This is a genomic window from Sphingobium sp. LMC3-1-1.1 (genome assembly GCF_040676285.1).
Classification (GTDB): Bacteria; Pseudomonadota; Alphaproteobacteria; order Sphingomonadales; family Sphingomonadaceae; genus Sphingobium.
Genome location: NZ_JBEGHQ010000056.1, coordinates 111,896 through 167,337 on the forward strand (window position 1 = coordinate 111,896; position 55,442 = coordinate 167,337).

Consider the following 55,442-nt stretch of genomic DNA (forward strand, 5'->3'; position numbering starts at 1 on the left):
ACGGTATATTGCACCGGCTTCATAGCGCTGCCTCCCGGCGAGTGCGCAGCGCACTCGCGAAAAGCCGTGCAATTGCGACGGTTCGCCAATCCGCCGATGCCACGCACTCGCTGCGCACTCTCGAAAAACGGCGGAAAAGCTGGATGCACCCGTGCGTGAGGTGTGTATCTGAATTACTGGCTCGATGCGCAGCATCGCAGCCCTGCAACCTTGCCATAAAGACGGCCGGATCAAGCATGGTCCGATCCGTTCCGGCAGGCATTGCACAAGGCCCAGCGGATTCGCTTGAACAACAATCGCCGGATTCGCCGCTGGCCTCCGGCACGGCCTCTGTCGCCAGTCTGGGCGAATGCTCGGCCGCCCATCGGGCAATCATCGCGCGGGCTTCATGGTCGGCCTCGCGCCGATCGATCTCCCGAGGCTGGCGCGGCTGATCGTAAAGGCCATACTCGACGATCCAGTCATGCAGGGTCCGGTCGATTGCATGCTGCACCCGGCCATCGAGCCGATTGGCTTCGACAGGATTGAGATGCGCGATAATGTGCGGAGCCTCGATCAGCGCGCCGAGCGGAAGATAGGTTTTGCCCGCCCTTTGCAACGGGCCGTCGAGACGCAGCGTTGAAATGACGCCCCGGTGGATGTGGAGCGGCGGGCGCTCGTTGATGGTCCATTGGGAGATCGAACAACGATAGGTCTCGCCGTCCTCGTCGTCGGCGAGCAGCCGCTTGATGAGCGGCAGAGTGAAGCGGGCAATGCGATAATCGGCGGTGAAGTGGAGGCTGACCTTGCGGCCAGCCCAGCGGAGATCGGCAAGCCGATCCAAGGCGCGGTGGGAAATGGACATGCGGCATCCTTTCGGGAAATCACGATAGCGGGCGTGCGGTGCTGTGAGGGACGTAGGCGCGGAGCGGCCGGCCAACTCAAAAGGCTGGGGCCGTGGAGCGCCTGCAGATCAGGCGTAAGTTTGAATGGGTAGAGCCTGAAGCCAATTGTCGATTTCGCCGGATCGCCAACGCACCCTACCGCCACCTATCACAACTGGCGGAGGGCAACGGTTCTGGCGAACGAGGCGATAGATGCTCGACCGGCTCTTGTAGCCGGTCAGCCGCATCACATCGTCAATGGTGAGCAACAGCATCGGGGGATCATTTGGTGGCATCGGGAACCTCATGTGCAATGGCGATGCAACCGGGCTAACCCGCACTGAAAAGGCACAAAACCGCGCTATCCGAAACTATCCTGATCTGTCCGCAGCGCTGACGGAACACGGTCATCAGATCAGGTGAAATATCTTCTTATGTCCTCGCCACGATGCTGGCCGTGCAGCAATTTCATAATGGACGCTCGCGACGTGCCGCGAATCAGCAAACTCCTTTTTTTAAGTTCGGACTGGATGCTTCGGATCGCGACTTCCTGCGCACCCGATTGTCCGCCCTTGCGCAACTCGCGCCGCGCCACGGTGAGGATCGCGCGATAGGCGTCCACCTGATGGGGCGGCAGTGTATCAAGGAACTTGTCCAGCCCGGCGGCGAAGTGCTGGGGCGCTCCACCCACCAGCCACGCCATTTCGGGATCGGAATTGCGGAGCGGTGTTTCGGCGGTGCCATGCGCCGCGATAGCATCGGCAGACTGGGCAAGGTCCGGCTGCGTAGGACGGGCAAAGATTTCCTCTTTCTGCTTCGTGCCGTGCGAGCATCGCACCAACTGCCGATGCCGTGGGTCATGCGAGAACAGCAAGATCGCCCAGCGGCTTGCGAACAGGCTTGGCAGGACGGTGTTGCCGGACGCGGTGCGCGCATCGCGGAGCCCGCTGGCGAAGCTGTCGATTAACTGTTGGAGCGGTTCGGGGATGGCAACGCCCGATAGTCCGCCAACCCGTTGGCCAATCCTTCCATTCTGGATCGCGGACCATGCCCACCAGAGAAGCGCGAACATGGCGATCGACGAGACGACCGCAGCGGCCGCCACATGGCGTTCCACTGGCGCGGGAGGTTCCCGATAGGCGTAGGACAGCCAAGCTATGCCCCCTACGAGAAACACCGCAACTAACAGGGCATACGCGGAGGCGAACAGGGTTTCGCGCTTGGAGACGGACAGCGCCGCACTTTTTATGAGGGCATCAAGCGCCCTGTTGCCTTCCGCCACATCATGCGGGGACAGCGCAAGCGCCCCTTCACGGTGGATGGATGGCCAAGTGTTCATCAGAACAGCAACTTAGCCGGTGGACGAAAGTTTTGAAGCATAGAGAATATCGCTCGCGCCTTGCCCATCAGCGGACAACGCGGTCGCTCGATGTAGAACACTACCTCTGATCGGCTGTGGAAGCATATTGCTTACGCGGCTTCCTTGGCCTCCGGCCGCGTCGCACAGTGGGTTGCCCAAGCGTCCATGAGCGACCGCCGCTTTTCCAGCAGCTTCCCGCGCCGATAGGCGGCTTCGACCTTGTTCTCGATCGTATGCGCCAGCGCCATTTCGGCCACCGCGCCGTCGAAATCTGTTTCCTCTGCAACCCAATCGCGAAAGCTGGACCGGAAGCCATGCGGAACGGCTGGGATTTCCAAGTCGCGGCAAATCTTGGTCAGCGTCATGTCGGACAGGGGCTTGCCGTGGCGAACGCCCGGAAAGACAAGATCGCTCCGTGCTTCCCGGTAAGCCTCAGCCCGCTTGAAGGCCTTCACGGCGGCATCCGATAGCGGAACGATATGCTCGCGTCCTGCCTTCATCCGTTCCGCCGGAATCGTCCAAAGCTTCTTTTCCAGATCGAGTTCGCTCCATAGCGCCCCACGTATTTCGCCCGATCGCGCGGCGGTCAGCACCAGTGCCTCGAAAGCGAGGCGGCCAACCGATTCCCGTTCGCGCAGTATGGCGACGAAAGCGGGAATATCGGCATAGGGCAAGGCGCTATGGTGGACAGGCTTGGCCTTCACCTTGGGCAGCGACTTGTTCATGGCCGCAATCGGCAAAGGCGCGTCCCGGTAGCCCTTGGCGATGGCCCAATCGATCACCGCAACGATTCGCTGGCGCACGCGCCGCGCCGTTTCCGGTTTATCGAGCCAGATGGCCACCAGCGCATCACGGACATGTGGACCATCGACTTTGCTCACCGCCATGTCGCCGAAATGGGGAAAGGCATATGTGGTGAGGGTGGTCAGCCATTGGTCACGGTGTTTCGCGTTGCCCCAGTTCTTCTTGTTCTCGGCAAAGACGATGGCGGCGGCCTCGCGGAAGGTCGGGATTCCCGCCTCCTTGCGCCGCTCGATAATGGGATCGAGGCCGACCTCCATCTGACCGCGAACTTTGGCCGCCCGTTCGCGCGCCAAGGCAAGCGAAACCTTCTTGACGCTGCCAAGGCCAATGTCGCGCCGCTTGCCGTCTTTTTGCACCCGGCAGACCCATGAACGCGCCCCAGTGCGCCCGATCAGCAGATAAAGCCCGTCGCCATCGCCATAGCGTCCCGGCTGCTTCGCTGCCTTGACTGCCGTTGCGGATAACCGACCCATGAACTTCTCCCACACTTTTTACCACGCGATATGTGGAATATCATGCAATTTGAGCATACGCAATCGAACATCGAAGCACCGAAAGCCGGCTGAAATCAGCCAGTTTTGATACAACCTGAAATGTGGTGAAATAGGGTGCTGGCGGAGCGGGAGGGATTCGAACCCTCGATACGCTTTTGACGTATACTCACTTTCCAGGCGAGCGCCTTCGACCACTCGGCCACCGCTCCGCATTGCACTGGAGGCGGCTCCCTATCGTGCGTCGGCGCGCTAGGCAAGGGGATGCTTTACTTTCCTGTCTCATGGGTGCCTGATTGCGCCATGCACATCCGATTTTCGCCCTTGCTGGCCACGCTTTGCCTGTCTTCGCCGGCACTTGCCGCCGATCCGCCAGCCACCCCCTCCGCCGTCGTGGCGCAGGCGCCCGCCAGCGCGTGGCGGAGCATCGCGCCCGATACGCTGCTGGTCATGACGGTCGAGGGCGGCAAGCGCGTCGTCATACAGCTCGCGCCCGACTTCGCGCCGGCCCATGTCGCCAATATCCGCGCACTTGCCCGCGCGGGCTGGTGGGATGGGGAAAGCGTCTACCGCGTGCAGGACAATTATGTCGCCCAATGGGGCGACGCGACAGAGAAGAAGGCCCTGCCGGCCGGCATCGCCGCGGATATCAAGGCCGATTATGTCCGCCCGCTCGCGACGCTCAAGTCCGCGCCGCTCCCCTTGCCCTATCCGGACGCTTATGCCCCCCGCACCGGCTTCATCGATGGCTGGCCGGTGGCGATGGATCAGACGTCGGCCTGGCTCCCCCATTGCTACGCCATGGTCGGCGTGGCGCGGAACCTGTCGCCGGACGCGGGGACCGGAGCCGAACTCTATGCCGTGATCGGCCAGGCCCCGCGCCAGCTCGACCGCAACATCGCGCTGGTCGGACGGGTGATCGAGGGGATCGCCCTGCTCGCCAGCCTGCCGCGCGGTTCGGGAGAGCTGGGCTTCTACGCCGCGGGCGAAAGGCGCCTGCCGATCCTGTCGATCCGCCTGGCCAGCGACCTGCCGGAGGCGCAGCGGCCGCATTATCAGGTGATGGACGTCACGTCGCAGAGCTTTGCCGATTATCTCCGCCTGCGCGCGAACCGGAAGGATGATTTCTACGATCGGCCCGCGGGCGGCGTCGATCTCTGCAACGCGCCCGTGCCGGTGCGGCCGGCGCCCTGAACGCGTCGTCGCGCCGAAACGGGTAAAATGCCGGAACGATGCCTATCTGGACTATAATATAGCCCCCCGTCGGCAATGATGGAGAAGATGGTCATGATCGTAGGCACCGTCAGAGAGATCAAGAATCACGAATATCGCGTCGGCCTCACGCCGGAGAGCGTGCATGAACTGACCGCGCATGGCCATCGCGTGCTGGTGGAAAGCGGCGCAGGGGAGGGGATCGGCGCCCATGACGCCCTCTACGCCCGCGCCGGGGCGGAGGTCGTCGATAATCCCGCCGCCATCTTCGCGGCGGCGGAGATGATCGTGAAGGTCAAGGAGCCGCAGCCGGAGGAGCGGGCCATGCTGCGCCCCGGCCAGATCCTCTACACCTATCTGCACCTCGCGCCCGATCCCGATCAGGCGCGTGCGCTGATGGCGTCGGGCGCGATCGGCATCGCCTATGAAACCGTGACGGATGCCCATGGCGGCCTGCCGCTGCTGAAGCCCATGAGCCAGGTGGCCGGGCGCATGGCGATCCAGGCCGGCGCGACCGCCCTGGAAAAGGCGCATGGCGGGCGGGGGGTGCTGCTGGGCGGCGTGCCCGGCGTCCTTCCCGCGAAGGTCGCGGTGATCGGCGGCGGCGTGGTCGGCTTCAACGCGGCGCAGATGGCGGCGGGGCTGGGCGCGGACGTCACCATCCTGGACCGCAGCCCGGAAGTGTTGGAGCGGCTGGGAATCCATTTCGAGGCGCGGGCAAAGACACGCTTCTCCAACCGGGCCAATCTGGCGGAATGCGTTGCGGAGGCCGACCTGGTGATCGGCGCGGTGCTGATCCCCGGCGCCGCCGCGCCAAAGCTGGTGTCGGCCGACATGCTGAAGAGCATGAAGAAGGGCGCCGTGCTGGTGGACGTGGCGATCGACCAGGGCGGCTGCTTCGAAACCAGCCACCCCACCACCCATGACGACCCCACCTATGTGGTCGAGGGTATCGTCCATTATTGCGTCGCCAACATGCCCGGCGCGGTGGCGCGGACCAGCACCTATGCGCTCAACAATGTCACCCTGCCCCATGCGCTGCGGATCGCGGACCTGGGGTGGAAGGACGCATTGCGCGCGGACCCGCATCTGCTTGACGGGCTGAACGTGTGGAACGGGCAGATCACCTATCGCGCGGTGGCCGATGCGCTGGACCTCCCCTACACTCCGGCGGAACAGGCTGTGGGATAGGGCGCTGGCGGCCTTTTGATCATTTAGCCATTGAACGCACCCATGCTCCCGCCGTCGCAGGAGCACCATGTGCCTCAGCGCGACCATCGGCGTCCGCTCTTCACCCTCATATTCATCACAATATTGCTCCCCCCTTTGCGGGTTCCCCACCTTCGTTCGTCTTGGAAGGGTGCGGGGCGGTTGATTGCCCCTGCCACCGACATTCCGCCGAAGAGAGGCATGGGTTCCATCATGGTCGATTGCACAGCTTCCACCGCCCCGATGCAGAAGGGCTTCTTCCCCGATAACGCCGCCAGCACGGCACCGGCTGGGGAGCGGCGCTGATGCAGGGTGACATGATGAGCTGGCTGGTGCCGTTGGTCGCGATGCTGGGCGCGGGCCTGTTCGCCGGTTTCGCGGCGGGAATCTTCGGCATTGGCGGCGGCTTCGTGGTGGTGCCGGCGCTGTTCGTGGTGTTGCCGCTGCTGGGTGGAACGCATAACGCCGTCGCCCATGTCGCCATCGGCACGTCGGCGGCGACGATCATCGTCACGTCGATCCGCTCGCTGCTCGCCCATGCCAAGCGCGGCGCCGTGGAGTTCGAGGTGCTCAAGAGCTGGGCGCCGTGGATCATCCTGGGCGACGGCGTCGGCGTGCTGCTGGCCGGCCATGTCGACGGACGCATATTGACCATGATCTTCGCGGTCGGCGTCTTCCTGATGTCGCTCAATTTCCTGCTGCCCAAGGTCGGCGGCAAGGTGATCAGCGACACCATGCCCTCCGGCATCGCCCGCGTCGGCATCGCCGGGGGCCTGGGCACCTTTTCCGCGCTGCTCGGCATTGGCGGCGGCACCATCGCCATCATGGTGATGACGCTTTGCGGCCGATCGATCCACCGCGCCATCGCCACCGCGTCGGGCATCGGCACGCTGATCGCCATCCCCAGCGCCATCGGCTTCGCGCTGATCGGCCTCAGGGAAGGCGGCCTCCCCTGGGGTTCGCTGGGCTATGTCAATGTTCCCGCGACGCTGGCCATCGCCTCCATGTCGGTGCTGACGGCGCCGCTGGGCGTGGCCGTCGCGCACGCCATGCCCGCCGCCCCGCTCAAGAAGATCTTCGGCGTCTATCTGGTGATCATCGCCTTCGTCATGTTCCGCAACGCGATCCGCATGTGATCGGCTGCGCCGTCCTGCCCGTGGTCCCCCCATCGATCACGGGCAGGATTGTCATCCCATGCCCCGGTCGTCCTCCGGCATGACATCGACCATCACCTGCACATTCTGCCCGGCACCGCCGACGAACAGCCCGTCCATCGGCGCGACATCCGCATAGTCCCGCCCCATGGCTACGAACAGATGCCCCTCGCCCGCGATCACGCCATTGGTGGGGTCAAGGCCGATCCACCCCCGCTGCGGCCCGCACCACAGCATCGCCCAGGCATGCATGGCGTCCGCGCCGACCAGTCGCGCCATGCCCGGCGGCGGATCGGTGCGCAGATAGCCGCTGACATAGGCGGCGGGCAGCCCGAACCAGCGCAGCGCGGCGACCATCACATGGGCAAAATCCTGGCACACGCCGTGCCGCGCCGCAAAGGCGGCCTCGACCGGCGTGCCCGCGTCGGTCGCCCCGCTGACATAGGCGAATTCGCCCCTGATCCGCTGCGCCAGCTCCAGCCCGGCCGCCACCGCCGGCCGGTCGGAAACGAGCAGATCGCCCGCCCATTCCCCGATCTTTCGCACCAGCGGAACGCGCGGCGAGGCATGGAGATAATGGGCCGGTCCCGCCGGCCCCATGTCCCGCGATGCCAGCGCCGCTTCCGCCACCGCGCCGACGCTCGGGTCGCCCTGCTGCGGTCCGGCCGGCGGCCCGCCCTGCACCCCGGCGCGGAAGCTGCTGTCGATGCTGATCCGATGGAGCGGGCTGTCGATCTCCAGCCGCGCGACATTCACCGGCCATGCCCCCGGCCGCGATTCGATGGAGGAGGGCGCGGGATCGACCGCCAGATGATAGTCGGACGTCCACTGACCCGGCCACGGCGCGGGTCGCAGCCGCAGGTTCAGGCGCGCAAGCTGCACTGGCGCATCATAATGCACGATGGTCTGGTGCCGGATGCGATAGATCATGACAGCAGGCTGACGCCCTCGCTCCTTTCCTTGCGCCGCTGCAGGAAATAGCGCTGGCCGATCGCGTCCGACAGGTCCAGCAACCGGCTCTCTGCATCCGCCAGGTCGGCCATGCCCAATATGTCGCCCGTCAATGGCGCCAGCCGCGCCGCCAGCATCGCGGCCAGCCGCTGCGGCGCCTCCGGCATGCCGTCGCCATGCAATGTGGGCAGCGCCGTGACATGCTCGGCCAGCCTTTGCGCCTGATAGACGATGGAACGCGGATTATGCGGCTCCAGCGCCACCAGATCGCGCACCGGCGCCAGCGCAGGCCCGGCGAGATAACGGTTGCGATAGCTGATCTGGCTGTCGTTGAGGTCCAGCAGCACGGTCAGGTCATCCGCCGACGCGCCGTCGCCCGCCAGCAGCATGGCCAGGCGGCAGCCGTTGATCGCCCGCTCCATCCGCCGCCCCATGTCATGGAACCGCCAGCCCTCGCTCCGTCCCATATTCTCCGCCGCCAATCCCGACAGCGCGGAGATCCGCTCGATCATCCGGGACGATGCCTTCAGCAGGGTTTCCGTCACCCCCCCGTCGAAATCGGGCAGGGGCAGCCGCACCAGCCGCCAATAATCCACCGCCAGTCGATCGCGCAGCCCTTCGCCGATGCCCGCCACCGCCGTCAGCAATGCCCGCACGCTGCCCGGCTGCGCGCCGTCGCCCAGGGCCTGCGCGCAGAGCGGCCCCACCGCCCCGCCGGCCCATGGGATCGCGCCCCACAGCGCAAGCTGCCCCAGCAGCCGGTCCATGGTGGGTGATCCGACCGCGGGGCCCAGATCGGCCTCGATCGATCCGCCGACGATCGCCCGGATGACCCGCGCCGTCATCTCCATGCGCTCGATATAGCGGCCCAGCCAATAGAGATTGTCCGCCGCCTTGGCGGGCAGCATGCCGCCCACCCGCCGGATCGCCGGAGCCGCCGCGGCCGTCGCCAGCCGATCCTCCGGCACCGGCCGCGCATCGACCACGGCCATGTCCGCGGACAGATCGCCTTCGCCCATCAGCGCGGCGCGGATGTCGCCATGCGCCGCCAGTCGCGCAAAGGCGCCCGGCATGATCCGCCATTGCCCCAGCTCGTCCCGCGCCACGAACACGCGCAGGGTGAAGGGCAGGGGAGTCAGCTTGCCCTCGACGATGGCGGGGGTGGTCGACAGCCGCACCACTTCCTGCCCGACATAGTCCATCGGCCGCCGCGCCATCGCCGCCAGCAGCGCCGCCCGCTGTCCCGCGCCCATCCCCGATCCGGGCAGGAACCGGGTTCCGTCCAGTTCCGCCACCTCCCGGCCAAAGGCGGACCCCACCACCAGCTCGTCCAGCGCCTGCGCGACATGCGCCCGCTCGGCCGCCTGTCCGCACCACCATGTCGCGATATTGGGCAGGATGAGGTCCGCGCCCAGCACTTCCCGCGCCAGTCCCGGCAGGAATGCCGCCATCGCCCGCGATTCGATCACGCCCACGCCCGGCCAGTTCGCCAACATCAGCCCGCCCTTGACGCAGGCGTCGAACAGGTCGGGCACGCCGATGCGCGATTCCGCGTCGAAGGCGAGCGGGTCGAGGAAGCGGCTGTCCATCCACCGCCACAGCCCGTCGACCCGCTTCAGCCCCTGGATGGTCCGCACGAACAATTGCCCGTCCGACACGATCAGGTCGTCGCCCTCGACCAGCAACAGCCCCAGATAGCGCGCCAGATGCGCCTGTTCGGCATAGCTCTGGTTGAACCGCCCCGGCGACAGCAGCCCGATGCGCGGATCGCTCCGTTCGCAATCCGCCGCCAGCCCCCGCCGCAGGTCGCTGAGGAACGGCGCCAGCCGCCGCACATTGAGCGCGCCCAGCAGGTCTCCGGTCGCCCGCGACAGCGCCAGCCGGTTCTCCAGCGCATAGCCGACGCCCACCGGCGTCCGCACCCGGTCGGCCAGCACGCGCCATTCGCCGTCCGGCCCGCGCGCCAGATCGGCGGCGTAGAAATGGATGAAATGCCCATGGGGCGGTGGCGCACCGGTCATCACCCGCCAATGATGCGGGCTGCCGGTGATCACGCTCGCGGGCAGCTTGCCGTCGCGCACCAGCGACTGCGTGCTGTAGATGTCGCTGATCACCCGCTCCAGCAACTGGGCCCGCTGGACCAGCCCCTGCTCGATCTGCGTCCATTCCCGCGCCCCGATCAGCAACGGAATGGGACTGAGCGGCCAGGGCCGTTCCTGCTGGTCCCCGGTCAGGCGGAAGGCCAGGCCCAGGTCGACCGCCTGCCGCTCGACATTGCCGGCCAGCACCGCCGGATCGCTCTGCGCCTGCGCCGACAGCCGCTCCAGCATCGCCCGCCAGTGCCCCGCCATCTCCGCGCCCGCTCCGGCGAACAGGTCGCCCTCCGGCGCCCGCGCCAGATAGGCATCGGCCCAACCGGCTGCTTCCATGACAGGGGCGTCCGTTACGCTCATGGATGCCGGAAACGCAGGTCCAGCGTCATCGGAAATTCGCTTGGGGCTTCGCCGGGCGGCATGTCGACCGGCCCCGGCGTATGGCCATGGTCCTGGAACCGCGCCTTGCGCCGCGCTTCCGCTTCATAGGCGTTGACCGGCAGCGTGTCGTAATTGCGCCCGCCCGGATGCGCGACATGATAGACGCACCCGCCCAGCGACCGCCCACTCCAGCTATCCAGCACGTCGAAGGTCAACGGCGCGTTGACCGGCAGGGCGGGATGCAGGCAGGCGGCGGGCGCCCACGCCTTGTACCGCACGCCGCCCACCGCCTCGCCCGGCACGGCCGTCGGCGTCATCGGCACGCGCCGCCCGTTGCAGGCGACGACATGCCGTCCGGCGACCAGGCCGGTCGCGCGCACCTGCAACCGCTCGGTCGAACTGTCGACATAGCGCACCGTACCCCCGATCGCCCCCGTCTCGCCCAGCACGTTCCACGGTTCCAGCGCGTGGGCAATCTCCAGCCCAACGCCGCCCGCATCGACCGCGCCATGGATGGGGAAACGGAACTGCCGCTGCGCCTCGAACCAGTTGGGATCGAACGCGTACCCCGCCCCGCGCAGGTCGCCCAGCACCTCCAGGAAATCCGCCCAGACGAAATGCGGCAGCATGAAGCGGTCGTGCAAGGCCGTCCCCCAGCGCACGAGGCCGCCCTGCTGCGGCTGCCGCCAGAACCACGCCGTCAGCGCCCGCAGCAGCAATTGCTGCGCCAGGCTCATCTTCGGCTCCGGCGGCATTTCAAAGCCCCTGAACTCCAGCAACCCCAGCCGCCCGGTCGGCCCGTCGGGCGAGAACATCTTGTCGATGCAGATCTCCGTGCGATGGGTATTGCCCGTCACATCGACCAGCAGGTTGCGGAACAGCCGGTCCACCAGCCAGGGCGGCGGCGCGTCGCCCTCACCCGGCGCAGGAACCTGCGCCAGCGCGATCTCCAGCTCGTACAGCCCGTCATGCCGCGCCTCGTCGATGCGCGGCGCCTGGCTGGTCGGCCCGATGCACAATCCCGAAAACAGATAGGAGAGGGCAGGGTGCCGCTGCCAATAAAGCACGAAACTCTTCAGCAGGTCGGGCCGTCGGATGAAGGGCGAGTCGTTCAGGCTCGGCCCGCCCAGCACGATATGATTGCCGCCCCCGGTCCCCACCGACCGCCCGTCGACCATGAACTTGTCGGCGGTCAACGCATATGTCCGCGCCAGCGCATAGAGCCGCTCGGTGATCTCCACCGTCTCGTCCCATGTCGACGAAGGCTGGATGTTCACCTCGATCACGCCGGGGTCGGGCGTCGCCTTCAACACCTGCAGCCGCGGATCGGGCGGCGGCGCATAGCCCTCGATCCGCACTGGAATCCGCGTCGCCTCCGCCGCGCCCTCCACCTGCGCGATCAGCTCCAGATAATCCTCCAGCGTCTCGACCGGCGGCAGGAAGATCGACAGGAAATGCCCCTTCGGTTCCACCGTCACGGCGGTGCGCACCGCCCCCTCGATATGGAACTGCTCGACCCGCTCCTGCGCGGCCGCGCCGCCCGGCGCGTCGGGCACCCGCTGCACCCGCTGGGCCAGCACCTCATCCACCGTCGCCCTGAAATCGGGCAGGGGCCCCCGCGGCTCGCTCGGATCGCGGGGATGGATATAGGGATAGGCCGCCTCCGGCACATGCGGCAAGGATCCCAGCGGCAGGCGATAGCCGAGCGCCGAATCCCCCGGCACCGCGAACAGGCGCCCCCGCCGCAATTGCCATATCTCGCTCTGCCAGCGCGGCGCCTGAGCCTGGCTCTGCCACCGCTGCACCGGCAGCACATAGCCCACCGGCTGGTCGAGTCCGCGCTCGAATGCCCGCACCATCCGCGCCCGCGCCTCCGGATCGGCGATCTTCGGATCGTCCGGCGACGTATTGACCGGCAGGTCGGCTTCCTTCACCGCCCACACCGCCGGATCCTCGAAGACCGGCTGCACATGCTCCGGCGAAAAGCCCATCGCGCCTGCCATCTGCGCGATGAAGGCCTCTGCATCCGCTGCCGTCACGGTTCGCGCACCCTCCGGCGCGACCTCATCCGCGATCAGCCCGGCATCGCGCCAGATCGGCACCCCGTCCTGCCGCCAGTACACCGCATAGGCCCAGCGCGGCAGGCTCTCGCCCGGATACCATTTGCCCTGCCCATGATGCAGCATCCCGCCCGGCGCGAACGCCTCCCGCAATCCCCGGATCAGCCGGTCGGCATAGCCCGCCTTGGTCGGTCCCACGGCATCGCCGTTCCACTCGCCCGCATCGCCACCATCTTCGGCGACGAAGGTCGGCTCGCCCCCAGTCGTCAGCCGCACGTCCTGCGCTTGCAAGTCGGCATCGACCTGCGCGCCCAGCGCCATCACCGCGTCCCAGCGCGCGTCGGTGAAGGGCTTGGTGATCCGCACCGCCTCGGCAATGCGGCTCACCCCCATGGAGAAATGGAAATCGACCTCCGCCGGCTCGGCCATGCCGGTGATCGGCGCGGCGGAGCGGTAATGCGGCGTCGCGCACAGCGGAATATGCCCTTCGCCCGCGAACATCCCCGACGTCGCATCCAGCGCCACCCAGCCCGCGCCCGGCACATAGGCCTCGGCCCAGGCATGCAGGTCGACCACGTCCTGCGAAACCCCCTTCGGCCCCTCCAGCGGCTCGACATCGGCCACCAGCTGGATCGAATAGCCCGACACGAAGCGCGCCGCAAAACCCAGACGTCGCAGCAGTTGCACCAGCAGCCAGGCCGAATCCCGGCACGATCCGGTGCCGATCTCCAGCGTTTCCTCGGGCGATTGCACCCCGGCCTCCATCCGGATCACATAGCCCACCTGGCTCTGGAGCCGCCGGTTCACCTCGACCAGAAAGTCGATGGTCCGTCCCTCATAGCCCCTGTGGCTCTCCACCAGCGCATCGAACAGCGGCCCCTGGTTCTCCAGGTCGAAATAGGCGGCCAGGTCGGTCTTCAACTGCTCGTCATAGGCGAAGGGATAGTCCTCCGCATAAGGCTCCACGAAGAAATCGAAGGGATTGATGATGTCGAGATCGGCCAGCAGGTCGACCTCGACCGAGAAATGATCGATCGGATCGGGAAAGACGATCCGCGCCAGCCAGTTGCCATGCGGGTCCTGCTGCCAGTTGAGGAAATGCCCGGAAGGCTCGATCTTCAACGCATAGTTGGGGATTTTCGTCCGGCTGTGGGGCGCGGGCCGCAAGCGGATCACCTGCGGCCCGAGCCGGATTGGCCGGCTGTAGCGGTAGGATGTCAGGTGGTGGAGTGCGGCCTTCAGCATGAAGGCGATGAAACGCCACCCCCTGTTGCAATGCAATATGGAATCGTTTCGACAGCGCAGATTCTGGGGCGGCTTTCGACCTCACCGGACAGGATCGGCCGGATCGCTCTAGGGAACAAGGTCGATCCGCTCGGCATCCGGCAACACCGCGTCCAGCAGGAGCGAGCGATGACAGGCTGCCGCATCCCGCTCGAAGCACAGCACGGCGACCGGCTGCTCGGCCGCCATCTCCGCCAGTTGCGCCGCCTGCACCATTGCTTCGGGCAGTTCCAATTGCCCGGCATAGATTTCCGCCAGCCGCTGATGCTGCCCCTTGCGCGCCGCTTCCCGCCCGGCGGCGGGCGTTCCCAGCGCCTTCAACCCGACATAATCGATCCCCGCCTCCCGCAGCCCGGCGGCAAGGATATTCTTCGAAAAACCCGGACGCCGCGACAGGGGAACCGCCCGCACGTCGGCCAGCATCGTGACCCCCGCCGCGCGCAGGGCCGCGATCACCTCGTCCTGCGTCGCGCCCTCATAGCCGATGGTGAAGATTCGCATGCCCCACAGGATACCGCGTTCCTGCGCAGGCAGGAACCCGGTCCCGCCGCCGGCCCAGCTTTCCCGACCTGCCGTTCAGCCGTCATCCTCCTCGGCCCGCTCCATCATCTCCATGAAGTCCCGCGCCGCATCCCGGTCCGCCGGGTCCTCGAACGCCTCGTCCAGATCGGGCGCAGCCCCCAGCAGGAACATCAGCGACCATAGGGCAAAGCGCCGCCGCTGGTCGGTCTCCAGCCCGAAATCGACGCACATATGCTCGATCCCCGCCGCCAGCGCATCGGGCGTCAGCGCCTCCACCTCGCGCACTCCGAAATAGCGGTGCAATTGATCATCGAAATTCATGCCACCGCCTCCGGCAAGCCCCAGTCGATCGCCCCGCGTCCCTTCTCCTCCAGAAAGGCGTTGGCCTGCGAAAAATGCCTGCACCCCAGAAAGCCGTTATGCGCGGAAAGGGGGGAGGGGTGCGCCGCCTTCAGCACCAGATGCCGGCTGCGGTCGACAAACTCCGCCTTGCGCTGCGCATAGGCGCCCCACAGCAGGAACACCACCGGCTCCGCCTGCTGGTTGACCAGCCGGATGATCGCGTCGGTGAACCGTTCCCAGCCGCGCTTCTGGTGCGAGGCCGCCTTGCCCATCTCCACCGTCAGCACGCTGTTCAGCAGCAGCACGCCCTGCCGCGCCCAATGTTCCAGAAAGCCGTGGCGCGGCGGCGACAGGCCCAGGTCGCTCTGCAATTCCTTGTAGATGTTGACCAGGGAGGGCGGCGTGCGCACCCCCGGCCTCACCGAAAAGCACAGACCATGCGCCTGCCCCTCGCCATGATAGGGGTCCTGCCCCAGCACCACCACCTTCACCTTGTCCAGCGGCGTCAGGTCCAGCGCCCGGAAATATTCGCTGCCCCTGGGAAAGACGCGCTTGCCCTGCGCCTTCTCCTCCTGAAGAAAGCGCTTCAGCTCCTGCATATAGGGGCTCGTGAATTCGTCGAGCAGCGGCGCGCGCCAGCTCTCGTCCAGCCTGATGGTGTCGTTCATGGCCCGGCGTGATGAACCGGCGGGCGAACCGCTGTCAACGCCTGGTACTTGCCCTTCTCCCGCGAATCGGGAAAAGAGGGCGCATGCCGCGCCTTCGTACCAAGCTGATCGCCTTCCTGGGGCTGTTCCTCGCCCCGCTGCCTACCGCCGACGCCTTCGGCCCCCGGCCCAATCCGGTCCAGCAGAGCGCCGAAGCCCGGCTGATGGCCGAATTCGCCCGCTTCGCGACGCTGACCGACGGCACCGTCGGCATCGCCGTGCGCGACCTCGGCACGGGCGAGACGCTCGCCTATAATGGCGACACGTTGTTCCCGATGGCCAGCACCTACAAGGTGGCAGTCGCGGCGAAGATCCTTTCGCTGCTGGACGCCGGCAGCCTCAGCCTGGAGGAACAACTGCCCCGGCTCGGCCGGCCTGTGGCGGTGCGCACCCTGCTGGAAATGAGCCTGACGCTCAGCGACAATGATGCGACCGACGCCCTGGTCGCCCGCGCCGGCGGCCCGCAGGCGGTGAACGACTGGGTCCATGCCGCGGGGATCAAGGGGCTTCGCGTCGACAGCAACACGCGTGACCTGCTCGCCCGCGCCAAGGTGCCCGGCACCGGCTTTGGTGATGAGGCCGCGATGGAATCGGGCCTTTCCTCCGCGCAGCGCGACGCGCGGGACATGCCCAATATCGGTTTTGCCGCCGATCCCCGCGACACCGCCACGCCGCGGGCGATGGACGATCTGCTGGGCGCGATCCGCCAGGGCCGGGTGCTCCAGCCGCAGACGAGCGCGCTGATGCTGTCGATCATGGAACGGTGCAAGACGGGCAAGGCGCGGCTGCGCGCCATGCTGCCGCCGGGCACGCGCATCGCGCACAAGACCGGGACGCTGAACGGTCTCGGCAACGACACGGGCATCGTGACCCTTCCGGACGGGCGCATGTTCGTCATCTCCGTCTTCGTGATGAAGGATCACAGGGGGCATGAGATGCGCGACCGCATCATGGCCGAAGCGGCGCGGGCCGCCTATGATTATTTCCTGTTTGCCCCCGATCGGCACACGGCCTGACGCATCGATCTTAACTTCCATCATTTTTCCCATTACCCTTCGGCACCGGCAGGAGGGGATACGATGCAGGGAAAGGCGGCGGATTTCCGGGATTTTTGGCTCTATTATCTCCAGGAACATGCCCATGCGGGCACGCGGGCGATGCACTATGCCGGCACCAGCCTGACCGTGGCCCTGCTCGCCGCGCTGCCGGTTGCCGGGAAATGGTGGATGGTCGCCGCCATGCCCCTGGCGGGCTATGGCTTTGCCTGGATCGGTCACAGCCTGATCGAACATAATCGCCCGGCGACCTTCCGCTATCCGCTCTGGTCGCTGCGCGCCGACTTCACGATGTGGTTTCGTTTCCTCACCGGTCATATGGGCCGGGACCTCAGGCGTGCCGGTGTCCGCCCCGACGGCACCATCGATCCCGCCTTGCGCCGCGAACTCTGATCCCTCTGTTCAGATCCCTCCGCCCAAATCTCTCCGGCCAAATCTCTCCGGCCAGCCTCGCCGCTTGACCCCGACCGCCGCTCTGCCAAAAGGGGCCTCGCAATGGCCCTCACCGCCCAGTTCACTGGCCAATTCACCGGCCAATTCACCGGCCTCCCCGACCTGGCCAGTCTCGCGCCCCGCTGGCAGGCGCTGGAATCGCGCGCCGCCGCCAGCTTCTTCCTTGGCTGGACCTGGACCGGCGCCTGGCTGGAAAGCTATGCCGTCCGCCCCGAACTGCTCGCCGTCACCGACGGCCAGGGACGGGATATCGCGCTCGCCCTGTTCGGCCACAGCATGCAGCCCCGCCTGCTGGGCCGCAGCGCCACGCTGTCGCTCAACCAGTCCGGCGACGCCTCGGCCGACCGTCCCTTCATCGAATATAACGGCCTGCTGATCGAAGCGGGCAGGGAAGGGGAGGCGACCGAGGCTGTCCTTCGGGTGCTGCAGGGCCGCAATGACTGGCGCACCCTCCGCCTCGGCGGCATCGCCCCCGACGCGCCGCTCCTGAAAATCGCCGCCCGCCGCAGGACCCGCCTCGACCGCTCCCCGGTCTATCAGGTCGACCTGGAAGCCGTGCGCGCCGCCGATTATCTGTCGCTGCTCAGTGCCAACAGCCGCGGCCAGATCCGCCGCGCCCTCAAGGATCATGGCGGCGCGCTCCCGGCCATCGCCCGGGCCATGCCGGCCGACATCGAACCCTGGCTGGAGGAAATGCGCGCCCTCAACGCGGGCCGCCATGCCGACAATGCCTGGGACGACCCCGCCTTCCGCCGCTTCGCCGCCGCGCTCGCAACCCGAAGCGAAGCGGTCGAACTGCTCCGCTTCACCGATGGCGAAGGGGTGGTCGGCCTGCTGCTGAACTTCCTCCACGACGGTGCGGCGATGAACTACCAGTCCGCCTTCGCCGCCCCGCGCAGCGGGAAGGACAAGCCCGGACTGCTCTGCCACGCCGCTGTCGTCGACCATTATGCCGCGCGCGGCCTTGCGCTTTACTCCCTGCTCGCCGGCAAGGACCGCTACAAGCAAAGCCTCGCCACCTGCGAGGAGGCGCTCGAATGGTGGCAGGTCGACCGCTTCAGCCCCCGTCTGGAGGCCGAAGCCGCACTCCGGAAAATCCTCAGACGCCCAGCTTGCGCATGATCCGATAGGCGATCCGCCGCATGCCCTGCGCCTCCGGCCGCGCCCCGATCCGCCCGACCGGCAGCCTGCGCCGCCGCAACAAGCCGTTCAGGCTGTGCAGCTCACCCTCCGCCACGCTCCGGTCCGACCGCCAGGTGACGGACAGGCTCACCGACACGGCCGGTCCGTTCTCCACGAAATGCGGCGCCTTCACCGGCACATGGATCGCGTCGCCCGGCAACAGCGTCACCGCCATGCCCCGGTCGCGAAACGCGTCCCGCCAGTCCAGATTGCGATGCCCCCCGGCATGAAAGGCCTCGCTCTGCACCGCCGGCACCAGTTCCTCGTCCCCCGCCGGGAAGACCGTCATGGTCTTCTCCCCCCGGATCTGGAGCAGGATATTATGCTCCGGGTCCATGTGGAACGGCGTCACGCTTCCCGGCGAGGACAGGAATATGAACGCCTCCCGATGCAGCATCGGCCCGGTTTCCCGCTCCACGATCGGCGCCAGCTCCGCCAGCGCCCGGTCCAGCAGCGCGCCATAATCGGCATCGCGCTCGACATTCTTCAGCACCGCCCAACTGCCGTTGGTCTCGATGGTCCGGATGGTCTCGCCCAGCGTCAGCCCGTTGGAGGGCGTATCCTCCGGCCGCACCCCCAGGGGCAGCTTGCCCAGATTATATTCCACACGGTCGGCAGGCATGCGCTCCGCCAGCCCGGCCAGCGCCTCCAGCGTCAGCAGCGCATGCCCCGCCAACCCATGGCCCAGCTTCGTCGCCCGGTCGGGATAGGCAGCGGCAAAGGCCGTCCGCGCATCTTCCGAAAACACCGCCGCCTCGATGGCGCTCACCGCATTCATATCTGCTCCTCAATCCTGGCCCTTCAGGCGGCGCCCCAGCGCCTCGACCCCGTTCGCCAGCGCAAAGGCAATGCTCCGCCCCGGCCCGCGCAGCGCGATGCGATATTGCGCGATCGTCCGCCGCTCGGCCCACAGGCTGTCGATCATCGGATGGTCCGCCGCCGCGCAGCTATCCATCCATCCCATGCCCGGATCGCCCAGCACCGCCTGCAGGTTGGCGATCTCGATCAGCACGCCCGGCGAAAAGCGCCCCAGCGTCTCGTCAAAGGCGATCTTGAAGGAAAAAGCCCCCTCGCCATGCCGGAAATTGACCAGCATCGCGATCGCCCGTCCATCCAGGTCCATGCGCAGGAAATGCAGCCGCCCATTTTCGAACGCCGCCGCGCAGGCCGCGCGGAAGAAGGCCGCATCCTCGTCCCGGCAGGCGAGCGCCGATCCCTCGGCCCCCTTCCAGCCGGCAGCCTCCAGCGCCAGAAATTCCCCGCACCACGCGGCCAGCTCCGCCCCGTCGCCCAGCAACCGGCTCTCGACCCGGCCCATCTCGGCCAGCCGTTTCTGCAGGCGGCGCAATTCCTTGCGCTTCTTCGCCCGCACATGGGTTTCCCAATAGGCGTCGGCATCCAGTTCCGACCGCAGCATCGCCCGGTCATGACGATGCACCTCGCGCCGCCCGCGCCGCTGCTCCACGCACAGCGCCTCCAGCGCCGCCGCATTCGCCCCCGCCGCGTCCAGCCCGCGCAGATGCAGGAAGGCCGGCGCCCACGCCGCCCGGTCCAACTGCCCCAGCAATTCCCGCCAGGCCGCCACTTCGTCCCCCCGCCGGATCAACGGCGCGCCGAAGAAGCAGTGATCGTGCATCCAGTTGGTGACGCAGCGCAGCGGCAAGCGCCCGTGCCGCGCCGAAATCGCCACCGGCATCAGCCCGATCAGTTCGCCGTCCCGCTGCGCCTCCAGCACGCGGACGGTCGCGCCGCCCGCCAGGTGATCCAGCGCCGCGCACAGCATGTCGGGGATATAGAAGGCATTGGCCTCCGCCGCCGCGTCCGCCAGCACGGACCAGCGCGCGCGCTGGTCCAGCGTCTCGACGCGCGCGTTCGCCATTGCAGGATGGGAAGCCATGTCCATGCCCTGGCCTTAGCCGCCAATGATTAGGGAATGGCTAATCCGGAAGGACGGCCGCTGCATGAGGCGGATCGCGCTCAAGCGAACATTAAAAAGCTTTCACTTGAACAATCGGGCGCGCGGCATCAGTTGATCGTCAGGCGGCGTTCGCGCCGTCCGATCCGCAATCTCCTCCCTTGAGGGACCAATGCCTGACAACGACCATAGTCGAAGGACCGTCCCTCTGGGGGAGCTGGCGAACTGAACCGACTTCAGCTCACCGGCGCCGGTTCAGAGGGTACGGTCGCAAGAGGTGAGTCATGAACGCAGCAATCCGCTTTCTCGCCGCGCCGTTCCGCCGCGCGCACCATGTCCGCGACGTCAACCAGGTCTTTGACGAGCGCCTGACCTTTGGCGAGCGCCTCGCCGATCGCGTAGCGGCCGTCGGCGGCTCCTGGAGCTTCATCATCGGCTTCGGCCTGTTCCTGGTGGCGTGGGCCCTATTGAACACGGTCGTCCTTGTGGGTCATGCCTTTGATCCCTTCCCCTTCATCTTCCTGAACCTGATGCTCTCGATGCTCGCCGCATTGCAGGCGCCGATCATCATGATGAGCCAGAACCGGCAGGCGGCGAAGGACCGGCTCGACGCGCGCCTGGACTATGAGACGAATATTCGCGCCGAAGCACAGATCGCGAACCTGCACGACAAGATCGACCTGCTCCTGGGCATGGCCGGCGAACCGACCGGACATCAGGCCGGCCAGGACCGCGCTGTCTGACGTCCGCACTCCATCCGTTCCCAGCCCCGCTTCCCGGCCCGCGCCCCAGGGGGCCGCAATCCGCCCGGCATCACAGGCCAGCAATTTTAGCCACTATCACGAACCTTATGGGGAAAGCCCTTTACATCGCTTCCCGGATTGTCTGTGAAAGACTCCGACGCCAGGCAAGGACAGGAACCCGCAACCCATGACAATCCTCGTGACCGGCGCGGCCGGCTTCATCGGCATGGCCGTTGCGGACCGTCTGCTCGCACAGGGTCGGGCGGTCTTCGGCATCGACAATATGAACGACTATTATCCGGTTTCGCTCAAGCGCGACCGGATCGCCGCCCTGCAGGAGCGTCACGGCCGCCTGTTCACCTTCGCGGAGCTGGACTTTGCCGACATGGACGCGCTCCAGGCCGCGCTGCACGACCATCCCGTCGATGCGATCATCCATCTGGGTGCACAGGCGGGCGTGCGCTATTCGCTGATCAACCCCCATGCCTATGTCCGCTCCAACCTGGCGGGCCATGTCAACATGCTGGAGGTGGCGCGGGAACGGCGGGTGCGACATCTGGTCTACGCCTCCTCCTCCTCGGTCTATGGCGGCAATGACACGCTGCCCTTCCGGGTGGAGGACCGGGCCGATCATCCCGTCTCGCTCTATGCCGCGACCAAGCGGGCGGATGAATTGATGAGCGAGACCTACGCCCATCTCTTCCGCATTCCCATGACCGGCCTGCGCTTCTTCACCGTCTACGGCCCCTGGGGCCGCCCCGACATGGCGATGTGGATCTTCACCTCCAGGATCCTGTCGGGCCAGCCGATTCCCGTCTTCAACCATGGCCGGATGCAGCGCGACTTCACCTATATCGACGACATCGTCAGCGGCGTGGTCGGCTGCCTCGACCACGCGCCGGAGGATGACGGCGCGGCCAAGGCGGGGGGAAGCCGCTCGCCGCACCGGCTCTACAATATCGGCAACAACCGGCCGGAGGAACTGATGCACCTCATCTCGGTCCTGGAGGATGCCTGCGGACGAAAGGCGGAGGTTGATTTCCAGCCGATGCAGCCCGGCGATGTTCCGGCGACCTTCGCCGATATCAGCGCAATCGCGCAGGACATCGGCTTTGCACCGACCACCGGCATCGAAGTGGGGGTTCCCCGCTTCGTCGACTGGTATCGCGCCTATCATGGCTGATCATGGCGCAATGCAGCAGGGCGCGCCATAACTGCCTGTCGATCAAAAGGTTCCTCCATCCACCGAATAATTTGGCAACTCGTCGCTTTTCCATCCATTGTGGAGTTAATGGCGCGCAAATCATCATTCGCGCTTGCGAAATCGTTTGCCAATATTAGGGGAAGGAGCCTATTCCCGCAGCCGGGTACCGGTCATTCCGGATCGGTCGGGTCGCGAATGAGGTAGGACGGGACACCTTGGGAGGGTGGATCGTCACCGCTGTCGTCAGTCGGGAAAAGCCGGCGATGATGGCGGAAAAAAGGGCTTACGCGTGTCGACAGTAACGAAGATCGTGCCATTTGGCTCAGGCGGGCGCATTGCTGAAACAGCGCGCCGTACATTATCCATCGCTGCCGAAGGGCTGAGCGCCCTGGAAAACCAGTTCGACGACCGGGAATTTTCCGCGACCTTCCTGCGAATGGTCGGCGTGATCATGAGCGTGCGCGGCCGCCTGATCGTCACGGGCATGGGAAAGAGCGGCATCGTCGCGCGCAAGATGACCGCGACGCTGACCTCCACCGGCACGCCGGCCATCTTCCTGCATCCTGCCGATGCGGGTCATGGCGACCTTGGCATGGTTACGCCGGACGATGTCGTGCTGATGCTGTCCCATTCCGGCGAGTCCAACGAACTCGGCCCGATCATCCAATATTGCAAGCGGTTCGCGATCCCGCTGCTGGGCATGACGGCGCGTCCGCACAGCACCGTTGCGGCGTCGTCGGACATCTGCATGCTGATGCCCGACGTGAAGGAGGCCTGCCCCAATTCGCTGGCGCCCACCACTTCCACCACGATCCAGATGGCGTTCGGCGACGCGCTCGCCATCGCGCTCATGGAAATGCGCGGCTTCTCGGCGGACGATTTCCATAAATTCCACCCCAATGGCCGGCTCGGCGCGCAACTTGTGAAGGTGCGCGAACTCATGGCGTCCGGGCAAAACGTGCCACGGGTGGAGGAGGACGCCTCCCTGCTCGACGCCACCATCGAAATGACCCGCGCCCGCCTGGGCGGCACGGCGGTCGTCACCGCCCAGGGCGAACTGATCGGCGCCTTCACCGATGGCGACCTGCGCCGCACCGTCACCGGCACCCGTCACATGAATGAGCCGGTGGGCCGCTACATGACGGTTCAGCCCGTCTCGGTCGGCCCGGAAGAACTGGCTTCCGAAGCGCTCCGCCAGATGCACGACCATAATATCACGCTGCTCTTCGTCTGCGAAAAGGGCCGTCTGGTCGGCGCCCTCCACATGCACGACCTGCTCCACGCGGGCGTCGCCTGACCAGCACCGGTGCCCCGGAAACGACCGCGTGCCCGCTCAGGAAGGGCCTGGTTTCGCCTTCAAGCGGGTGCGCCGGCTTGCTCGAAGCGCCGGGGCGACTTCCGGTCCGATCGGACCAGATCGCCGCTCCGGGTTGCTGCTTTTCCCCAACTTCTCGACCAGGGATCGGCTCGGATCCTTTGGAAACCGATCCAGCTATTTGAACCGATGACCATTTCCACGCTTGTCGTCATTCCCGCCCGCGCCGGCTCGTCCCGCCTGCCGCGCAAGCCGCTGCGCCTCATTGCCGGCCGCACGCTGTTGCACCGGACCATCGCCATGGCCCGGGCCGCCACGGCTGGCCTTCCGGACACCCAATTGCTCGTCGCCACCGATGACCAGGAAATCGCGGCCCACGCCCGCGCTGCGGGTTGCGACGCCGTCCTGACGGACAGCGCCATCGCCACCGGCTCCGGCCGCGCCCTGGCCGCCGCCCGCCAGTGCGAAACGCCGCCCCGCTTCATCGTCAATCTTCAGGGCGACAGCCCCTTCCAGCCGGAAGGCGCGCTGCGCGCCGTCATCGCCGCGCTGGAGGCGGGGGCAGCAGTCGCCACCCCGGTCATCGCACTCGACTGGCCTGCGCTCGATGCCCTGCGCGATCACAAGACGCGCTCGCCCTTCAGCGGCACCACCTGCGCCCGCGCGCCCGACGGCCGTGCCCTCTGGTTCTCGAAAACCATCATCCCCGCCATCCGCGATGAGCATGCCCTGCGCCAAAGCCAGCCGCTTTCCCCGGTCTGGCGCCATGTCGGCCTCTATGGCTACACGCTCGACGCGCTGACCCGCTTCGAAGCCACGCCCCCCACGGCGCTCGAAAATCTAGAGGGGCTCGAACAGCTTCGCCTCCTCGAACTGGGCATCCCCGTCACGACCGTCCCGGTATCCCCGCCGCTCTTCGACAGCTCCGGCATCGACACCGAAGCCGACATCGCCCGCGTGGAGGCGCTCATCGCGACCCACGGCGATCCGGTTCCTCCCCTGGCGCCCTGATCCATGCGCCGCATCTTCATCATCCGCCACGGCAACACCTTCGAAAGCAGCGCCGATGCCCGGCGCATCGGCGCGCGCACCGATATTCCGCTGGTGGAAAGCGGCCACGCCCAGGCCGCCCGCCTCGGCGCCTGGTTCGCGGCCCAGGCTTTCCCGATCCGCCGCCTCCACAGCAGCCCGCTGCTCCGCGCCCGGCAAACCGCCGCCAGTATCGCCGCCGCCACCGGCCACGCCATGGACGGCCCTCTCCTTTGGCTCAACGAGATCGACCACGGCCCCGACGAAGGCCAGGCCGAAGCGCAGGTTCTCGCGCGACTGGGCGCCGAAGCCCTCGCTGCCTGGGACGAACAGGGCATCCCGCCCCGGGACTGGACCGTGGATGCGCCATCCCGCCTGACCGCCTGGAAACACTGGTTCGCGCAGGAAGGGGAGGGCGCCGACCTCCTCGTCACCAGCAACGGCGCGGCCCGCTTCGCCCTCCTGGCGCTGGGCCTGCCGCTCGCCAGCCTGAAGCTCCGCACCGGCGCCTTCGGAGAGCTGGCGATCGACGAAACCGGCGTCCCCCAACTCATCCAATGGGACAACCGCCCCTAGGACGGATCGACACCATGAGTGGAAACGCTCTGGATTCCTTGTTTTCCGCGATTTCTTAACCAGCGATCGGTTCCGAATGCTTGGAAATCGCTCCAGGGAAACGTCATTTTCAGCGGAGGACCCGCAGATCCGTCACTCTTTCCGCTGCGGCACCGTGAACGTGCCCGACACGCGCCCGCCCGAAACGCCCGAACCGCCACCACCCGCAGCCCGCCCGTCCACGGTCGATCGCCCGCTGGTCAGGTCGATCACCAGCCGCCCGCCGGTCAGCCGGTTCGTCCCCTGCGTCAGCGACACATTGCCCAGCATGGTGATCAGCTTGCTGTTGAGGTCGTAGATCGCGACATTGCCCTTCGCCGTCTGGTCCGCCTTGCGCACCACGACATTGCCGGACGCATCGATCCGGTCGATCTCCACGCCATTGGCCCCGGCCGCATTTCCCGGCTGGTTCCGGTAAGCCACCGTCATCCGCGCCGCATTCAGCGTCATGCCGGCCTGCGTCACCTCGACATTGCCGGACACCACGACGCGGTCGGCGCGGTCCTGCACCTCGATCCTGTCGGCGGTGAAGTTGACCGGCGCATTGCTGTCATGGTTCCTCAACACCTGGGCATCCGCCCCCGCATAAAGGAGGCCCGCCGCGCCCAGCGTACCCAGCGACAGCAGAAGAAGGGGCTTTCTCATCACCTTTGCCCTTTGAGACCATTTTGTTCGATACGCAAGCTCGCCCGCCCGTTCAGCGTTACCGTCCGCTGATTGAGGTCGGCCTCCAGATGGTCGCCGCTGAACGTCCCGATCGGTATCCGCCCGTCGACCCGCCCCGCGCTCTGCATCCGCCGCGTCGTGAGGTCCACGCCCACGTCCCGCGTGGTCAGCCGGTATCCGCCCTCCGACTGGAACTGCACCGGCCCGTCAATGGCGACCCGCTCGGTATCCATGTCGTACCGCCCCTTCTGCGCCCGCAGCAGCGCCTGCCCGTCGGACAGCAATATCCGCGCCGACATGTCGTTGAGGTCGACGATCGGCTCGCGCGAACTCTTCTGCACCGCCGACCCGGCCCGCAGGGAAAAGGGCTGCCCCTTGCTGTCCTCCCCGCGATAGAGCGCCTCGGTCACGCGCATCCGCTCCTTCGCCACCTCGACCTTGTTCTTGTCGAGCACGAAGCTGACCTTGTCCCCCCCGGTAAAGGGCGCCGTCGCCAGCATCGCCGCCAGCACGCCCACCGACACCGGCAACCAGTTCTTGAGCAGCCCGACCAGCCGGTCATGGCTCCCCCCCGGCCGCGCCCAGTGCCGGCGCACATTGCGTTGCTGATCGGCCTGAATCGACATGGGTCAGCCCTCACATGTGCGCGAAGATGTCGATCTCCGGCCATCCCGCCAGGTCCAGCTCGGCCCGGTGCGGCAGGAAATCGAAACAGGCCTGCGCCAGTTCCATCCGCCCCTCGCGCACCAGCCTCTTGTCCAGCTCGGCCTTCAACGCATGCAGGTACCTGACGTCCGACGCCGCATAATCCTTCTGCGCGTCGGACAGCGCGGGCGCGCCCCAGTCGCTCGACTGCTGCTGCTTGCTGATCTCCTGCCCCAGCATCTCGCGCACCAGTTCCTTCAGGCCATGCCTGTCGGTATAGGTCCGCACCAGCCGCGACGCGATCTTGGTGCAATAGACGGGCGCTGCCACCACGCCCAGATAATGGCGGATCGCCGCAATGTCGAAACGCCCGAAATGATAGAGCTTCAGCCGCGCCGGATCGGCCAGCACCGCGCGCAGGTTCGGCGCGGCATAATCGCTGCCGGGCGAAAAGCGCACCAGATGCTCGTCGCCCTTCCCGTCGCTGATCTGCACCAGGCACAGCCGGTCGCGCGGCGTGATCAGCCCCATGGTTTCGGTGTCGACGGCGATCGGGCCGGGGGCCAGGACGCCCTCGGGCAGATCCTCTTCGTGGAAATATACGGTCATGATTCTTCCTCTATGGCCAAAGCGGCCGGTTCGCAATCGCCCCTTGGCGACCGGGAACGAAAGGCGCCCATTCCCTCCCGGACCGGCGAATTTAACGCCTTTTGCCAGCCTCAAAAATCATTCGCCTGTCCCTGAAAAGTTGATATAGTGATTCCCAAACCGCGTACTGGCGGTGGATTCTGCATGTCATTCGCCCGACATGTTTGTCCGGTTTAGTCTGGGGCGAAGCGAAAGTGACCAACAGGGCATGAGTTTTGATAGAGGTCGCCGCGGCGGGCGCGGCAAGGACAAGCGCGACGGTTTCGGCGACGACAGTTTCTATGGTGGTGATCGCGGCGGTTTTGGCGGTGGTTTCGATCGTGGTGGTTTCGGTGGTGATCGTGGCGGCTTCGGCGGTGGCGACCGCTTTGGCGGCGGCGGCGGCGGCGGTTTCGGCGGTGATCGCGGCGGCTTCGGCGGCGGCGGCGGTGGTCGCGGCGGCTTCGGCGGCGGCGGTGGTGGTGGTGGTTTCGGCGGCGGTGGCCGCGGCATGCCCGCCCAGGTCGTCGGCGAAGGCACCGGCGTCGTAAAATTCTTCAACGGTCAGAAGGGCTTTGGCTTCATCGTCCGTGACGATGGCGGCGAAGACGTGTTCGTCCACATCAGCGCCGTTGAGCAGGCGGGCCTGACCGGCCTCGCCGAAGGCCAGCCGCTCGGCTTCACCCTGGTGGATCGCGGCGGCAAGATATCGGCCACCGATCTCAAGATCGAGGGCGAACCGCTCCCCGTCACTGATCGTCCCCGCGAACCGCGCGAACCCCGCGCTGGTGGCTTCGGCGATCGTCCGGGCGGCGGCGACCGCGGCCCGCAGCGCCAGCTTACCGGCGAACGCGCCAGCGGCACGGTCAAGTTCTTCAACGCCATGAAGGGCTTCGGCTTCATCCAGCGCGACGACGGCCAGCCCGACGCGTTCGTTCATATCAGCGCAGTGGAACGCGCCGGCATGAGCGCCCTGAATGAAGGTGATCGCCTCGACTTCGAACTGGAAGTCGACCGCCGCGGCAAATATGCGGCCGTCAACCTTCAGACGAAGGCCGACTAAAAACAGACCTGCCCGCTTTCGCGGAGAGGATAGAAGGGGTCGCCTGCCCGGCGGCCCCTTTTTTGTTGGATGGTTCGATGGTCCGCAAACAGTGAGTGCGGCTTTGGTGAACTATCTAGTTGGCATTGCCAGTGAAAATCGAGTTTCCACCGCTTGCATTACCCATCATTAGTTATATGGGCGTAATACTACGCAATTTTTCTTGGATTTAAATGATTTAGCGGGGGGTTGATGAGTAAGGATGCGGAAGGGCGAAGCGCGATGCGTTTCGCTCGAGGGTTGCTAGTCGCTACTATAATGAGTTTGACGGCTTGCGGAGGCGGTGGGCAGGAAGCGTCCGCACCCGCTTCACCCGTTACTCCTACGCCACCCAGTACCGGGTCAAACCCTCCCGCTGAACCGGCTACCCTATTTAGCGGCGCCCTGATGGGGTCTTTTACTGGGCGGGTCGTATTTGACACGTCTGGCGATGGCGTTGTGGGCAACTTGGGCGACGTGACCGTTGCTACTAATCGTGCGGGTCAGTTTGGTCGTGATGTAGCTGACGCACCATCATTGGATTCGTCCTCAACGGCCCCGATCAAGGCGACCTATCGCATGTCAGCGTCGGGTTTCGATAATATTACGGGACATTTTTATAGCGGCTTGAGTGCGCCCGCAGGTGCGACCGTCATCTCGCCGCTCACTTCGCTCATTGATGTAGTAGGAAGTCAGGACACGGTTAGGCAAGCATTGGGATTGAATAATGGTCCTTATGCAATTGATCCAAATGTTAATTTGTTAACTTTTGATGCTTCAAAAGAGCTAAAAAATGCAGCATCTTCGATTTCTCACGATGCGCATATTGTGTCCGCTGTTAACATGATGATCCTTAATCTCGGTATAATCGCGACCTATCCTGCGACATCTATCGATAATCGTGTGGAAGTGGACGACGTCGTTGGCGTGATTGCTTCTATGATTAAGGATGGAAAAACGGTCCGCTTTGACGAGAGTAAAACATTCTCGTCGTTCCTGCAAAAAATCGAACGATTTTCTATCATTGAGGATCGTTCATTTGATGGTGCTTCCAACATACTCTTGAAATATTGGAATTTTATTCAACCATATACAAATGATGAAGACAGTATATATCGCTCCGCATCGCTATTTAGATATTATATAGCTTCCTTGGCGTTGCATGCTGCAGACAGATTTTATTATCCGGTAAAGGAAGATGTGGCGCTCGCAGAGTTGAAAACAATGATGGAATATGTATCCGAAGTACCAAGGCCGGATGTCATATCCAATTTCTATGCATTGCCTGATTATATGGATACTTCATTCAATTCCATTCTGCTTACGCAGTGTGATTTTCGGCCAGCCCATCCAGGCTGCAACGATTATAATCAACTGAACGGGTTGCAGGGGGCTGGTGCGGAAACTCTAACCATCGTCAGTGTCTCGGTCACGAAGAGTTCGGGACTAATATCTGCCCAGCTTAATCCGGATGGTAGCATCCTGATTGAGCGCAAGCCGTTGGCGCGAGGGCTGGCCTATTTCGATTATGTAATCAAGAACGCTGAAGGTAAGATGAGCACAAGTCGGTACTACATCACTCTCTATCCCAGCGGATAAATGCGTGATAGCGGCGGCTTCGGTGGTCGCCGCCCCCCCCCTCAAACCCGCCGAAACGGAAACGGCGCCACCGTCCGCTCATAGCCATGCAAATCCAGCGCCCGCGTCACCGGGGGCAGGGCGCGATCCGGACACCCCCGCCGCTCGCACAAATGGCAGGTCGGCCCCACCTGCGTCGCTGCGCCCTTCTCCAGGTCGATCCCGTCGGCATGCACGATCCGCGCCCCATGCTTCGCCTCGCAGCCAAGCGCGATCACGGACCGCCCCCGCGCACCGCCCTCCCTGGGCAGCCCCACGGTCAGGCTGATGAAGCGCCGCCCGTCCATCGTCTCGATCAGTTGGGGGAGCACCGCATCCGGCGCCTGCGCCTCATGCGCGTCCCAGCGCGGGCAACTGCCCCCCAGCCGCGCAAAGGGCCACGCCTCCCCGTCGAAGCGCTTGGACATGATGCCCGCCCGGTCCACCTTCGCCATGAAGAAGGGCACGCCCCGCGCCCCCGTCCGCCCCAGGCTGGTCAGCCGATGGGCAAGCTGCTCCATCGACACGCCAAAGCGCGCCCGCAGCAGCGGCAGGTCGTGTCGGCTCTGCTCCGCCGCCTTGGCGAAACGGTCATAGGGCATGATCAGCGCCGCCGCCGCATAGTTGGTGAGCGCGATCCCCGCGAGCCGGCGGCTGTCCTCGTCCGGCGGCCCCGCCCGCGCCACCTGCGCGGCGATCCCGTCCGCCAGTTCCTGCGCGCAAAACTGGTAGGCGACCGCGAACAGCCGCCCCGAAGAGGCCAGCCGCTCGCTCAGCAACAGCCGCCGCCGGTGCATGTCATAATGGCGCAGCGTCCCCGCCAGCACATCCTCCCGCACGATCTGCACGGCCATGCCGTGCCGCTCCTTCAGCCGCGCCCGGATCCCCGCCTGCACGGCAGAGGGATCGTCGCCCAGCTCCCCCGCCAGCGACTCCGCCGCCGCGTCCAGTTCCGCGAAATGATTGCCCGCCCGCGCTATCGTCTCGCGCAGCCAGTCGATCGGCGCATGCAGCGGCGCCACGCTCCCCGGCGCCCCGGCCGATCCCGCCGCCACCTGCTCCGGCAACCGCCGCAAATCGCTGAGCGCCCGGTAAAAGCGCCCGATCGCCTCGCTCACCCCCGGATAATTCTCCGCGACCTCCAGCACTTCGTCCTTGGCGACGCCGATGTCGCGCACCAGCGCATCGGATAAAATCTCCCCCAGCGCGCTCGCGGCCCCTTCCTGCGTGCTGGCGACGAAATCGCGAATGTCGATGTCATAGACATTGGCCAGCCGCAGCAGCATCTGCGCCGTCAACGGCCGCTGGTTGCGCTCCAGATGGTTCAGGTAACTGGGCGATACCCCCAGCTCCTCCGCCATCCGCGTCTGATTGAGCCCCAATTCCCGCCGCAAAACCCGCAGCTTCGGCCCCAGATAGAGTTTCCGATCATCCGCCATACTGTCACTATGTCAAAAAATGACAATATGAACAAGTCACCGCATGACACCGCCTCACTAATCGCCCTTCATTGACCGACAGGTTCATGGTTTGATGCGTCATCCCAACGGAAAGGAAGCCCCATGGAAACGACCCAAGCACCACAGCCCGCCCGCTCCCGCGCGGTTTTCTCGCCGGAGGATTTCGGCCTGATCCGCACCGCCATCGCCCATTATCTGCGCGAGGTTCAGGACCAGCCGGAATCGGTCAAATACGCCAATCTCTACCACCGCCTCGGCCGGGTGGGCTGATCATTTCAAGGTTCAGGAGAGGGAAGGGCGCGGCGGAAAACCCGACCGCGCCCTTTTCCCGTCAGAAAAGCCGCGTCAGCCCGTAAAAGGCCGCGCCGATCGCCGCCGCCGCCGGCAACGTCACCACCCAGGCGACGATGATGCTCGACGCCACGTTCCACCGGACCGCCGACAACCGCCGCGAAGCCCCCACGCCCACGATCGCGCCGGTGATGGTATGGGTCGTCGATACCGGCACGCCCAGATGCGTCGCCAGGAACAGCGTCAACGCCCCGCCCGTCTCCGCGCAAAACCCCTGCCCCGGCGTCAATCGCGTGATCTTCGATCCCATGGTGTGGACGATCTTCCACCCGCCCAGCAACGTCCCCATGCCCATCGCCGCCTGACAGCTCAACACCACCCAGAAGGGCACATGGAATCCGCCCGTCAGCATCCCCTGCGAATAGAGCAGCACCGCGATGATCCCCATCGTCTTCTGCGCGTCATTGCCGCCATGCCCCAGCGAATAGAGTGACGCCGACACAAGCTGCATCTTGCGGAACACCCGGTCCGCCCCCTGCGGCGTGAAGCGCCGGAAGATCCAGCTCACGATCAGCACCAGCAGCAATGCCAGGATCAGCCCGATCGCAGGCGACAGCACGATGGCGGCGCTGGTCTTGAACACCCCGCTCCATACCACTGCCGAAGCCCCGGCCTTGGCGGTCCCCGCGCCCAGCAATCCGCCGATCAGCGCATGACTGCTGGAGGAAGGGATGCCCAACCCCCAGGTGATGAGGTTCCAGGCGATCGCCCCCATCAGCGCGCCGAAAATCACGGCCGGATCGATGATGCTGGCATCGACAATGCCCTTGCCCACCGTCTCCGCCACATGCAGCCCGAAGAAGAGGAAGGCGATGAAATTGAAGAACGCCGCCCACGCGACCGCATATTGCGGTTTCAGGACCCGCGTCGATACGATGGTCGCGATCGAGTTGGCGGCGTCGTGCAGCCCGTTCAGGAAATCGAACAGCAGCGCGATGCCGATCAGCGCGACCAGCAGCGGAAAGGCGAGTTGGGCTTCCATATGTCTGCGGCTCTTGTCTTCTCTGGCCGGATCAGGCGTGGTCGATGACCAGGCCGGAAATCTCGTTGGCGACGTCCTCGAACCGATCCGTCACCTTCTCCAGATGGCTGTAGATTTCGTTTCCGACGACGAAATCCATCGGATTGCCCTGCCGCGCCTGATTGTAGAGCGCTTTCAGTCCCGCCTCATGCAGGATGTCGGCATGCCCCTCCAGCTTCACCAGCCGTTCGGTCAGGTCATGCAGCCGCGCCGAATTGAGGTTCAGCGAACGCAGCAGCGGCATCGTCTCCGCCGTGATCCGCGCGCATTCGACGATCAGCGCGCTCATGTCCTGCATCTGGGACGGAAATTCCTTCACCTCGAACAGCGCGATAGCCTTGGCCGTCTGGTTCATCTGGTCGATGGCGTCGTCCATCACCCCGATCAGTCCGGTGATGGCGCTGCGATCGAACGGCGTCACGAAGATGCGGCGCACATCCTGCAGCACTTCGCGGATGATGTCGTCCGCCTCATGCTCCCGGTCCGAAATCTCCTTGATATGGGCATCGATGTCCGGCCCGCCCTTCAGCAGCTTGGCGAGCGCATCAGCACCGGCGACCAGGGTCGCAGCATGATCCTCGAACTGCTCGAAAAAGCGCCCTTGCTTGGGCATCAGCGCGTGAAACCAGCGCAGCATTCCAGTCCTTTCGCTTTGCCATTCCTTGACCCGCAGCAACGTCCGCACGAACAGGCCCGGATCACGGGGTGGTTCGCGGAAAGCGGCGATGATGGATTGCAGATCGGGTTCGTCGACAGCCTTTGCAGCTTCGGCAACCGGGAACCATCGCAGTTCCCGCTGCCCTTGTTCGGGCCATTGCGACAACTGGCCCGTCACCGCAAGCGGGAAAACCTCGACAGTCGCCTCTTTCGTGTCGCCCCGCCGCCGCTTCTTGTCATAGCGATAGCGGCCGAGCGGCGCAGGGCAGGCAATGCCGTGAATGCCCGCCTCTTCATAGGCCTCCAGCTCGGCGGCGCGATGGCCGGCCATGCCCTTGATGCGATTGCCCTTGGGGATCACCCAGCGGCGGGTATCGCGCGAGGTGATCAACAGGATCCGCATCGACCCGTCAGGGCCGGTCGAATAGGGAAGGGCGGCGATCTGACGCATTCAGCCGCCCTTATACGCCCGCTGGCGCATCCGATCGAGTTTTGCCCACCCCTGGTCCATCCGCGCCTTGTAACGAAATCGTCACATTGCGCAATCAAGCAGGTTATCAGATCGAAAGCCGCGCCGTCAGCCGGATATCCCGTCCCGCCAGGGGGGCGTAGTCCTTCAGAAAACTGGCCGCCCGCCGCGCCTCCACATCGAAGATATTGTTGGCGGAAAGGGTGATGGTCGTCCGGCCGTTGCCCTTTATCGGCTTGAAGGACAACGATGCGTTGACCAGTGTGAAGCCGTCGGTCGGCGTTTCGGTGTCGGTGATGCGGTTCTGGGCGAAGCTGCGTTCGACTTCGCCGCGAACGCTCAGCCGATCGCCCTGCAGTTCCAGGCCGCCCAGCAGACGCAGCGGAGGTATGCGCGGCGCCGGGCCGGATCCGACGATGGTGGCGCGCACATAATCTGCCACGCCGTCCAGGTTGAGGGCATAGCTGCCGATCTGCCCCAACTTCACCGTGCCTTCCGCTTCAAAGCCGAGATAGCGGGCATTCGCCTGCAGATTCTGGTAGCAGGGGAAGGATAGCGGTTCGCCCCCATTGGCGGCCATGCAGACGCCGTCATCGACCCGCACATCGTAGATATAGCCGTCGAACCAGTTATGATAGGCCGAGAGCGAGAGCGTGTAGCCATCGCCCTGGCCGCGCAGCGTGCCTTCGATGCCCCAGCTCTTTTCCAGTCCGAAATCAGGATTGCCGAGTTCAAAGGCTTGCGTTCCGGCGTGATTGCCGCGGGCAAACAGCTCTTCGGCCGAAGGAGCCCGCTCCGTACGGGACAGGTTCAGTCCGACGCGCCAGCCGGGCACGAGTTCCTGACTGACACCCAGTGAGCCGGACAGCGCATTGAAGCTGCGATGATAGGCGGGGTTGAACAAGGTCTCGTCCGCATCCGCTGCGACGCGCGTATGTTCATAACGGCCGCCCAGTTCGATCCGCGTGGTGCCCAGGTCGAAGGACTGCAGCGTGAAGAAGCCCAGTTGCTCCGTTTCGTTGCGCGGCAGGAACTTTTCCTCCCCCTCGACATGGAAGTTGCGCGCGAAGAACTGCGCGCCGATCGCGCCGTCCCATCCGCCGCGCTTCGCCTGCACTAGTTCGAGCCGCGATTCGATCGACTGGTTGTAGAATGTCGTGCCGACCTCGCCCGTCTCCTCGATCTCCTGATGCTGATAGTCGGCGAAGCCGGCGCGGAGGCGGATGGATTCCAGGAAGCCGCCATTGACCGGCAATTCGGCGCGCAGATCGGCACGATCCTGCTTCATGTGCAACCGCACCTTTTCCGCTTCGCCATTGGCATCGAGCGAATAGCGGACCGGCACGCCGTAGAAATTGTCGGTATGCGCCACCGAAAAGCCCAGATTGCCGCCATCGGTGATGAGCGCCGCGCCGCCCGCCACTTCCCAGGTTCGCGCTCCGCTGTTGGGCAGCTTGCCTCTCAGGCTGGCGAGGTCGCGGATTTCCGGATCGCTGCTGGCGGCCGCCTGTGCCCGCAGAGCGGGGGTCAGGATATAGTTGCCGGTGTCCAGGTCGCCGCTTCTGGAATAGCTGCCATCGAAATGGACAACGAACTTGTCGCTAATGGGCGCTTCGATCTCGCCCGATCCGGTGCGTTCATGGGCGGCGCTGCCATAGGTGGCGATGCCGTCGATGTGGATCGGTTCGTCCGGCACGCGGCGGGGAATGCGGCTGTCGATCACATTGACTACGCCGCCAATGGCCGAGGAGCCGTAGAGCAGGGCGGCGGGTCCGCGCAGCACCTCTATGCGATCGGCGGTGAGGGGGTTGATCGCCACGGCGTGATCGACAGAGGTGTTCGAGACGTCGAAGCTGCCTATGCCGTCGGTGAGGATGCGCACGCGTTCGCCCTGGAAGCCGCGCAGCACGGGGCGCGATGCATTGGGGCCGAAGGAGGTCGCGGATACGCCAGGCTGGCGGGCGAGCGTGTCGCCGATCGTCGGACGCAGCGACCTGGTCAGCTCTTCGCCGGACACGACCGACGTACCTGAAAGAATATCGCCTTGCCGGCGGGGAATGATGGCGGTGACGACGATGTCGGCCCGCTGATCATGATAACCCTGGGGAGAGGAGTCCGATGCCGGAGCCTGGGCCATGGCGGGCAAACTGGCAGACAATGCGGAGAGGGCGCAACCGGCACGCAACAGTGCGGAACGATACATTCGGTTCGTCATCCTTCATGATTGGGAAGAAGATGGTGTCCTCCTATCTGAAATGATATAGCATATCAACATCGCACGAGCCGGATTTGATCCATCGCGCCCGAAACGGTTTGAGTGCACCGCGAGAAGCAATCAGAGAAAGAGAAATTCCGCCAGCGCGGCGGCGGCGGCGGGGCTTTCGCTGCCGACAGCCTGTCGCACTTCGATGGCTGGCAACGGCTGTTCGAGTGCAATCCGCCTGATGCCGGTCATTCGTCCAAGATCACGGGCGAGCGGGCCGAAGGCGGCAAAGCAGCCGGCGCCTTCGCGCAATATGGTCATGATGTCGAACAGATTGTCGGTCTCCAGCACCGGATCCCCCAACCTTATGCCACTGCGCAGCAGCGCCTCGTCGATGATCCGCCGCAGGCTGTTGCGCGGTTCCATGGCGAGCGTCGGGATCGCGGCAAGCTCAGTCGTGGCCACACTGTCGCGGTGGGCGAGGGGGTGATCGACGCCCGCGTAAAGGTTGATCTGTTCCGACCAGCCATAGCGGGAGGGGGGCTCGTCCGTTTCGCCCAGGGCATAGAAATAGGCAATGTCGGCCTTGCCCCGCCGCAGCGACCAGGCGGCTTCGTCCGCCAGGTGGATCGTCAGGTCGAGCGTGATCGCTATGTCGTCATTCGCCGCCTCGAAAGCGGCAAGCGCATCCTGGAAATGGCCGAAAACCGGCGCTGGGGCCGCCAGGACGATGTTTTGCCTTGAAGGAGGGGATTCGGCCAGCGGCGCGGCAGGCGACGGCGATGTCATGTCGTCGGCCTGGTCGACCTGCCAGTTTTCCGGCTGGTCCTGCGACAGCAGCGTCATGGCTTCCGCTGTTTTTCGGCCGGCCGGCGTCAGGTGGGGATTGCCGGCAAGATCGTCGAACAGGCGATAGCCGAGGCGCAGTTCCAGCGAGGCCAGATCGCGGGCGACATCGTCGGCCGAAACGCCAAGATCACGGGCGCAGCGCAAGAGGCTGCCCGATGCCACCATCTGCGCGAATATATCCAACTGGCGCAGGGAAGGCGTGGCCATGAGCCCCTGATAGTGCAAATATCGTGCGGGGTTAAGGCGGATATTGGGTGAATATCTCTTTGCCATATTGACGAGGGCCGCCCAAAGATGGCAGGGCGCTCAGCCTGACGGGCGGGTATAGCTCAATGGTAGAGCACTAGCCTTCCAAGCTTGTGATGCGGGTTCGATCCCCGCTACCCGCTCCATTCCCGTCATAGAGGCTCCGTCCACGGCATGGGCGACATCGTCAATCTTCGACAGGCGCGCAAGGCGAAGGCTCGGGCGGATCGGGAACGGCAGGCGCATGGCAATCGCGTGAAGTTCGGCCGCACGAAGGCGGAACGCCAGATTGAGGCAGCGGAAGAAGAACGCAAGAAGCGCTTGATCGATGGCGCGCGCCGCGATGGCAGGGATGATGATGCCAAATAAAGCTTCACTATTCCTGAGTGATTGGCACGAAGATGGAATGCAAAATCTTCGGCAAGAAGATGAACAGCTGTTAATTTTTCTGCTCGATCGATCATTCTGTCCGTGATTTGGCTCGACTGATCCGGAATAGGCTGCAGCCGTTGCGTTTAAACCCGCAGCTCACGGGTTTAACATTCGCTATGACTGGACATATTCGCTCACTTCGCCCCGCCAGGGCCGCGATTGCCGCTGTTCTGGCTATCAGTTCGCCTACGCTGTTCGCGCAGACGGTCATTCCGCCTGCGCAACCGGTGATCGTCGATCCTCCGGTCGCACAGACGCCGCCGGCAGCTTCGCCTGCTCCGGTTTTCGCGCCTTCCCAACCGGTGGTCCAATCGACGCCTTCGGTCGAGCAGCGGTTGGACGCGGCTATTACAGCCTCGCAAGCGGAGGAGGCGCAGGCCGTTCCTGCCGCAGCCCCGGTGAAGCGCAACGCGCCCAGGCCCGCTGCCCGCACGATAGCCCGCGCCGAGCCCGTTGCGGCCCCACAACGCTCCGAGCCCCTGACACAGCGTGAAGCGCCGTCTCCTGCACCATCTGCCCCTGCGTCATCTGCGCCATTAGCTGAGGCGGTGGCGCCGGCTGCACCCGCTGCGCCGGAAAGGCAGGCACCGCCCGCATCCTCGGAGGCCCGGACCGATCCCGCATTGCTTTGGGCGTTGGGCGGCGGCTCCTTGCTGATGATCGGCCTTGCCGGTGCTGCCCTGATGCGCAGACGCGCGCGTCGCCAGGAAGTGGAGCATTGGGAGGGTGAGATTATCCAGCCCGAACCTGTGCAGCCTGTGCGGCAACCGGCTCCGGCGATGCCCTTGATGACGCCGTCTCCTACGGTCGCACCGGTGCTGAGCGAGGAGGAAAGTACGCTGGACGCGATGGTGGCTGCGCCGCCCAGCCCGGAAAACCCGTTCCGCACCCATGCCAAGCGCAGGACCAGAGCAAAATTCCTGCTGGCGCAGCGGCAGAAGCAGGTTCAAACGCCGATAGTCGCGGAAAGCGTGGCTCCGACCGAATCGCCCCGGCCCGCGAGGGCGGCCACGCAGACGGTGTATCGCTTTGGTTCCGACCGTCGACGCGAGGGTGTCTTCAAGCCGCGGACAAGCTGAGTCCGATTGGATTCCTTGAGGAAAGGGGATGCCGGTCCCGATCGGTATCCCCTTTGTCATGCAATAGTTCCGCCGATCCGGTTGCGCTGGATCGTTCGGCCTGATACCGGCCCGCCGGTAGTTGCATGGCCGCCCAGGCCCGCCTCAAGGAAAGTTGCCCATGTCCGACAAGATCAACCGCATCGTTCTTGCCTTCTCAGGTGGGCTGGATACCAGCGTGATCCTGAAATGGCTGCAACAGACCTACCAGTGCGAGGTCGTGACCTTCACTGCCGATCTGGGGCAGGGCGAGGAACTGGAACCGGCACGTGCGAAGGCACGGCTGATGGGTGTCAAGGAAGAGCACATCTTCATCGACGACCTGCGCGAAGAATTCGTGAAGGATTATGTGTTCCCGATGATGCGCTCCAACGCGCTCTATGAAGGGCTCTATCTGCTCGGCACATCCATCGCCCGCCCGCTGATCGCCAAGCGCCAGATCGAGATCGCGAAGCTGATTGGCGCGGATGCGGTGTCGCACGGTGCGACGGGCAAGGGCAATGATCAGGTGCGCTTCGAGCTTGGCTATTACGGCCTTGCCCCCGACATCAAGGTGATCGCCCCCTGGCGGGAATGGGATTTGACCAGCCGCACCAGGCTGATCGAATTCGCCGAAAAGCACCAGATCCCGATCCCGCGCGACAAGCGCGGCGAAAGCCCCTTTTCGACGGATGCGAACATGCTGCACACCTCTTCGGAGGGGAAGGTGCTGGAAGATCCGTGGGAGGAAACCCCGGACTATGTCTATTCGCGCACCGTCAATCCGGAGGATGCGCCTGACGCGCCGGAATATATCACCATCGATTTCGAGCGTGGCGACGGCGTGGCGATCAACGGCGTGGGCATGAGCCCGGCGACGCTGCTGGAAACACTCAACGAATATGGCCGCAAGCATGGCATCGGCCGGCTCGATTTGGTTGAGAACCGCTTCGTCGGCATGAAGTCGCGCGGCATGTATGAAACGCCGGGCGGCACCATCTATCATCTGGCGCACCGGGGCATCGAGCAGCTGACGCTCGATCGCGGCGCGGCGCATCTGAAGGATGAACTGGCGCCGCGCTACGCCGAGCTCATCTATAACGGCTTCTGGTTCTCGCCGGAGCGCGAAATGCTGCAGGCGGCGATCGACCACAGCCAGGAGAAGGTGACCGGCACGGTTCGCCTGAAGCTCTACAAGGGTGGGGTTTATGTCGTTGGCCGCAAGTCGCCTTATTCGCTGTACAGCGAGAAGGTCGTGACCTTCGAGGATGATGCGGGCGCCTATGACCAGCGCGACGCGGCGGGTTTCATCAAGCTGAACGCGCTTCGCCTGCGCCTGTTGGGCCGTCGCGACCGCTGACCGCCTTCCGTCCCCGGCGTCGCTATTGTTGGTGCGCCGGGGAAAGGAAGACAGGCATGGTTCGCGATACAAATTGCGACATTTATCGGGCCTGATGACAAAGTTGCGGGACAAAACTCCCCGATAAGCGTTTTCAAGGACGGCGGAGCGCCGTTCGTGACAGATGCTTTGAAGGAAGACTCGAATGATCCGCAAATTCATGACTACGGTGGCGCTGGGTTCGCTGTTCGTTGGCGGGCTGGCGGCCAGCCATCTCGCCTTCGCGCAGGAAGGACCGCCCCGCGCCGGCGGCCCTCGCGGCGGTGGCATGCTGATGATGGCCGATGCCGACAAGGACGGCACTGTCACCAAGGCGGAACTGACGGCCGCGCTGGACGCCCGCTTCGCCAGGCTGGACGTCAACAAGGACGGCAAGATTGATCAGGCGGATCGCGATATCCTGCGCCAGCAGCGGCTCGATGCGCGCTTTGCGGCTCTGGATACCGACAGGAACGGTCAGATCAGCAAGGCGGAATTCGTCTCCGGGCATGAAGGCCGGGAGGACCGTATCGGCGGCCATGGCGGCCCGGATCGTGGCGGCTGGGGTCATCGCGGCCCCGGCATGCGCGGCGGCCCGGACGGTGGAATGGCGAAAGACGGCGTGATCACCAGGGCGGATTTCATGGCGCGCCCCCTCGCCATGTTCGACAAGGCCGACACCAACCATGACGGCAAGGTGACCGCAGAAGAGATGAAGGCTGCGCGGCAGACGTTCCGCGATGGTTGGAAAGACCGCAAGGGGCCGCCCCCGCCGCCCGCCGATTAAGGGCTGGGCCGAAGGCGTCGATGGCGCCTTCGGCCTTCCCACCTGCTTCCAGCCATGACAAGAACCGGACCATGAGCGAACGACCCCATTTGCTGCTCGTCGACGACGAGCGCTCGATCCGCGAGCCGCTGGCGCAATATCTTGTCCGCAACGGCTTTCGCGTGACGGCCGTCGAAAACGCGGCGGAAGCGCGGATGCGTCTTAAAGCCAATGCCATCGACCTGGTCATTCTGGACATCATGATGCCGGGTGAGGACGGGTTGTCGCTCTGTCGCCATATCCGGGAAACGAGCGAGATTCCGGTCATCCTTCTCACGGCGAAATCGGAAGAGACGGACCGCATCGTCGGGCTGGAAATGGGGGCCGACGATTATGTGCTGAAGCCCTTTTCCCCGCGCGAGCTGGTTGCCCGCATCAAGGTGATCTTTCGCCGCGTGGCGACCGGTGGGCAGCGCGTCACCGCGACTGATGGCGCCACCTATGCTTTCGCCAACTGGTTGCTCAAGACGCAGGAGCGCACGCTGGTCGATGGCGAGGGTGTGGCGCTGCCGCTGTCCACGGCGGAATATAATCTGATGCTGGCCTTCGCCACCCGGCCCAATCAGGTGCTGAGCCGCGACCAGTTGCTGGACATCACCCAGGGGCGGGAGGCCAATGCCTTCGACCGGGCGATCGACAACCAGATCAGCCGCCTGCGCAAGAAGATAGAGCCTGATCCCAGGAACCCGACCCTCATCAAGACGGTGTGGGGCGGCGGTTACACCCTGTCCGCGGACGTGCGCAAGCTGTGAGGCGGCTGCGCCTGTGGCCGCAGGGCGTCGTCGGCCAGATCATCATCCTTGTCGCGCTGGCGCTGTTCGTGGCGCAGGCGATCAATTTCACCCTGTTGCTGCGCGAACGTCAACGGATCGAGCTTACCGCGCAGACGGCTCCCGGCGTCTTTCGCATCGTCGACGCCCTCGACAGCCGGCCGGACCAGCGCGCCGGGGATGAGGCGGACCGGCGGGGACGGGTGCGCTTCCTGGACGCTGCCCCGCCGTTGCAGGGCCAGTCCCGACCGGACGTGGAGCGTCGCGCCAGGGCGATGTTCGACGATGTCGGGCTTTCGGTCCGCTCCATCCATGCGGCCGAACAGCCGCAGTTGCTGCCCCTGCGGCGCTGGGACAATTTCCGCATGCGCGCGGGCGGAGACAGGCATGGTCATGTGCATGTGACCCGCCTGGCCATGGCCGTCGAATATCAGCCGGGAAAATGGGCGCTGACGCAGACGCGCATCGGCGACCGGCCGCCACGCTTTGGCGGCTGGCTGGTGGGGCAGACGCTGATCCTCTACGCGATCGTGCTGCTGCCTCTGCTGTGGGTTGGTCGCAGGCTGGCGCGGCCATTGAAGCAGTTGACCGCCTCGGCGGAACAATTCGCCCTTACCGGATCGGCCGATGCAGTGGAGGAGCGCGGCCCCGGCGACGTGCGGCAGCTCACCATGGCCTTCAATGCGATGCGCAGCCGCATCTTCGCGATGCTGAACGAGAAAGACCGGATGCTGGGCGCGATCGGCCATGACCTGCGCACGCCGCTGGCCTCGCTGCGCGTGCGCACCGAATCGGTGGAGGACGAGGGCGAGCGCGCCCGCATGTCCGAGACGATCGAGGAGATGAACCGGATGCTGGAGGATATCCTCTCCCTCGCCCGCGCCGGGCGCAGCAGCGAAGCCCGGCAGAAGGTGGACCTGTCGGCGCTGGCCGATGCCGTGGTCGAGGATTTTCTGGAGCTTGGTTCCCCGGTCGACCTGGCCGACAGTGCGCGCGCGGTGGCCAATGTCCGTCCCCAGCAGATTCGCCGCGCCCTGCGCAACCTGATCGAAAATGCCATCGTCTATGGCGAGCGGGCGCATGTTTCGGTCGAACGGGCGGACGGCGCGGTCCGGTTGATCGTGGCGGATGACGGGCCAGGCATAGCCGAGGAACGGATGGCGGAAATGATGGAGCCCTTCACCCGGCTGGAGGGCTCGCGCAACCGGGAAACGGGCGGGGCGGGCCTGGGGCTGGCGCTGGTGCGGGCGATCATGATCGAACATGGCGGCGCGCTGAAACTGGCCAACCGCGCGCAGGGCGGGTTGGAGGCAAGCCTGGTCCTGCCGGCCTGAAAATGGCTGTTTTCCGCCGAAGTTCACAGTGTATGCGCGCGCGTGCCTGCGCGCGCATAGGCGTGGTGGGCGGGATATGAACGTTTCAAAGAGGGGTGGGCGATAGGCCCGCCAGCGTGCAATAGGACAGGCAGAACTGGCATGTTCGGAGGAATAGGATCTTTTGTTGGGCTCCTGTTGCCCCTGGGTCACACAGGCTTTGGCGAGTGTCCTTGGCCGGGAGCGGCGGTGGCAGGTGGATCGGGATCCGGCACGTGCCTGTCGATTTCGCTATTGGGCAATGATATCGAAAGTCCCCGGGCCAATAGCGGGCCGATCACCAGATCAGGATGAAAATGAAACAGGGCTTCCGCAGAAAGAGCAGCGCTCTCGACAAGAGGGATTGTTGAGGTGGACACCGGCCGGCTGAAGATCAAGTTGCAGCTTCATTGCGGGAGCAGCTTTGCGATGGGGCCGGGCAAGGCGGCCCTGCTCGAGGCGATCAAACGGGAGGGCTCGATTTCCGGAGCCGGCCGGGCGCTTGGCATGAGCTACCGGCGTACATGGTTGCTGGTGGACGAGATGAACCGCTGTTTTGCGGAAAAGCTGGTCGAAACCTTGTCGGGCGGTGGACGCGAACGCGGCGCACGCGTCACGGAACATGGTCTGGCCGTGCTTGCCGCCTATCGCGCCCTGGTCGAGGAAGCCTCTGCGATAACCCGAAGCCCTGCCTATTCCGAACTGACGAAATTGTTGCTGGCAGCGCCGCGCAACGGCGAGGCCGAAGGCTCCCCCGACTGACCAGCCCCTGATCATCGCGATCCCCCATTGTCGCGACTTGCAGTGCCAATCCATCACTGTATACGGTGGAATATAGAGATTCGGGTGGCATTTCCAAAAAAAAGGGGCATTCATGCATTTATCCGTGCGTGCGCTGGCGTTCGGCCTGGGCGTTCTGACTATCGTCGCACCGGCCTGGGCCGAGGTTCCCGGAGCGCCGGATGCAACGCCGGATGCAGGGGCCGAAAGCGCAGAATCGGGTGGCCTGCCGCAGATCATGGTCACTGCCCGGCGGCGCGTGGAAGACAGCCAGTCCGTGCCTGCGGCGATTTCCGTCGTTGACGGCAAGCTGCTCGATCAATCCTATACGGTGAACACCGGGCAACTGAGCCTGCTTGTCCCGTCGCTCAATTACAGTTCGGCAAACCCGCGCAACACCGCCTTCACGATCCGGGGGCTCGGCAGCAGCGTCGTGGCGGTCAGCCAGGCGAATGACGGGCTGGAGCCCGGCGTCGGCTTTTACGTCGATCAGGTCTATCACGCACGGCCCGCCACTGCCGCTTTCGACTTCACCGACATCGACCGGATCGAGGTGCTTCGCGGCCCGCAGGGCACGCTGTTCGGCAAGAACAGCACGGCAGGAGCGATCAGCATCACGACCAAACTGCCGACCTTCACGCCCGAAGCGCAGGAGGAATTATCCTATGGCAGCAATGATTTCCTGCAGGCCAAGGCATCGGCGTCGGGGCCGATCACCGATAGCCTCGCCTTCCGCCTGTCGGGCCAGTCGACCCGCCGCGATGGCGTCATCCACAATGTCGTGACCGGGCGCGACCAGAACAGCATGGGCAACCAGGCCGTTCGCGGCCAGCTTCTCTACAAGCCTTCCGAAGATTTCCAACTGCGCCTGATTGCCGATTTCACCAATTTCGAAAGCGCATGCTGCACGCAGGTCTATGTCCGGGTTGCGCCGACGCTGAAGGCGGCGGCCCGCCGATATGCCGCGCTGGCGGCCAATGTGCCGGGCGGACCCTATGCGCCGCCCAGCCTCAACCCTTATGACCGGCTGACCGACATTGATGCCGCCCTGGGCGTCAAGACGAATGAGGGCGGCGTTTCGGCCATCCTGGACTGGAAGCTGGGGCTGGGCACGCTGACATCGGTCAGTGCATGGCGGTTCTGGAACTGGGACGCGGCGAACGACCGCGACTATACCGGCATCCCGATCCAGCTCGTCCAGCACATCCCCTCCCGCCAGGACCAATATAGTCAGGAGTTGCGGCTGGCCTCCAATGGGGAGGGGCCGTTCAGCTATGTCGCTGGCCTCTATTTCTTCCGCCAGAAGATCACGGGCCGTCCCATTTCCATCTATGGTCCGCGCGCGGCCTATTGGTTGCTGTTCGCGGATTCGAACCTGCTTGACGGCTATGGCACCGACGGACGCACCGATTTCCGCTCCGACAGCTATGCCGCCTTTGGCGAGGTGAACTGGCGGCCGACGGATCGCCTGACGCTGACGGGCGGGCTTCGCTATACCTATGAGGAGAAGGAGGGCGCCTATGACAGCTTCACCTTCGGCGGCCCCGCCAATGTGACGGCGGCCCAGCGCGCGAGCCAATTGTCCATATTGCGCGGGCAGAGCTATGCCGCCAGCGACAAGGACGGCGATGTCACGGGCCGCGCCAACATCGCCTATCAGTTGAGCGAGGATGTGCTTGGCTATGCCAGCTATGCGCGGGGCGGGAAATCGGGCGGGATCAACATGTCGGGCCTGCCGCTGAACAACAACAACCAGCCCGCGCTGAACACCGCCGTCATCAAGCCGGAGAAGAACAGCGCTTATGAGATTGGCCTCAAGACGAGCCTGTTCAGCCGACGGCTGATCGCCAATATCGACGCCTATTATATGAGCGTGCGGGATTTCCAGACGAACGTCACGGATACCGGCGCGGCTGCGGCCTTGCGCACCTATCTCGCCAATATTCCCAAGGTCAGGGTGAAGGGCGTCGAAGCGGATATGATCGCGCTCGTCACGAAGGATCTGCAATTGCGCGCATCGGCGGCCTATGCGGACGGAAAATATATTTCCTATCCGAGCGGCCCCTGTCCGATCGAGGCGATCGGAACCGGAACGTCCGCCTGCGACCTGAGCGGCAGGGGCCTGTCGGGCCTGCCCAAATGGTCCGTGACATTGGGGGCTGATTATAGCCGGTCGGTGGATCTGTTCGGCAGGAAGGGCGCGTTCTTCCTTCATGCGGATTCCAGTTCACGAACCCGCGTCTTCGGCGATCCCACGGCGTCGGCCTACACCGTCATCAAGGGATATACGGTGGTGAATGGTAGTGTCGGTCTGCGCGCAGGGAACGGATTTGAAATCGCGTTGTTCGCGCGCAACCTGTTCGACAAGGACTATATGCAGAACCTGACCATCCAGGCGGGCAATTCAGGGCTGATCGTCGGAACGCCAAGCGACCCGCGCACGATCGGCCTGACCCTGCGGATGCGGCAATGATGCCTTCGATATGAAGGTCGTGGGTGTCATCGCGTCCAAGCCTGCCCTGGCACCCGGCAAGCATTGAGCCGGACAGTTCGGCTCAATGCTTGCCGGGCTTGTTCGATGTCCCCGGCGCGGTCGGGTTGATCAACTGCGCCCCTGCGGGCAGGCTGGTGCCGCCCATGTCGAGCTTTTGCGCTTCGGCCCGGGCCACGGTCTTCGGGTTGTCGCGCTCCTTGATGGCTGCCTTCGTCTCTGCGTCGAGCTGCGAGTCCGCATCGCCGTCGTTCGCGCCGGGGCTCCAACCCAGGATGATCGACATGCGGCGGTTGCGCGGGTCGTAGACATCGCCCTTGGCGAAGGGTTCGCGGTCGGCGACGCCCTCTATCCGGGCGAAGCGGTCATTGCCGATGCCGCTTGCCGCCAGCGCCTTGCGCGTTGCTTCGGCGCGGGCGGATGACAGCATCCAGTTGTTCATCGTCTGGCCGGCGCTGTAGGGCAGGCCGTCGGTATGCCCGCGCACGATCAGCGGATTGGGCATGGTCCTGATGGTCGCCGCGACCTCGTTCACCAGTTCGCGCGCCTGCGGCAGCAGACGGTCCGTGCCCATGGCGAACATCGCGAAGTCCGCCTCGTCGATCAGGTCGATGCGCAGTCCTTCCCGCGTTTCGGTGAAGCGGATGTTCTTCAGCAGTTTCCGGATGGCCTGGCGGCGGGCCATGCGCGCCTCCAGTTCCTTCTTGATCGATTCGAACCGGGCCCGGTCGGCGGCCTTGGTGGCCTTGCCGCCCTGGTCCTTGGTGCCCGACGCGTCGCGCGGCATGGTGATGGCCATATTGCCCTGGCCGCCGGTGGTCGGATAATTTTCCTTGCCCATCATGCTGTCGCCGCCGAACATGCCGTTCGAACCCGCGGAGTTCTCCTTGAGCTGCACCAGGGTCGGGGTGAAATAGTCGGCCAGGCCCTTGCGCTGCTTTTCCGTGGTCGCGCCCAGCAGCCACATCAGCAGGAAGAAGGCCATCATCGCCGTCACGAAGTCGGCATAGGCGACCTTCCACGCGCCGCCATGATGGCCGCCATGGCCGTCGACGATGATCTTCTTGACGATGATCGGCCGTGGTTCGGGCTCGTTCGCGCCGCGCTTCTTCTCGGCCATGGCTTATTTGCCCCGCATGCCGTCGAACACCTCGGCAAAGGCCGGCTGGTTCGCGTGGGTCAGGCTGGAACGCGCGGCCTCGATCACCAGCGGCTGCGGGTGGCCGTGCAGCGAGGCGACGATGATCTGCTTGACGACATGGTACATGGAACCGTCCGCCTCGATCACGGCGCGGCAGCGGTTGGCGAAGGGGTTGACCATGCCATAGGCGAGCAGAACGCCCAGGAAGGTGCCGACCAGCGCCGAACCGATCATGCCGCCCAGGATCGCCGGGGGCTGGTCGATGGAACCCATGGTCTTCACCACGCCCAGCACCGCCGCGACGATGCCGAGGGCAGGCAGCGCGTCGGCCAGTCCCTGAAGATTGTCGGCGGGACGCAGCGCTTCGTGGTGATGGGTCTTGAGCGCATTGTCCATGACCTCCTCGACCGCGTGCGGATCGAGCGTGCCGGAGGAGACGACCACCAGCCGCAATGTATCGCTGATCAGGTGGATGAGCGTCTTGTCGCCCATCAGGCGCGGATATTCGGAGAAGATGGTGGAGCTTGCCGGATCCTCGATATGCGGTTCCAGCGCCACCGGGCCTTCGACGCGCAGCGTCTTCATCAGCTTGGAGACGAGGAAGATGCAGTCCAGGAAATCCTGCTTCTTGTATTTGGGGCCCTTGAAGACCTTCCCCAGGCCGCCGCCCAGCGCCTTCAGGTCGCTGCCCGAATTGCCGATGATGAGCGCGCCGACGGCCGCGCCGCCGATGATGATCATTTCATGCGGCAAGGCGTGCAGAACCGGGCCGATGTCGCCGCCTGTAAAGATGAAGCCGCCAAATACCATGGCGAGCAGCACGACCAGGCCGATGATTGCGAACATGATTATCCCCGAATTCCGCCCGAAGGCACCGTCTTGACCGAGCATCGCATGAAAGACGCTCTCGATTGGTTAATACGGCTTGGCGATGCCGTGATTTAGGGCGCCGGTCGAAAAATCGATCACGATGATTTCGAAGAAGAAGGGGCGCCCGTTCAAGAGCTTGGCCGCGAGATTGCTCCGCGCGCCTGGAGAGCGCCGGGTCAAACCGGACGCAGGACGCGCGCTCCGGGTTTTGCATCGTTCCAGGCGGGAAACCGGTTCCCGCCTTTCGGTACGATACCTTATTTGAGCAGGTCGAACAGGTTCTGCTGGTTGATCCGGGCAAAGGCGGACTGGGCCGCCTCAAGCTGGAGCAGCTTGGCCGAGACCGAGGAGATCACATCCTGAAGATCGGTCGATTCCAGCCCGGAACGCCGTTCCTTGAGGTCGAGGTCGACATTGGTGAGGCGCGTTCCGATCACGTCCAGCCGGTCGCTGCGCACGCCCTGCTTGGTCTGTTCCAGGACGATGTGGTTCTGGGCCGCCTTGATCGCGTCGAGCCCGGCCGCGACGTCGCTGTCGGTGCCGCTTTGCAGGGCGGTGATGCTCTGGTCCAATATGGCGTCGAGCGTCATCGGCGTGCCGTTGACATCGATCCCCTCCGACACGTCCTGCCGGGTGCCGACCACGGCGAGATTGAGGCCGCGGCTGACCGGGACCAGCACGCTCTGTCCGTCGTCGAAGGCGGGGACACCGCTGTAATCCTTCTGGTTGAGCAGCGAATCGATGGTGGAGCGGATCGTCGTCATTTCCTGGACGATGGCCGTCTTGTCGGTGGCGTTGAGCGATCCGTTGCGGGCACGGGTCATCAGTTCCTGCGCGCGCGTCAGCAGGGAGTTCATCTCGCCCAGATTGGCCTCGGCCGTGTTGGCGCGGGCCGTGCCGGTGCTGATGTTGGACTGCCAGGCGGCCTGTTGCGCCTGCGCGCGGCCGATGTCCGACACCTGCACCCAGGCGAGCGCGTTGTCCGACGGCTTGTTCAGCGTCACGCCGGTCGAGATCGCGGTCTGGCCATCGACGATGTCCTGCGACAATTTCTGCTGACGGCGAATCTCGGCCAGAAGGATCTTGTTGGTGATGCCGACCATGGTCCCGTTGCTCCCGTTCAGATGATCTGCAGAATGGCGTCGACAGTTTCCTTCGCAACCTGAAGGATCTTGGCGCTGCCCGAATAGGCCTGCTGGATGCGCAGCAGTTCGGCCGCCTCCATGTCCAAATCGACGCCGCTGACCGCCTCGCGCGCGGCCACGGCCTGGTCGCTGCGGTTTTGCGCCGTGGTCTGTTCCGCCTTGGTGGAGGAAAGGAGGTTGGCGTGCGTCGCGATCAGGTTGGTCCAGCCTTGCTCGACACTGCCATTGCCGCGCAGCACGGTCGATACGGTCAGCAGATTGCCGTTGGGGGTGCCGTCCGTCGCCTTGGTGGCAAGCTGCGCGGGATCGCTGATGAGGGCGGTCACGGTCGCGGCCGTCGTTCCGGACAGCAGCGGCCCGCCGGCGGTTCCCGCATCGGTGCGGCCCTGCGCATGCCAGTTGTTCATGTTCGTGACGAACTGCTGCGCCAGCGTATCGAGACTGGTGCGGCGTTGGGAGACCGTGTCGGCGGCCGAGAACAGCCCGCCCAGCGTGCCGCTTGTCGGTGCGGCGAGAGCGGTGCCGCCGCTGGTGGCAAGCGAAAGCGTGCCGTTGGCATTGGCGGTGAGGGCCAGCGGCGTGGCGCTGCTGCCTTGCACCAGCGTCTGTCCGTTCAGCATCACCTGCGCCTGGTCATGCGTGCCGAAGCTGATATCGACATTGAGATTGGTGGACAGGGTGCCCAATGCCGCGTCGCGGCTGTCGAGCAGCTGCGCATAGGCCGATGTGCCCGGCTGCGCGCGCAGCAGGCTGTTGTTGATGTCGGCGAGGGCGGAGAGCGCCTGGTTGACCGTCGTCACCGAGGACTGCGCCTCGGTCGCGATGCCGTTCGACACCTGGCCCAGGTCGGCCGAAGTCTGGTTGAAGGCCTGGGCGACGCGCCCGATGCTGTCCAGCGTCGTCACGCGCAGGGAATTGTCGCTGGGGCTCGCGGCCAGCTTGTCCATATTCTGGAACATGCCGGTCATGAGCTGGCCGACGCCGGTTTCCGTGTCGTTGAGCGCCGTTTCCGAATCGGTCAGCCAGCGCATCCGCGCGACCGCGCTGCCCAATTGCATGTTGGTGTAGCGCACGGTCGCGTCGAGATAAGGATCGGTCGCGCGGTTGACGCTCTTGACCTCTGTACCGCCGAAATTGGCGCGGGAGATGTAGACGGCCATGGTCGCGGTGGAGGAGCCGGATTCCATCGTCGTCACCGATCGGCGGGAATAGCCTTCGGTGCTGGCGTTGGCGATGTTTTCCGAAATCGCCGCCATGGCGCTGCGATAGGCCTTGGTGCCCGACGCGCCGATGATGAAGAGGTCGCTCATTCGCCCTTGCCCATATTGGCGGCGGCGGGCGCAGGGGCGCCGACCTTGGCGCCGAACTGGCGCATCAGCATTTCCGCTATGCCCAGCGTGCCCCGGTTCGCCATGCTGTCGGCGGTGCGGGCGTCGGCCATGTCGCGGAACTGGTCGGTGGCGCTGGAATCGCTGATGCCCTCGGCCAGGCTGGCCGAGCGCATCGCGCCCATCATCTGGCGCAGGAAGATCGCCTCGAACTGCTGCGCCGCCTTTTCCAGCGCAGCCTTGTTCTGCGTTCCGCCTGGCTGGCCCGTCGCCGTCGAAGTCCCGTCTATCCGCATCACAACACCACCAGTTCAGCCTTCAGCGCCCCGGCCTGTTTCAAGGCTTCCAGGATCGCGACCATGTCCGCGGGGGAGGCGCCGATGGCGTTCACCGCTTTCACTATATCGGCCAAAGAGGCTCCACCTTTAAAATTGATCATCGGTTTCTTTTCCTGATCGATCGAAATCGAACTGGATTGCTCGACCGCTGTCTGCCCTTGCGAGAAGGGTGCGGGCTGGACAACGCGGGGCGATTCGTTGACGCTGACGGTGATCTTGCCATGCGCGATCGCGGCGGGATGGATCTTCACCGCGCCGTTGATGACGACCGTGCCGGTGCGCGCGTTGACGATCACCTTCGCCGGGGCGTCGGCGGGCGAAACCTCGATATTCTCGATCATGCCCATCATCATGATGCGGTCTGAAGCGCCCGGCGCGGCGTCGATCGTGACCGACACGGCGTCCATGGCCCTGGCGCGATGGTCGCCATAGGTGCGGTTGATGCCGTCCGCGACCCGAAGGGCGGTGGTGAGGTCCGCTTCGGACAGGTTGAAGGTGAGGGTGGGGGCGGTGTCGAAGCCGGTCGCGACCGCGCGTTCCACCGTCGCGCCGCCCGGAATGCGGCCGGCGGAAGGAATGTTGACCGACACCTGGCTGCCGTCCGCGCCGGAAACGCCCAGGCCGCCGACGGCGAGGTTGCCCTGCGCCATGCCGTAAATCTCGTTATCCGCGCCGCGCAGGGGCGTCATGATCAGCGTGCCGCCGCGCAGCGACTTGGCCTTGCCCAGCGCGGAGACGGTGACGTCCAGCCGCTGGCCGGGCTTGGCGAAGGCGGGCAGGTCGGCGGTGACCAGCACGGCCGCCGCGTTCTTGAGTGCGGGGTTGATCCCCTGCGGCAAGGTGAGGCCGAAGCGCGAGACCACGCCCTTCATGCCCTGTGTCGCATAGTCCAGGCTGTCGTCGCCCGTGCCGGCAAGGCCGACGACGATGCCGTAGCCGGTGAGCTGGTTGGGACGCACCCCCTGGAAGGTGCCCAGATCCTTGATCCGCTCGGCATGGGCCGGAACGGCGAAGAGGGCCATGAGGGGCAGCAGGAAGCGAAACAGCAGGCGGGTCATGGCGCGCATGTCCATCAGAAGGGGCTGATCATGGAGAAGAAGCGCTGCAACCAGCCCTGGCGGCTGGCGCGGGCGATTTCTCCCTTGCCGGTGTAGATGATCTTCGCGTCGGCCACGCGGGTCGAGGCGATGCGGTTGTCGGGGCCGATGTCGGCCTGGCGGACGAGGCCGCTGATCTGGATGAACTCGTCCCCGCGATTGAGCGTCAGCGCCTTTTCGCCCTTCACCAGCATCGTGCCGTTGGGATAGGTCGCCGCGATCGTCACGGTGATCTCCCCATTCAGGGCGTTGGACTGGGTCGCGGCGCCCTTGCCGGTGAAGCTGTTGCTGCCGCTGGAGCCGATATCGCTGGCGGAGAATATCTTGGAGAGCGGCCCGGTGCTGGGCGGCGTCAGCGCGATGCTGCCGTCGCGGCTCGTGTCCGCGCTGTTGCTCTTGGTCGCCTGCGTCTTTTCGACCAGGACGATGGTGATGATGTCGCCCACGCTGGTCGCCCGCGCCCCGCTGGTGAGCGGGGTATAGCCCATCGACGCCTGGAAGATCGAGCCGTTGGCGGGCGGAGCGGCCGGGGCGGCAACCACGGTCGGGGCATAAAATTGCCGTTCGGCGTCGCGCTTCTTGCCGGCCATGGCCGGGGAGGCGGAAAGGGCCGTCGCGAAGAGGAGGAAAATGGCCGTTCTGCGCATCGCTATGCTCACAGCTGCTGGTTGACGTACTGGAGCATTTCGTCGGTCGCCTTGATCATCTTGGAATTGACCTCATAGGCGCGCTGCGTCTCGATCATGTCGACCAGTTCCTCGACCACGTTGACGTTCGAGGTTTCGAGATAGCCGGAGCGGACGACGCCGCGCCCGTCCAGCCCGGCGACGCCGACCTGCGGCGTGCCGCTGGCGGCGCTTTCCTTGAGCAGGTTGCCGCCAACCGCCGTGAGCCCGCCCGGATTCATGAAGCTCGCGAGCTCGATCTGGCCGAGCTGGGTTGGTTCGGTCTGCCCCTGAAGCGTGGCGGAGACGGTGCCGTCATTGCCGATGGTGACGCTGGTGGCGCCTTCGGGAACCGTGATCTGCGGGATCAGCGGCAGGCCATCGCTGGTGACGACGACGCCTTCGGCCGTGGTCGTGAAATTGCCGGCGCGGGTATAGGCGATCGAGCCGTCGGGCTGCTGCACCTGGAAATAGCCCGAACCCTCTATCGCCATGTCCAACGTGTTGCCGGTCTGGTTGAGCGTGCCCTGGCTGTTGATCTTGGCCGTGCCCTGCATCGCGACGCCCGAGCCGAGGTTGAGGCCGGTGGCGAACTTGTTCTGGCTGTCGCTGTTCGCGCCCGCCGCCACGATCTGCTGATAGGCCAGCGTCTCGAAATCGGCGCGGTCGCGCTTGAAGCCGGTGGTGTTGACGTTCGCCAGGTTGTTGGCGATCACGCGCATCTTCGTGTTCTGCGCGTCAAGGCCGGTGCGGGCGACATGAAGGGCGGCGTTGGTCATCGTCTATCTCCCTGAGGCAGGCTCATGCCATCATGAGAAGCAAGAGCCGTGCCAGATCAGTCATCAGTCCAGCCGCATCAGTGATGCGCCGCCGTCGTCGAGCTGCTTGGCGGTGTCGATCATCTTGACCTGGGTTTCCCAGGCGCGGCTCGCCTCGATCATCTGGACGAGGGCCGACGTGGCGTTGACGTTCGATCCTTCCAGCGATCCGCCGGTCACGCTGGCGAGCGGATCGTCGGGAAGGGCGCCGCCATTGACTTCGCGAAACAGGCCGTCCGTGCCCTTGGCTATGCTGGAGCCGACCGGGCTGACCAGCTTCAGCTTGTCGACCTGTTGCGGATTGGCGGGATCGCCGCCCTGGGGAACGCCCCAGATGCTGCCATCCTTTGCGATGGAAACGCTGTCCATCTGGGGCAGGGTGATGGGGCCGCCATCCCCCAGCACGGGCATGCCGTCGCCGGTGGTGAGCAGGCCGCTGTCACTGACCTTCAGGTCACCGCGGCGCGTATAGGCTTCGCTGCCGTCCGCGGCCTGAACGGTGAGCATCGCATCGCCGTTCATGGCCACGTCCAGCGGATTGCCCGTTTCCGTGACCGCGCCTTGCGCCATGTCGGCGGCGATCACCTGTTCGGATGCCTGCGCCCGCGTGTCGAAGGTATCGCCCTTGATCCAGCGTGTCTCGGCATTGGCGATTTCCGCGCGGAAGCCGGTGGTGTTGACGTTCGCCAGATTGTTGGAGATCGCCGCCTGCCGCGCCATCGCGCCGCGCATCGCGGTGAGTGCCGTGTTGACGAGCCTGTCCATGGGGGATTCCTTGATCCGTGGGCTTTTTCAGAAGATGCTCAGCCTGGCGAGGCGAACTGTCAGCTCCGCATGTTGACGATGGTGGTCGAGAGCGTATTGGCCGCCTCGATCGCCTTCGAGTTCGCCTGGAAGTTGCGCTGGGCCGAGATCAGGTTGACCAGTTCCTCGGTGATGTCGACGTTGGAGCGTTCCAGTGCGCCCGAACGGATCGAGCCGAACAGGCCGCTATTGCCGGTGCCCAGCATCGGCGTGCCGCTGGCGTTGGTGGCGGTCCAGTGGGCGTCGCCGCTCTGGCGCAGGCCTTCCTGGCTGTTGAAGGCGGCGATCGCGGTCGCACCCAAATAGACGGTCGATCCGTCGGCATAGACGCCGGTGATCTTGCCTTCTTCGGTCACGCCCACGCTGGTGAGCTGGTTGCCGGTGCCGCCGTCGGGCCAGTTGGTCGGAACTTTTAGGTCGGTCAGCGAAGCCGGGGTCAAGGTGCCTGTCACCGTCGGAGCGCCGGTGGTGGGATCGAGCGGGATCACCTGAAGACGCGCGCCGGTGGTGTCGACCACATAGCGGTTCTCCTCGACCGAGAAGGCGCCGTTGCGGGTATAGCCCACCTGATTGTCGGCGCTGCGCTTCACCGTGAAGAAGCCTTCGCCGGTGATGGCAAGATCCAGCGTCTTGTCGGTGGTCTCCAGCGTGCCCTGGGTGAATTGCTGGTTGATCCCCTGCGAGCGGACGCCCTGACCCGCGACCTGCGTCGTGGTCTGCATCGGCGCGGCAGCGAAGATGTCGCCGAACACGGCCTTGCTCTTCTTGAAGGCGGTCGAGTTGACGTTGGCGACATTGTTAGCGGTGGTCGAAAGGTCGGTCTGGGCGGCCTTCAGGCCGGAAAGCGAGATGTAGAAGGACATGGCGTTGCTCCTTGGGTGAAAGGAATTTGGGGGTGAAAGGAATGTGGGGGTGAAAGGAATTTGCGAGTGAAAGGATATTGGGGTCAGGCGAGGGAGATGGCGTCGGCCGGCGAATAGGTGCCGAGCGGGGTGATGAGTTTGGATGCACTGCCGTCGGCGGGTGACTGCACGGCGGCGATGGTGGCCCAGCTCGCGACGCGGCTGGGGGAAGCGCCGTTGACCCTGATCTTCAGGGCATCGGTGGCGATGGTGTTGCCGGCCTCATCCTTGCCGTTCCAAAAGAAGTTCACGTCGCCCTTGGCCTGGTTGCCCAGATCGATCGTCTTCAGGACATTGCCGTTGCCGTCGATCAGGTCGACCGAAGCGCCGCTGGTGGCGTCCGCGAAGCTGACCTGGCCCATATATTGGCCG

At 65.0% G+C, this 55,442-nt stretch carries 54 protein-coding genes and 2 tRNA genes (2 of these 56 running past the window's edge); 23 read left to right on the top strand and 33 right to left on the bottom strand.

From position 1 onward, the window contains the following. From MRBLMC3_RS19305 to MRBLMC3_RS19330, 6 genes are all read right to left on the bottom strand, one after another. Positions 1–23 carry the 5' portion of a hypothetical protein gene (locus tag MRBLMC3_RS19305; RefSeq protein WP_363831461.1) on the bottom strand. 349 nt of this gene lie to the left of the window's left edge, so only the first 23 of its 372 coding nucleotides appear in the window; it begins with the start codon at positions 21–23; its stop codon lies off the left edge, out of view. Continuing rightward, on the bottom strand, positions 20–844 hold the full coding sequence (locus MRBLMC3_RS19310) for a hypothetical protein (RefSeq protein ID WP_363831464.1): 825 nt from the start codon (positions 842–844) through the stop codon (positions 20–22). Before MRBLMC3_RS19310 ends, MRBLMC3_RS19305 begins: the two co-directional genes overlap by 4 nt. A 108-nt stretch (positions 845–952) precedes the next feature. Further along, positions 953–1,171, bottom strand: coding sequence for a helix-turn-helix transcriptional regulator (locus MRBLMC3_RS19315; RefSeq protein WP_363831467.1), 219 nt, complete (start codon positions 1,169–1,171; stop codon positions 953–955). 107 nt (positions 1,172–1,278) lie between these two features. Further along, positions 1,279–2,202 (bottom strand): hypothetical protein, encoded by a 924-nt coding sequence (locus MRBLMC3_RS19320; RefSeq protein ID WP_363831469.1) that lies wholly within the window; start codon positions 2,200–2,202, stop codon positions 1,279–1,281. 131 nt (positions 2,203–2,333) lie between these two features. After that, positions 2,334–3,500, bottom strand: coding sequence for a tyrosine-type recombinase/integrase (locus MRBLMC3_RS19325; RefSeq protein WP_363831472.1), 1,167 nt, complete (start codon positions 3,498–3,500; stop codon positions 2,334–2,336). A 139-nt stretch (positions 3,501–3,639) separates the two neighbouring features. Next, a tRNA-Ser gene (locus MRBLMC3_RS19330) sits at positions 3,640–3,730 on the bottom strand. A gap of 52 nt (positions 3,731–3,782) precedes the next feature. Here MRBLMC3_RS19330 and MRBLMC3_RS19335 point away from each other — a divergent pair. The 3 genes from MRBLMC3_RS19335 to MRBLMC3_RS19345 all read left to right on the top strand — a co-directional run bounded on the left by MRBLMC3_RS19335 (position 3,783) and on the right by MRBLMC3_RS19345 (position 7,075). Next, on the top strand, positions 3,783–4,712 hold the full coding sequence (locus MRBLMC3_RS19335; RefSeq protein WP_363831475.1) for a peptidylprolyl isomerase: 930 nt from the start codon (positions 3,783–3,785) through the stop codon (positions 4,710–4,712). Between the two features lie 93 nt (positions 4,713–4,805). After that, a complete protein-coding gene (gene ald, locus MRBLMC3_RS19340) occupies positions 4,806–5,921 on the top strand; it encodes an alanine dehydrogenase (protein WP_363752925.1) in 1,116 nt (371 codons plus the stop codon). A gap of 323 nt (positions 5,922–6,244) precedes the next feature. After that, positions 6,245–7,075, top strand: a complete 831-nt coding sequence (locus MRBLMC3_RS19345) for a sulfite exporter TauE/SafE family protein (RefSeq protein WP_133653880.1) — start codon at positions 6,245–6,247, stop codon at positions 7,073–7,075. A gap of 51 nt (positions 7,076–7,126) precedes the next feature. Here the strand turns inward: MRBLMC3_RS19345 and MRBLMC3_RS19350 are convergent, their stop codons facing one another. The 6 genes from MRBLMC3_RS19350 to ung all read right to left on the bottom strand — a co-directional run bounded on the left by MRBLMC3_RS19350 (position 7,127) and on the right by ung (position 15,394). Further along, positions 7,127–8,023, bottom strand: coding sequence for a transglutaminase family protein (locus MRBLMC3_RS19350; RefSeq protein ID WP_133653879.1), 897 nt, complete (start codon positions 8,021–8,023; stop codon positions 7,127–7,129). Beyond that, the gene (locus tag MRBLMC3_RS19355) at positions 8,020–10,497 is read right to left on the bottom strand and encodes a circularly permuted type 2 ATP-grasp protein (protein ID WP_363831478.1); all 2,478 of its coding nucleotides are present in this window, start codon (positions 10,495–10,497) and stop codon (positions 8,020–8,022) included. Before MRBLMC3_RS19355 ends, MRBLMC3_RS19350 begins: the two co-directional genes overlap by 4 nt. Next, positions 10,494–13,823: a DUF2126 domain-containing protein gene (locus MRBLMC3_RS19360; protein WP_363831481.1), complete on the bottom strand. Its 3,330-nt coding sequence runs from the start codon at positions 13,821–13,823 to the stop codon at positions 10,494–10,496. Before MRBLMC3_RS19360 ends, MRBLMC3_RS19355 begins: the two co-directional genes overlap by 4 nt. 108 nt (positions 13,824–13,931) lie before the next feature. Continuing rightward, complete coding sequence (locus MRBLMC3_RS19365) at positions 13,932–14,363, bottom strand: DUF488 family protein (protein WP_363740014.1); 432 nt, start codon at positions 14,361–14,363, stop codon at positions 13,932–13,934. 75 nt (positions 14,364–14,438) lie between these two features. Further along, positions 14,439–14,705 carry a hypothetical protein gene (locus MRBLMC3_RS19370; RefSeq protein ID WP_363831484.1) on the bottom strand — a complete coding sequence of 89 codons (267 nt, stop codon included), beginning with the start codon at positions 14,703–14,705 and terminating at the stop codon, positions 14,439–14,441. Then, a complete protein-coding gene (gene ung / locus MRBLMC3_RS19375) occupies positions 14,702–15,394 on the bottom strand; it encodes a uracil-DNA glycosylase (RefSeq protein ID WP_363831487.1) in 693 nt (230 codons plus the stop codon). Before ung ends, MRBLMC3_RS19370 begins: the two co-directional genes overlap by 4 nt. 83 nt (positions 15,395–15,477) lie before the next feature. Between ung and MRBLMC3_RS19380 the strand changes: the two genes are divergently transcribed. The 3 genes from MRBLMC3_RS19380 to MRBLMC3_RS19390 all read left to right on the top strand — a co-directional run bounded on the left by MRBLMC3_RS19380 (position 15,478) and on the right by MRBLMC3_RS19390 (position 18,063). Beyond that, entirely contained in the window at positions 15,478–16,449 is a 972-nt protein-coding gene (locus tag MRBLMC3_RS19380; RefSeq protein ID WP_363831490.1) for a serine hydrolase, read from the top strand. A 63-nt stretch (positions 16,450–16,512) separates the two neighbouring features. Then, positions 16,513–16,881 carry a DUF962 domain-containing protein gene (locus tag MRBLMC3_RS19385; RefSeq protein WP_363740011.1) on the top strand — a complete coding sequence of 123 codons (369 nt, stop codon included), beginning with the start codon at positions 16,513–16,515 and terminating at the stop codon, positions 16,879–16,881. 102 nt (positions 16,882–16,983) lie between these two features. After that, positions 16,984–18,063 (top strand): GNAT family N-acetyltransferase, encoded by a 1,080-nt coding sequence (locus MRBLMC3_RS19390; protein WP_363831493.1) that lies wholly within the window; start codon positions 16,984–16,986, stop codon positions 18,061–18,063. On the opposite strand, the gene MRBLMC3_RS19395 is transcribed toward MRBLMC3_RS19390, so the two are convergent. Continuing rightward, on the bottom strand, positions 18,041–18,901 hold the full coding sequence (locus tag MRBLMC3_RS19395) for a cupin-like domain-containing protein (RefSeq protein WP_363752939.1): 861 nt from the start codon (positions 18,899–18,901) through the stop codon (positions 18,041–18,043). The two genes, MRBLMC3_RS19390 and MRBLMC3_RS19395, sit on opposite strands and share 23 nt — an antisense overlap. Before the next feature lie 9 nt (positions 18,902–18,910). Next, a complete protein-coding gene (locus tag MRBLMC3_RS19400) occupies positions 18,911–20,026 on the bottom strand; it encodes a GNAT family N-acetyltransferase (protein WP_363740008.1) in 1,116 nt (371 codons plus the stop codon). A gap of 296 nt (positions 20,027–20,322) precedes the next feature. Here MRBLMC3_RS19400 and MRBLMC3_RS19405 point away from each other — a divergent pair, with 296 nt between their 5' ends. The 5 genes from MRBLMC3_RS19405 (at position 20,323) to MRBLMC3_RS19425 (ending at position 24,905) form a co-directional block, all read left to right on the top strand. Continuing rightward, entirely contained in the window at positions 20,323–20,781 is a 459-nt protein-coding gene (locus MRBLMC3_RS19405; protein ID WP_363740007.1) for a DUF1003 domain-containing protein, read from the top strand. A gap of 187 nt (positions 20,782–20,968) precedes the next feature. Next, complete coding sequence (locus MRBLMC3_RS19410; protein ID WP_363831495.1) at positions 20,969–21,964, top strand: NAD-dependent epimerase/dehydratase family protein; 996 nt, start codon at positions 20,969–20,971, stop codon at positions 21,962–21,964. Between the two features lie 310 nt (positions 21,965–22,274). After that, positions 22,275–23,282, top strand: a complete 1,008-nt coding sequence (locus MRBLMC3_RS19415) for a KpsF/GutQ family sugar-phosphate isomerase (RefSeq protein ID WP_363740005.1) — start codon at positions 22,275–22,277, stop codon at positions 23,280–23,282. A gap of 207 nt (positions 23,283–23,489) precedes the next feature. Beyond that, on the top strand, positions 23,490–24,311 hold the full coding sequence (gene kdsB, locus MRBLMC3_RS19420) for a 3-deoxy-manno-octulosonate cytidylyltransferase (RefSeq protein WP_363831497.1): 822 nt from the start codon (positions 23,490–23,492) through the stop codon (positions 24,309–24,311). 3 nt (positions 24,312–24,314) lie between these two features. Then, positions 24,315–24,905, top strand: a complete 591-nt coding sequence (locus MRBLMC3_RS19425; protein WP_363831499.1) for a histidine phosphatase family protein — start codon at positions 24,315–24,317, stop codon at positions 24,903–24,905. A 132-nt stretch (positions 24,906–25,037) separates the two neighbouring features. Here MRBLMC3_RS19425 and MRBLMC3_RS19430 read toward each other — a convergent pair whose 3' ends face one another. Genes MRBLMC3_RS19430 through MRBLMC3_RS19440 form a run of 3 tightly spaced genes read right to left on the bottom strand, consistent with a single transcriptional unit; the run spans position 25,038 to position 26,864 of the window. Beyond that, on the bottom strand, positions 25,038–25,589 hold the full coding sequence (locus MRBLMC3_RS19430) for an LptA/OstA family protein (protein WP_363831501.1): 552 nt from the start codon (positions 25,587–25,589) through the stop codon (positions 25,038–25,040). After that, positions 25,589–26,236, bottom strand: a complete 648-nt coding sequence (lptC, locus tag MRBLMC3_RS19435) for an LPS export ABC transporter periplasmic protein LptC (protein WP_363740000.1) — start codon at positions 26,234–26,236, stop codon at positions 25,589–25,591. The genes MRBLMC3_RS19430 and lptC overlap by 1 nt, the downstream gene beginning before the upstream one ends. 10 nt (positions 26,237–26,246) lie before the next feature. Next, a complete protein-coding gene (locus MRBLMC3_RS19440; RefSeq protein WP_133653861.1) occupies positions 26,247–26,864 on the bottom strand; it encodes a ribonuclease D in 618 nt (205 codons plus the stop codon). A 247-nt stretch (positions 26,865–27,111) separates the two neighbouring features. Between MRBLMC3_RS19440 and MRBLMC3_RS19445 the strand changes: the two genes are divergently transcribed. Continuing rightward, positions 27,112–27,945 carry a cold-shock protein gene (locus MRBLMC3_RS19445; protein WP_363831504.1) on the top strand — a complete coding sequence of 278 codons (834 nt, stop codon included), beginning with the start codon at positions 27,112–27,114 and terminating at the stop codon, positions 27,943–27,945. 231 nt (positions 27,946–28,176) lie between these two features. Beyond that, entirely contained in the window at positions 28,177–29,562 is a 1,386-nt protein-coding gene (locus MRBLMC3_RS19450; RefSeq protein WP_363831507.1) for a hypothetical protein, read from the top strand. A 41-nt stretch (positions 29,563–29,603) separates the two neighbouring features. On the opposite strand, the gene MRBLMC3_RS19455 is transcribed toward MRBLMC3_RS19450, so the two are convergent. After that, positions 29,604–31,019, bottom strand: coding sequence for a helix-turn-helix domain-containing protein (locus MRBLMC3_RS19455; protein WP_363831509.1), 1,416 nt, complete (start codon positions 31,017–31,019; stop codon positions 29,604–29,606). Between the two features lie 123 nt (positions 31,020–31,142). On the opposite strand from MRBLMC3_RS19455, the gene MRBLMC3_RS19460 reads away from it, so the two are divergent. Next, on the top strand, positions 31,143–31,310 hold the full coding sequence (locus MRBLMC3_RS19460) for a hypothetical protein (protein ID WP_166666390.1): 168 nt from the start codon (positions 31,143–31,145) through the stop codon (positions 31,308–31,310). A 61-nt stretch (positions 31,311–31,371) separates the two neighbouring features. Here MRBLMC3_RS19460 and MRBLMC3_RS19465 read toward each other — a convergent pair whose 3' ends face one another. The 4 genes from MRBLMC3_RS19465 to MRBLMC3_RS19480 form a co-directional block, all read right to left on the bottom strand. After that, the gene (locus MRBLMC3_RS19465; RefSeq protein WP_363831512.1) at positions 31,372–32,373 is read right to left on the bottom strand and encodes an inorganic phosphate transporter; all 1,002 of its coding nucleotides are present in this window, start codon (positions 32,371–32,373) and stop codon (positions 31,372–31,374) included. Between the two features lie 31 nt (positions 32,374–32,404). Next, positions 32,405–33,520, bottom strand: coding sequence for a DUF47 family protein (locus tag MRBLMC3_RS19470; protein WP_133653856.1), 1,116 nt, complete (start codon positions 33,518–33,520; stop codon positions 32,405–32,407). 106 nt (positions 33,521–33,626) lie between these two features. Beyond that, positions 33,627–35,741, bottom strand: coding sequence for a TonB-dependent receptor domain-containing protein (locus tag MRBLMC3_RS19475; RefSeq protein ID WP_363831515.1), 2,115 nt, complete (start codon positions 35,739–35,741; stop codon positions 33,627–33,629). 132 nt (positions 35,742–35,873) lie between these two features. Then, positions 35,874–36,797, bottom strand: coding sequence for a LysR family transcriptional regulator (locus MRBLMC3_RS19480; RefSeq protein ID WP_363831518.1), 924 nt, complete (start codon positions 36,795–36,797; stop codon positions 35,874–35,876). A 111-nt stretch (positions 36,798–36,908) separates the two neighbouring features. Between MRBLMC3_RS19480 and MRBLMC3_RS19485 the strand changes: the two genes are divergently transcribed. From MRBLMC3_RS19485 to MRBLMC3_RS19525, 9 genes are all read left to right on the top strand, one after another. Further along, a tRNA-Gly gene (locus tag MRBLMC3_RS19485) sits at positions 36,909–36,982 on the top strand. 28 nt (positions 36,983–37,010) lie between these two features. After that, positions 37,011–37,205 (top strand): DUF4169 family protein, encoded by a 195-nt coding sequence (locus tag MRBLMC3_RS19490; protein ID WP_363831521.1) that lies wholly within the window; start codon positions 37,011–37,013, stop codon positions 37,203–37,205. Between the two features lie 179 nt (positions 37,206–37,384). After that, positions 37,385–38,347 (top strand): hypothetical protein, encoded by a 963-nt coding sequence (locus tag MRBLMC3_RS19495; protein WP_363831524.1) that lies wholly within the window; start codon positions 37,385–37,387, stop codon positions 38,345–38,347. Between the two features lie 160 nt (positions 38,348–38,507). Further along, complete coding sequence (locus MRBLMC3_RS19500; RefSeq protein WP_363739976.1) at positions 38,508–39,725, top strand: argininosuccinate synthase; 1,218 nt, start codon at positions 38,508–38,510, stop codon at positions 39,723–39,725. A 184-nt stretch (positions 39,726–39,909) separates the two neighbouring features. After that, positions 39,910–40,530, top strand: coding sequence for an EF-hand domain-containing protein (locus MRBLMC3_RS19505; protein WP_363831526.1), 621 nt, complete (start codon positions 39,910–39,912; stop codon positions 40,528–40,530). A gap of 71 nt (positions 40,531–40,601) precedes the next feature. Then, the gene (locus MRBLMC3_RS19510) at positions 40,602–41,321 is read left to right on the top strand and encodes a response regulator (protein ID WP_133653850.1); all 720 of its coding nucleotides are present in this window, start codon (positions 40,602–40,604) and stop codon (positions 41,319–41,321) included. Next, the gene (locus tag MRBLMC3_RS19515) at positions 41,318–42,673 is read left to right on the top strand and encodes an ATP-binding protein (protein ID WP_363752964.1); all 1,356 of its coding nucleotides are present in this window, start codon (positions 41,318–41,320) and stop codon (positions 42,671–42,673) included. The genes MRBLMC3_RS19510 and MRBLMC3_RS19515 overlap by 4 nt, the downstream gene beginning before the upstream one ends. Before the next feature lie 390 nt (positions 42,674–43,063). Further along, positions 43,064–43,453, top strand: a complete 390-nt coding sequence (locus MRBLMC3_RS19520) for a winged helix-turn-helix domain-containing protein (protein ID WP_363739970.1) — start codon at positions 43,064–43,066, stop codon at positions 43,451–43,453. Between the two features lie 112 nt (positions 43,454–43,565). Continuing rightward, positions 43,566–45,944, top strand: a complete 2,379-nt coding sequence (locus tag MRBLMC3_RS19525) for a TonB-dependent receptor (protein WP_363831529.1) — start codon at positions 43,566–43,568, stop codon at positions 45,942–45,944. A gap of 82 nt (positions 45,945–46,026) precedes the next feature. Here the strand turns inward: MRBLMC3_RS19525 and MRBLMC3_RS19530 are convergent, their stop codons facing one another. The 11 genes from MRBLMC3_RS19530 to MRBLMC3_RS19580 all read right to left on the bottom strand — a co-directional run. Then, on the bottom strand, positions 46,027–47,082 hold the full coding sequence (locus MRBLMC3_RS19530; protein WP_363831532.1) for a flagellar motor protein MotB: 1,056 nt from the start codon (positions 47,080–47,082) through the stop codon (positions 46,027–46,029). A gap of 3 nt (positions 47,083–47,085) precedes the next feature. Next, positions 47,086–47,949, bottom strand: a complete 864-nt coding sequence (motA, locus tag MRBLMC3_RS19535) for a flagellar motor stator protein MotA (protein WP_007682571.1) — start codon at positions 47,947–47,949, stop codon at positions 47,086–47,088. A gap of 281 nt (positions 47,950–48,230) precedes the next feature. Beyond that, positions 48,231–49,076: a flagellin gene (locus tag MRBLMC3_RS19540; RefSeq protein WP_133653845.1), complete on the bottom strand. Its 846-nt coding sequence runs from the start codon at positions 49,074–49,076 to the stop codon at positions 48,231–48,233. Positions 49,077–49,093: 17 nt separating this feature from the next. Beyond that, on the bottom strand, positions 49,094–50,428 hold the full coding sequence (gene flgK / locus MRBLMC3_RS19545) for a flagellar hook-associated protein FlgK (RefSeq protein ID WP_133653844.1): 1,335 nt from the start codon (positions 50,426–50,428) through the stop codon (positions 49,094–49,096). Continuing rightward, positions 50,425–50,742 carry a rod-binding protein gene (locus MRBLMC3_RS19550; RefSeq protein WP_363831535.1) on the bottom strand — a complete coding sequence of 106 codons (318 nt, stop codon included), beginning with the start codon at positions 50,740–50,742 and terminating at the stop codon, positions 50,425–50,427. Before MRBLMC3_RS19550 ends, flgK begins: the two co-directional genes overlap by 4 nt. Further along, the gene (locus MRBLMC3_RS19555; protein ID WP_414714670.1) at positions 50,742–51,842 is read right to left on the bottom strand and encodes a flagellar basal body P-ring protein FlgI; all 1,101 of its coding nucleotides are present in this window, start codon (positions 51,840–51,842) and stop codon (positions 50,742–50,744) included. Before MRBLMC3_RS19555 ends, MRBLMC3_RS19550 begins: the two co-directional genes overlap by 1 nt. A gap of 14 nt (positions 51,843–51,856) precedes the next feature. Beyond that, positions 51,857–52,528 carry a flagellar basal body L-ring protein FlgH gene (locus MRBLMC3_RS19560; RefSeq protein WP_363831540.1) on the bottom strand — a complete coding sequence of 224 codons (672 nt, stop codon included), beginning with the start codon at positions 52,526–52,528 and terminating at the stop codon, positions 51,857–51,859. 8 nt (positions 52,529–52,536) lie between these two features. Beyond that, positions 52,537–53,325, bottom strand: coding sequence for a flagellar basal-body rod protein FlgG (gene flgG, locus MRBLMC3_RS19565; protein ID WP_133653840.1), 789 nt, complete (start codon positions 53,323–53,325; stop codon positions 52,537–52,539). 63 nt (positions 53,326–53,388) lie between these two features. Beyond that, entirely contained in the window at positions 53,389–54,129 is a 741-nt protein-coding gene (locus tag MRBLMC3_RS19570) for a flagellar basal body rod protein FlgF (protein WP_363831543.1), read from the bottom strand. Between the two features lie 59 nt (positions 54,130–54,188). Then, on the bottom strand, positions 54,189–55,031 hold the full coding sequence (locus tag MRBLMC3_RS19575) for a flagellar hook-basal body complex protein (protein ID WP_363831546.1): 843 nt from the start codon (positions 55,029–55,031) through the stop codon (positions 54,189–54,191). 83 nt (positions 55,032–55,114) lie between these two features. Further along, on the bottom strand, positions 55,115–55,442 hold the 3' portion of the coding sequence (locus MRBLMC3_RS19580; protein WP_363831548.1) for a flagellar hook assembly protein FlgD. 329 nt of this gene lie beyond the right edge of the window; 328 of the gene's 657 nt are visible here — the last part of the coding sequence; its start codon lies beyond the right edge, outside the window; its stop codon occupies positions 55,115–55,117.

Coding starts and splice junctions, on each gene's coding strand:
- MRBLMC3_RS19460 (WP_166666390.1), top strand. CDS start 31,143: ATGGAAACGACCCAAGCACCACAGCCCGCCCGCTCCCGCGCGGTTTTC.
- MRBLMC3_RS19555 (WP_414714670.1), bottom strand. CDS start 51,842: ATGACCCGCCTGCTGTTTCGCTTCCTGCTGCCCCTCATGGCCCTCTTC.
- MRBLMC3_RS19470 (WP_133653856.1), bottom strand. CDS start 33,520: ATGCGTCAGATCGCCGCCCTTCCCTATTCGACCGGCCCTGACGGGTCG.
- MRBLMC3_RS19365 (WP_363740014.1), bottom strand. CDS start 14,363: ATGCGAATCTTCACCATCGGCTATGAGGGCGCGACGCAGGACGAGGTG.
- MRBLMC3_RS19490 (WP_363831521.1), top strand. CDS start 37,011: ATGGGCGACATCGTCAATCTTCGACAGGCGCGCAAGGCGAAGGCTCGG.
- MRBLMC3_RS19475 (WP_363831515.1), bottom strand. CDS start 35,741: ATGTATCGTTCCGCACTGTTGCGTGCCGGTTGCGCCCTCTCCGCATTG.
- MRBLMC3_RS19505 (WP_363831526.1), top strand. CDS start 39,910: ATGATCCGCAAATTCATGACTACGGTGGCGCTGGGTTCGCTGTTCGTT.
- MRBLMC3_RS19335 (WP_363831475.1), top strand. CDS start 3,783: ATGCTTTACTTTCCTGTCTCATGGGTGCCTGATTGCGCCATGCACATC.
- MRBLMC3_RS19550 (WP_363831535.1), bottom strand. CDS start 50,742: ATGCGGATAGACGGGACTTCGACGGCGACGGGCCAGCCAGGCGGAACG.
- flgG (WP_133653840.1), bottom strand. CDS start 53,325: ATGACCAACGCCGCCCTTCATGTCGCCCGCACCGGCCTTGACGCGCAG.
- ung (WP_363831487.1), bottom strand. CDS start 15,394: ATGAACGACACCATCAGGCTGGACGAGAGCTGGCGCGCGCCGCTGCTC.
- MRBLMC3_RS19405 (WP_363740007.1), top strand. CDS start 20,323: ATGAACGCAGCAATCCGCTTTCTCGCCGCGCCGTTCCGCCGCGCGCAC.
- MRBLMC3_RS19360 (WP_363831481.1), bottom strand. CDS start 13,823: ATGCTGAAGGCCGCACTCCACCACCTGACATCCTACCGCTACAGCCGG.
- MRBLMC3_RS19310 (WP_363831464.1), bottom strand. CDS start 844: ATGTCCATTTCCCACCGCGCCTTGGATCGGCTTGCCGATCTCCGCTGG.
- flgK (WP_133653844.1), bottom strand. CDS start 50,428: ATGAGCGACCTCTTCATCATCGGCGCGTCGGGCACCAAGGCCTATCGC.
- MRBLMC3_RS19540 (WP_133653845.1), bottom strand. CDS start 49,076: ATGGTCGGCATCACCAACAAGATCCTTCTGGCCGAGATTCGCCGTCAG.
- MRBLMC3_RS19455 (WP_363831509.1), bottom strand. CDS start 31,019: ATGGCGGATGATCGGAAACTCTATCTGGGGCCGAAGCTGCGGGTTTTG.
- MRBLMC3_RS19480 (WP_363831518.1), bottom strand. CDS start 36,797: ATGGCCACGCCTTCCCTGCGCCAGTTGGATATATTCGCGCAGATGGTG.
- MRBLMC3_RS19560 (WP_363831540.1), bottom strand. CDS start 52,528: ATGCGCAGAACGGCCATTTTCCTCCTCTTCGCGACGGCCCTTTCCGCC.
- MRBLMC3_RS19410 (WP_363831495.1), top strand. CDS start 20,969: ATGACAATCCTCGTGACCGGCGCGGCCGGCTTCATCGGCATGGCCGTT.
- MRBLMC3_RS19315 (WP_363831467.1), bottom strand. CDS start 1,171: ATGAGGTTCCCGATGCCACCAAATGATCCCCCGATGCTGTTGCTCACC.
- MRBLMC3_RS19450 (WP_363831507.1), top strand. CDS start 28,177: ATGAGTAAGGATGCGGAAGGGCGAAGCGCGATGCGTTTCGCTCGAGGG.
- MRBLMC3_RS19510 (WP_133653850.1), top strand. CDS start 40,602: ATGAGCGAACGACCCCATTTGCTGCTCGTCGACGACGAGCGCTCGATC.
- MRBLMC3_RS19355 (WP_363831478.1), bottom strand. CDS start 10,497: ATGAGCGTAACGGACGCCCCTGTCATGGAAGCAGCCGGTTGGGCCGAT.
- MRBLMC3_RS19440 (WP_133653861.1), bottom strand. CDS start 26,864: ATGACCGTATATTTCCACGAAGAGGATCTGCCCGAGGGCGTCCTGGCC.
- MRBLMC3_RS19495 (WP_363831524.1), top strand. CDS start 37,385: ATGACTGGACATATTCGCTCACTTCGCCCCGCCAGGGCCGCGATTGCC.
- MRBLMC3_RS19380 (WP_363831490.1), top strand. CDS start 15,478: ATGCCGCGCCTTCGTACCAAGCTGATCGCCTTCCTGGGGCTGTTCCTC.
- MRBLMC3_RS19430 (WP_363831501.1), bottom strand. CDS start 25,589: ATGAGAAAGCCCCTTCTTCTGCTGTCGCTGGGTACGCTGGGCGCGGCG.
- MRBLMC3_RS19445 (WP_363831504.1), top strand. CDS start 27,112: ATGAGTTTTGATAGAGGTCGCCGCGGCGGGCGCGGCAAGGACAAGCGC.
- MRBLMC3_RS19525 (WP_363831529.1), top strand. CDS start 43,566: ATGCATTTATCCGTGCGTGCGCTGGCGTTCGGCCTGGGCGTTCTGACT.
- MRBLMC3_RS19425 (WP_363831499.1), top strand. CDS start 24,315: ATGCGCCGCATCTTCATCATCCGCCACGGCAACACCTTCGAAAGCAGC.
- MRBLMC3_RS19320 (WP_363831469.1), bottom strand. CDS start 2,202: ATGAACACTTGGCCATCCATCCACCGTGAAGGGGCGCTTGCGCTGTCC.
- MRBLMC3_RS19400 (WP_363740008.1), bottom strand. CDS start 20,026: ATGGACATGGCTTCCCATCCTGCAATGGCGAACGCGCGCGTCGAGACG.
- MRBLMC3_RS19385 (WP_363740011.1), top strand. CDS start 16,513: ATGCAGGGAAAGGCGGCGGATTTCCGGGATTTTTGGCTCTATTATCTC.
- ald (WP_363752925.1), top strand. CDS start 4,806: ATGATCGTAGGCACCGTCAGAGAGATCAAGAATCACGAATATCGCGTC.
- MRBLMC3_RS19350 (WP_133653879.1), bottom strand. CDS start 8,023: ATGATCTATCGCATCCGGCACCAGACCATCGTGCATTATGATGCGCCA.
- MRBLMC3_RS19575 (WP_363831546.1), bottom strand. CDS start 55,031: ATGTCCTTCTACATCTCGCTTTCCGGCCTGAAGGCCGCCCAGACCGAC.
- MRBLMC3_RS19370 (WP_363831484.1), bottom strand. CDS start 14,705: ATGAATTTCGATGATCAATTGCACCGCTATTTCGGAGTGCGCGAGGTG.
- MRBLMC3_RS19325 (WP_363831472.1), bottom strand. CDS start 3,500: ATGGGTCGGTTATCCGCAACGGCAGTCAAGGCAGCGAAGCAGCCGGGA.
- MRBLMC3_RS19395 (WP_363752939.1), bottom strand. CDS start 18,901: ATGAATGCGGTGAGCGCCATCGAGGCGGCGGTGTTTTCGGAAGATGCG.
- MRBLMC3_RS19530 (WP_363831532.1), bottom strand. CDS start 47,082: ATGGCCGAGAAGAAGCGCGGCGCGAACGAGCCCGAACCACGGCCGATC.
- kdsB (WP_363831497.1), top strand. CDS start 23,490: ATGACCATTTCCACGCTTGTCGTCATTCCCGCCCGCGCCGGCTCGTCC.
- motA (WP_007682571.1), bottom strand. CDS start 47,949: ATGTTCGCAATCATCGGCCTGGTCGTGCTGCTCGCCATGGTATTTGGC.
- MRBLMC3_RS19390 (WP_363831493.1), top strand. CDS start 16,984: ATGGCCCTCACCGCCCAGTTCACTGGCCAATTCACCGGCCAATTCACC.
- MRBLMC3_RS19465 (WP_363831512.1), bottom strand. CDS start 32,373: ATGGAAGCCCAACTCGCCTTTCCGCTGCTGGTCGCGCTGATCGGCATC.
- MRBLMC3_RS19500 (WP_363739976.1), top strand. CDS start 38,508: ATGTCCGACAAGATCAACCGCATCGTTCTTGCCTTCTCAGGTGGGCTG.
- MRBLMC3_RS19345 (WP_133653880.1), top strand. CDS start 6,245: ATGCAGGGTGACATGATGAGCTGGCTGGTGCCGTTGGTCGCGATGCTG.
- MRBLMC3_RS19570 (WP_363831543.1), bottom strand. CDS start 54,129: ATGGACAGGCTCGTCAACACGGCACTCACCGCGATGCGCGGCGCGATG.
- lptC (WP_363740000.1), bottom strand. CDS start 26,236: ATGTCGATTCAGGCCGATCAGCAACGCAATGTGCGCCGGCACTGGGCG.